Here is a 56,452-nt window from a genome sequence, read left to right as displayed (position 1 = left end):
CTGAGTCTTTTGCGCCGACGGATCGAGCACGGCGTCGCTGATTGCGAACTGACTTTGCGTGATGAGCTCGTCGATGGTCGAGATGGCCTGCAGCGCCTGAGCGCGGCCTTCGAATACGTGACGCAGCGCGGCATTGCCCTGGTGGACGCCGAATAATCCGACGCCGCCGACCGCGACGAGCACGGCGGCGACCGCGCCCGTGACGATCACGAGGCGCGCCTTGACGGTGAGCTTTGACATGTTCGGTAGAGGAGAAATTGCGCGAGGAGTCCGAGGCCCGGGGCGCCGCGTTGCGCGGGGCGCAATGGCCAATGGTCAGAGGTTTTCGGTGCGCAATCTACCGGTGCTTCAAGGCGGTTGTGTGACAACGGTGGCGAAGTCTGCGCGCATACGTTTGCGTGCGTAAGCGCGACAGAAATGAGCGGAAGGCCCGCGCGAGGACCGCGCGGGCAAAGGCGTTCGAGTCAGTCGCGCTTCGGGATATTCAATCCGCGCTGCACTGCCGGCCGCGCGAGGAACGCGGCCAGCACGCGCTCGACGTTCGGGAATTCGTGAAAGTCGACGAGTTCGCGCGCTTCGTAAAACCCGACCAGATTCCGCACCCACGGGAACATCGAGATATCGGCGATGGTGTACTCGTCGCCCATGATCCAGTCGCGTCCTTCGAGCCGCTGATCGAGCACCGCGAGCAGGCGCTTCGACTCGGCGACATAACGCGCGCGCGGCCGCTTGTCCTCGTATTCCTTGCCGGCGAACTTGTGGAAGAAGCCGACCTGACCGAACATCGGACCGATGCCGCCCATCTGGAACATCAGCCATTGCAGCGTCTCGTATCGTCTGCCAATGTCCTCGGGCATGAGCTGGCCGCTCTTCGCCGCGAGATAGACGAGAATCGCGCCCGATTCGAACAGCGGCAGCGGCTCGCCGTTCGGCCCGTCCGGATCGATGATCGCGGGAATCTTGTTGTTCGGATTGAGCGACAGAAACTCCGGCGACATCTGGTCGTTCGCGTCGAAGCGCACGAGATGCGGCTCGTAGGGCAGGCCGGTTTCCTCCAGCGTGATCGAAACCTTCACGCCGTTGGGCGTCGGCAGCGAGTAGAGCTGAATGCGCTCGGGATGCTGAGCGGGCCATTTCTTGGTAATCGGAAAATCGGAGAGCGCGGTCATCGAGAGTCCTCAAGGGTCGAATCACGAAATATAACCAACTCGACGATTTTCTGTTTCGCGCCGCCGATGTGCGGACTGTCATCGGACGGTCGCATCGAAAGGAAAAGATTGAGGGATCTCGAACAGACGCCGTGTGTCGAAGGGCAGAATCTGTCTTCACCATCACTACAAAAAAGATTGTAGGAATCGCTGCAGAAACACGAGGATTGCGCGTAGCGCCAAGGTCGGAAGAAGCGAACCAATAAATACGAAGCCAGGCCCTTGCGGGAAGAATGCAGCGCGTGCGCGACGTGCGGGCCGGTTCACTGGCTCGCTTATTGCATCGATGCGAATGCCCAAGCATCCGTTTCGGTCTTACGAACCGTTGGTTTACGCTGCCATGAAAACCGCTCCTCTCGCAACGCTCACCGCATTCGCTGCCGTGGTCGGGGGACTGCTGCCCAGCCTGTGCGATGCCACTCCGCTCGAAAGTCAGCTCGACTGCAAGTCCAGCGCCCATCGCTTCATCGCGCCGCTTGTCGCCGACAAATCCATCGACGCGCGCCCGATGCGCGTCGAAGCCAATTCGGTGAACGCCTTCAGGCCGACCCAGGGCAGCGGGCTTACGGCGTATGGCTTTCGGGTCTATGCGGTGCTCGGCTACGAGCAGGGCGACGAGATGTTCAAGCGCGGCAGCGGCCAGCCGATCAGCGATTCCGCCTATGGCGTCGTGGTGCTGGCCGCGGCGGAGACGGTCGAGGCGAAGGTGCGCGAGTCGGGCAGCACCGCGGTGGTGAAGCAGGTCGTGCCGATGCTGATAACAGCCGTTTTCTGCGACGGCGGCGGCGCGCACGACACCACGACGGCAGGTCCGGTCACGACGGAAGCATCGCGCAGTCGGTGAATCATCGTCGATAATGTTCTCCCGAATCGGGCGCGCTTTTGTTGCGCGCCCACCAACAGGAGAACGCCGACATGTCCGACGCAGCCAACCAGTCTCAACGAATCGCCATCGTCACCGGAGCGGGCAGCGGCATCGGGCGCGCGGCGGCGCTGGCCCTGCTCGGCGACGGCTGGTCGGTCGTACTGGCGGGAAGGCGTCCCGCGCCGCTCGATGCGGTGATCGACGAAGCCAACGCGGGCGAGCGCGCGCTCGCCGTGCCCACCGATGTCTCCGATCCGCAATCGGTCGAAAAGCTTTTCAAGGCGGCGGTCGAGCGCTTCGGCCGCGTCGATCTGCTGTTCAATAACGCGGGCGTGTCGAATCCGCCGGGGCCGTTCGAAGACTGGACGCCGGAGCAATGGCAGGGCGTCGTGAACGTGAATCTGAACGGCATGTTCTATTGCCTGCAGCAGGCGTTCCGCACGATGAAGGCGCAAACGCCGATGGGCGGACGCATCATCAACAACGGCTCGATCTCGGCCACTGCGCCGCGCCCGAATTCGGCCGCTTACACGTCGACGAAGCACGCGGTGGAAGGCCTCACGAAATCCGCCTCGCTCGATGGCCGCAAGTACGACATCGCGGTCGGCCAGATCGATATCGGCAACGCGATGACGGAGCTTGCAGCGCGCATGTCGAAGGGCGTGCCGCAGGCGAACGGCGAGATCGCCATCGAACCGATGATGGACGTGAAGATCGTCGGACAATCGGTGCTGTACATGGCGAATCTGCCGCTCGAAGCCAACGTGCTGTTCCACACCGTGATGGCGACCAAGATGCCGTTCGTCGGCCGCGGCTGAAACCTTCCTTACGCCGTCCGATACCAGACGCGAATGCCCGAATACCAGTGGCTCACGCTGGTATCGTCGCCGGCGCCGAACGTCGAGAGGCTCTCGACGTTCAGCACGTCGACGCCGTTCTCCGAAATCCACCGGTTCGCGCGCTCGACCAGCGCCGCGCCGTTCTCGTACACGTTGCCCTTGATGAGGTGATGCTGCACGACCTGCCGCTCGAAATCCTCGTAGGCGATTCTCGTCATTGCTTATCTCCGTGGTTTTTTCGTTGTAATGCGCTGGTTGCTCGGCGGGCGCTTTTGTTGCGGCGCAGCGCTTTCGCCGCATGACGCGTTCTGCCGATTCGAGCATCATATGGCCTGTTACACGGCCGTGCGAATCGGTGAATCCCGCCCTCGCGCGCCGCAGCAAAAGAGCATTCGAGGAGGCGATCACAACCAAAGCGCGCCGCCATGCGCCAATAAATGCCCCAATCGATGCCCCGATCCGCGATGCAAAGGAGACAAGGAGAGCACGATGGACATGCGGCAACGCGAGCACATCGAGGCAGTCGTCGCGGCGACCACGCGGGCGGAACCGGTCGTGTCCGCGCCCGCGCCGCCGCGCACGCATGAGAGCATCATCGAGAGTTCGTGGCGGCGTTGCGTGCATCAGTACGGGCTCGACCCGGCGCGCATGCAGGAAGCGCGCATCCTGCCGCAGACGCGCCTGCGCGAGCATCAGCAGCGTATCGACGATTTCGCGCGCATCGCGCGACATGGGCTGGAAACGCTTTACGAGCAGGTCGCCGGCATGGGCTACGTCGTGCTGCTCACCGACGCGCTCGGCGTGACGGTCGATTACATAGGCGACGCCAGCACCGATTCCGCGTTGCGCCGCGCGGGCCTATATCTCGGCGCGGAGTGGAGCGAAGCCGGCGCGGGCACCTGCGCGGTCGGCACCGCGCTCACGACCGGCCAGGCGCTGACGGTTCACCAGGTCGATCATTTCGACGCGACGCACATTCCGCTCACCTGCACCGCCGCGCCGCTCTACGATTCGCGCGGCGCGCTCGCCGCGATTCTCGACATTTCCGCGCTCACCTCGCCGCAAGCGCGCGACAGCCAGAACCTCGCGCTGCAACTCGTGCGCATCTATGCGGGCCATATCGAGAACGCGAACTTCCTGCGCACGCATCGGCAGGACTGGATTCTGAAGCTGAACTCGTCGCCCGAATTCGTCGATGTGAATCCCGAATATCTGATCGCGCTCGATGCGAGCGGGCGCATTGTCGGGCACAACCGGCGCGCGCATGCCATGCTCGCGGCGGAAATCGGCCGGCCCATCGCGCCTGGCGCGGTGTCCGCCGCGGCGGCGTCGCTGATCGGCGTGCCGTTCGACACCTTGTTCGAGGCGCGCATCGAGGAGCTGGGCCGCTTCGTCTATTCGCGGCCGAGCGAGCTGCGCGCGGTGCCGCTCGCGAAATCGGGCGCGCTGCTGTATCTCAGCGTGATGCCGCCCGCGCCGTGCTTTAGTCCAGGCGCGGCCACCAGCGCCACGCGCACGCTCGAAGTGCCCGCGCCGCTCGCCGCTCTCTCCGGTGGCGACGCCGCGCTCACGCGCCAACTGGAGCGCGCCGCGAAGCTCGTCGATTCGCCGATCAACCTGCTCGTCAACGGCGAGACCGGCAGCGGCAAGGAATTCTTCGCGAAGGCGCTGCATCGCGCGAGCGCGCGTCGCGCGGGGCCGTTCGTCGCGGTGAACTGCGCGGCGATTCCCGAGACGCTGATCGAAAGCGAGCTGTTCGGGCATCTGCCGAACAGCTTCTCGGGCGCGGGTCCGAAGGGCAAGCGCGGGCTGATCCAGGAAGCGGACGGCGGCACGCTTTTTCTCGATGAGATCGGCGACATGCCGCGCGAGCTGCAATCGCGTCTGCTGCGCGTGCTGGCGGAAGGCGAGGTGCTGGCGATCGGCGCGTCGCGGCCCGTTTCGGTCGACGTGCGCGTGATTTCCGCGACGCATCATTCGCTCGACGCGCTGATGCAGGACGGACGCTTCCGCGAAGATCTGTACTACCGCCTGAACGGCGCGCGCTTCACGCTGCCGCCGCTGCGCGACCGCACGGATCTCGACTGGCTGATCGCCAAGCTGCTCGACGGCGCCGCGACGCTCACGCCGGCGGCGCGCGAGCGGCTGCATCGGCATGACTGGCCGGGGAATTTGCGCGAGCTGTGCAACGTGCTGCGTTACGCGCGCGCGGTGTGCTCGAACGGTTTGATCGATGTCGATGACCTGCCCGAAGGATTCGGCGAGGTCGCGGCCATCGAGGCGGAGCCGCCCGCGCGCATCGCCGATGAGCCGTTCGACCCGCACCGTCTGCCGCCCGAAGGCATGTTGCTGATGCAGTACCTGCGCGCGGCAAGCTGGAACTTGAGCGCCGTCGCAAGGCAGATCGGCGTGAGCCGCATGACGCTGTACCGGCGCATGGCGCGCTATGGCATCAAGTCGCCGAATCAGCGCGACGCGGGCGGACACTGAAACACCCTGAACTTCCGCGTTACGCCTGTTCACACCGATACACCTGCCGCTGTGACACTTGTCACGGCGGCGCCCCGTACACCCTCGTTTTCTTCGGGTATTCCCGCGCTTTTTCGCGCCTGAACGCCTTCGCTCGATTGGCATGGCGCTTGCCTTTATTCGCCGCACAAAACACACAACGGAGACACGGGCATGCGTGAAGGCGCACAGCCGCTCGTCGGCATCATCGCCAATCCTGTTTCGGCGCGCGACATTCGCCGCGTCATCGCGAACGCGAACAGCCTGCAGCTCGCGGATCGCGTGAACATCGTGTTGCGGCTCTTGTCGTCGCTTGCGGCGTGCGGCGTCGGGCGCGTGCTGATGATGCCGGATCGCGAAGGCCTGAAAGTCATGCTCGAACGCCATCTCGCGCGCAAGCACGGTCCCGACGCCGGCCTCGCCAAAGTCGAGTTTCTCGACATGCCGGTGACCGCGCGCGTCGACGACACCTTCCGCGCCGCGCACATGATGCGCGAGACCGGCGTGGATGCGCTCATCGTGCTCGGAGGCGACGGCACGCATCGCGCGGTGGTGCGCGAGTGCGGCCAGGTGCCGATCGCGGGGCTGTCCACCGGCACGAACAACGCCTATCCGGAAATGCGCGAGCCGACCATTGTCGGACTCGCGACCGCGCTCTATGCGACCGGCCGCGTTCCCGCGCGCGATGCGCTCGCGTCGAACAAGCGGCTCGACATCGAGATTCGCGACCGCAAGGGCAACGTGCGCCGCGATATCGCGCTGGTCGACGCCGTGATCTCGCACGAGCATTTCATCGGCGCGCGGGCGCTGTGGAAGATCGACACGCTCGCCGCCGTCTATGTCTCTTACGCCGATCCGCAGGCGATCGGCATGTCGGCGATCGCCGGTCTGCTCGAACCGCTCGGACGGCATGAAGCCGGCGGTCTCGCGGTCGAACTGGCCGCGCCCGGCGCAGGCGAATTCGACCTGTGCGCGCCGATCGCGCCGGGCATGACGGAGCCGGTTCCAATCGCGAGCTGGGTGCGCCTGGCCGATGGCGTGCCGCATCGCGTGAAGCAGCGCACCGGCATCGTCGCGCTCGACGGCGAACGCGAGCTCGCCTTCGGCCCCGACGACGAAGTCACGATCACGCTCAGGGAAAACGCCTTTCGCAGCATCGATGTGGCCGCGTGCATGCGCTACGCGGCGGCGTCCGGGCTGATGCGCCGGCCTGGAAGCAACACCCGCAACACCCGCTAGACCAACCCAACGAAGGAGACAGAGATGACAGCGACGCAACATGCGGGCGGCTTGCCGCTTTCGAAGGAAGCACTGCTGGGCGTGTATCGCAAGATGCGCACGATCCGCGATTTCGAAGAGCGCCTGCACGTCGATTTCGGACGCGGCGACATTCCCGGTTTCGTGCACCTGTATGCGGGCGAGGAGGCGGCGGGCGTCGGCATCATGAGCCATCTGAACGACGGCGACCGGATCGCGAGCACGCATCGCGGACACGGCCATTGCATCGCGAAGGGCGTCGATCCGGTCGCGATGATGAAGGAGATCTACGGCAAGAAGGGCGGTTCGTGCAACGGGAAGGGCGGCTCGATGCATATCGCCGACTTGTCCAAAGGGATGATGGGCGCGAATGGCATTCTCGGCGCCGGCGCGCCGCTGATCTGCGGCGCGGCGCTCGCGGCGAAGTTCCGCGGCAAGGGCGAAGTGGGCATCACCTTCGCGGGCGACGGCGCATCGAATCAGGGCACGTTTCTGGAAAGCCTGAATCTCGCGGCCGTGTGGAATCTGCCGGTGATCTTCGTGATCGAGAACAACGGCTACGCGGAATCGACGGCGCGCGACTACGGCACGGCGGTCGATAGCTACGTGGATCGCGCGGCGGGCTTCGGCATTCCGGGTGTGACGGTGGACGGCACCGATTTCTTCGCTGTCCACGAAGCCGCGGGCGAAGTCATCAAGCGCGCGCGCGAAGGCGGCGGCCCGGCGCTGCTCGAATGCAAGATGATCCGCTTCTACGGCCATTTCGAAGGCGATGCGCAGACCTATCGCGCGCCCGGCGAACTCGACGACATCCGCAACAACAAGGATTGCCTGAAGAAATTCGCGCACGCCGTCACGCAAGCCGATGTGATCGCGCCGGCCGAGCTCGACGCGATCGACAAGGAAGTCGCCGCGCTGATCGACCACGCCGTGCAGGAAGCGAAGGACGCGCCCTTGCCGACCGCCGCCGATCTGCTCACCGATGTTTACGTCAAATACTAAATCCTGGAGACGACAATCATGGCCCGCAAACTGAGCATGAAGATGGCGATCAACGAAGCGCTCGATCAGGAAATGCAGCGCGATCCGAGTGTGATCATTCTGGGTGAGGATATCGTCGGCGGCGCCGGCGCGGACGGCGAGAAGGACGCGTGGGGCGGCGTGCTCGGCGTGACCAAGGGACTCTACGCGAAGCACGGCGACCGGCTGCTCGACACGCCGCTGTCGGAGTCGGCATATGTCGGCGCGGCGATTGGAGCCGCAGCGTGCGGCATGCGTCCCGTCGCGGAGCTGATGTTCATCGACTTCATGGGCGTGTGCTTCGACCAGATCTTCAATCAGGCGGCGAAGTTCCGCTACATGTTCGGCGGCAAGGCGGAAACGCCCGTCGTGATTCGCGCGATGGTTGGCGCCGGATTCCGCGCGGCGGCACAGCACAGCCAGATGCTGACTTCGGTGTTCACGCATATTCCGGGCTTGAAAGTGGTCTGCCCGAGCACGCCCTACGACACCAAAGGACTGCTGATCCAGGCGATCCGCGACAACGATCCCGTCATCTTCTGCGAGCACAAGAATCTGTACGGCTTCGAAGGCGAAGTGCCGGAGAACTCGTATGCGATTCCGTTCGGCGAAGCGAACATCGTGCGCGACGGCAAGGATGTTTCCATCGTCACGTATGGCCTGATGGTGCATCGCGCGCTCGAAGCGGCGGCGACGCTCGCGAAAGAAGGCATCGAGGCCGAAGTCGTCGATCTGCGCACGCTCTCGCCGCTCGATATCGACACGGTGCTGGAAACCGTCGAGAACACCGGGCGGCTGGTCGTCGTCGATGAAGCGAATCCGCGCTGCAACATCGCCACCGATATCTCCGCGCAGGTCGCGCAGCAGGCCTTCGGCGCGCTGAAGGCTGGCATTGAGATGGTCTGCGCGCCGCACACGCCGGTGCCGTTCTCGCCGACGCTCGAAGATCTGTACATTCCGAGCGCCGCGCAAATCGCCGACGCCGCACGAAAAACCATGAAGGGAGGAAAGCACTGATGTCCGCAATCACACCGATCGTCATGCCCAAGTGGGGCTTGTCGATGAAGGAAGGCACGGTCAACGAATGGCTCGTGGAGGAGGGTACGGAAATCACCGTCGGCATGCCGATTCTCGATGTCGAAACCGACAAGATCGCCAACGCGGTCGAAGCGCCCGACGCTGGCCTCTTGCGCCGCAAGGTCGCGCAGGCGGGCGATACGCTGCCGGTGAAGGCGCTGCTCGGCGTGCTCGCGCCGTCCGAAGTCAGCGACGCCGATATCGATGCCTATGTCTCGTCCTACGTGACGCCCGCCGAAGACGAGGAAGCGGGCGAGGAAGCGGCGGCCTATCACTTCGTCGATGTCGACGGCATCCGCGTGCGCTACGCCTCGCGCGGCGGCGAGAACGAGGGCAGACCGGCAGTGCTGTTCATCCACGGCTTCGGCGGCGATCTCGACAACTGGCTCTTCAATCTCGATGCGCTCGCCGAGAAGAACCGCGTGTTCGCGCTCGATCTTCCCGGCCACGGGCAGTCGACGCCGAAGGTGCCGGGCACGACGCTCGCCGATCTCGCTGCGTTCGTCGGCAAGTTCATGGACGCGGTGCAACTGGAGAAAGCGCATCTCGTCGGCCATTCGATGGGCGGGGGCATCGCGGCGCAAATGGCCGTGGATCAGCCTGCGCGCGTGGAATCGCTGTCGCTGATTTCGCCCACCGGTTTCGGCGATGAAGTGAACAACGCCTACACCGAAGGCTTCGTGACGGCGGAGTCGAGGCGCGAACTGAAACCGGTGGTCGAACTGCTGTTCGCGAATCCGGAACTGGTGAGCCGCCAGATGCTCGATGATCTGCTGAAGTACAAACGGCTCGACGGCGTCAGTGACGCGCTGACATCGCTCAATGGCGGATTGTTCGCGGGCGGAAAGCAGGCCTCGCAGCCGGGCGGCAAGCTGGCGGCGGCGGACAAGCCGGTGCTCGTGATCTGGGGCGGGAAAGACCAGATCATTCCCGCCGCGCACGCGAAGAATGCCCCGGAAGGCGCGACCGTGCGCGTGTTCGACGACGCCGGTCACATGAGTCAGATGGAAAAGGCCAACGAGGTGAACGCGCTGCTGAAGGAGCACGTCGGAAAGGGCTGACCGTTCGGTCGTTTCACGTCGCGCGCCTCGCCGGGCAGGCCGCCGGCGGGGCGCGCTCGTTTTTCACGGTTATTGACTACCATGCGTGGATGGCGTCGCCCGCGACGCGCCCCGACATCGATTCCATGTCCTTCGAACTGATCGATTCCGCTTCGCTTTCCGGCGATCCGCTGGACGCGGAGGAAACACTCCTTGCGCGCGCCGCCGCCGGCCACGCCGTCGCGCACGTCTGGGATGCGCCGGTTTCGCTGGTCGTGCCGCGCAGTTATCAGCGCTACGCGCCGCTCGCCGACGCGCGCGAGGCCTTCGCGCGGCGCGGCTGTCCGGTGTGGCTGCGGCTGTCGGGCGGCGGGCTCGTGCCGCAAGGACCGGGCATTCTCAATCTGAGCCTGGCGTATCCGGTACGTGCGCCCATGGGTGCGCGCTCGGAAGCCGTCTACGTGCATCTGTGCAAAATCATCGCGGATGCGCTGACTCCGCTCGGCGTGCTGACGCATTGGCAAGCGGTCGAAGGCTCCTTCTGCGACGGGCGCTTCAATCTTGCGTGGGGCCCCGGAGAAGACGCCCGGAAGATCGCCGGCACCGCGCAATACTGGCGGCGCGTGCAGCAGGCTTCCGGAAGCGCAGGCGAACAACCGCTTTACGCGGTCCTCGCGCATGCTGTATTGCTTGTCGATGCCGATCCCATCGAAATCAACGAGCGCGCCAACGCGTTCGAAGCGATGATCGGCAGCGGCAGGCGCTATGAAGAATTGAAGGTCGTGACCGTTGCGCAGGCGCTTGCCTACGAATGCTTTGCGATTCCCCACGATTTGCGCGCCCGCGTGCGCGCCGCGCTGATCGGGCACGTGAAGGACGCGCCGCTGCCGGAGTAAATACGCACCGAGGTGGCCATGCCGGCGAAGCGCGTTGCAAATGGGTTTTTCTTCGCGTTGTGGGTTGCGGTGTGCGCCGCCGCGCCCGAATTCCTGTGGCAGGGCCTGTTCTCGCTCTTCGGCCATTTCTCCCTCACCGATGCAGCCGCGGCGCTGCTGATCGGCGCGATTCTCGCGTTTTTCGTCGAACCGCTGCTGGAGCGCCTGCGCGCGCTCGGCACGCATCACGCGGAACGCGAGCCGAAGACGCCCGCATACGCCGCGTGCGAAGCGCTGAGCTTCGCGGTGGTCGCGGTGTGCGTGCACGAGGCGATCACCGTGTATGTCGCGGCGAGCCACGGCAATGCGCAGGCGGGTCAGAATCTGGCGAAAGCCGTGTCCCAGGCGCTGCAATGGGCGGCGATTCCGTTTCTCATCACGATCGCGTGGATGGCCGCACGGGGACCGAAGTGGCTCGCGTGGACGGTCGCCGTGCTGGCGATCATCGCGGGCTATCTGATCGGCACGATGTTCGCGTGGGAGCTGCGCGCCGTGCTGACCAGCGTGATTCCGGCAGTCTTTATACTGATTGCCGGTTGCGTGATCGTGCGCGAGCAATGGGATGCATCGACGTTCCGGCGATGCGCTCGCGCGACGGCGATCATCGCGCTGACATGGATCGTGCTGACGGGCGCGTTGCAGGGTCTGCTATCGCTTGCGCATGTCGCGTCGTTTCGCATCTACGAGACGAGCGAGCTGTGGAGCGACCTGCGGTTTTACGTCGGCTGGGTGATCGGCCTGTTCGTCGCGCCGGCGTTCGTGCCCGAGACGCCGCTCGCCGGAGGCCATGCCTGGCGGATGCGGCGCTAAAGCGGAGCGCTGACGCTCGCGGGGACGAAGAGCGCTAGTACGACCCCGGCGGCGGCTGCCATCCGGGCGGCGGTGGTGGCGGCGGCGGCGTGTAATACGCGCCGGACGGCTGCTGCGGAACCGTATGCGCCGCGCCGCGCACGGGCACCTTGTCGCCCGCGGCGTACATGCATTGCAGATACGCGTAGTCGTAACGTTGCTGCACGTTGTAGCCCGACGCCTGCGACGTGCCCATGCCGACCGCGCTGCCGGTCAGCAGACCCGCACCCGCGCCGATGGCCGCGCCGGTGCCGCCACCGAACGCCGCGCCCGCCGCCGCGCCGATCGCGGTGCCAACCACCGCGCTGCCCACCGCGCTGTTGGTCGCCGCCTGGTTGGCATCCACGCCGCCCACCTGCTGGAGCGCGAACTGCCGGCACGAGTTGTCGTCGGCGCGGAACTGGTCGAACGTCTTGGTGCTGCCGGGCAGCGCCATCACGCTGGGTCCCGTGGGCATCACGGTGCAGGCCGAAAGGCCGGTTACGCCGATTGCCGCCAGGAGCAGCGCGAGCCTTGAGTAGTTCATGGATTCTTGCAAATTCACTTCTTGGTCGGAGTTCGGAGGGCCGGGAGCATCAGTTCGACGGCGGAGTTGCCGGAACCGGATGCCAACCTTCGCCACACTGCTTCACGTACGGGTAATAGGCCTTCGCGGAGTCGCAGTAGTACCACGTGCCGGGCTGCTGGGGCGGTGCGCCAGGATCGGCGGCCGGCTGACCCTGCTCGACATACTGTGTCGGTGCGGCGGGCTGCTGGACCACTACGGGCGGCGGCGGATAGTAGTAATACGGCGCGGGCGCGACCGGATACGGGTAATACACGGGCCCGCCGACCCACACGCCGACGTGACCCCAGGCGTATGCGTTGGCGGCGACCCCCGCGCTCGCGATCAGCGAGAGCGCGACAAAAGCCTTCAGGCGATTCACGACCTTCTCCAGAAAAAATGTTTGCCGAGTCGATGGCTATAACGGAAATCCGACCTCCGCTGTTGACTGGAAACGGCGCATCTATCAACGCTATTCCAGTTGCGGTGGAATTTCAATTACACGCTGCCGCCGGTATTTTTCGGCGTGTTACCCGGTAATAAAGTGTAGTGATTTCAGGCGCGCAGCACGGTGATTCCCGCCTGCTCGAATGGCTCGACGAGCTTCGCATCGGCCGTTTCCTCGACGATGATCGTCTGCGCCATTTCGATGCCGCCGATCCGGTACGCCGACGCCGCGTTGAGCTTCGCCGCCGACGCCAGCACGACGGTTTCGGCCGCCCGCGCCGCGAGCGCCCGCTTGATGTGCGCTTCCTCGAAATCGCCGGTGGTGAGACCGGCTGTCGGATGCACGCCGGTGACGCCCATGAAGTAGATGTCCGCGTGAATGTGCGACATGGCTTCGACGGCGGCCGCGCCCACCGTGACGATCGAATGCTTGTAGAGCTTGCCGCCGATCAGCACGACTTCGAGCGAAGGATGCGCGGCCAGCGCGACCGCCACGCTCGGGCTGTGCGTGACGATGGTCGCGCGCAGATGCTCTGGGAGCTGGCTTACAAGCAAGGCGGACGTGGTGCCGCCGTCGATGATCGCGACTTGTCCCGGCGCGATCATCTCCGCCGCTTTCCGGGCGATGCGCCGTTTCGCGCCCGATTCCATCTCCTCGCGACGCGCGAACGATGCCACCGCCGGCGACGCGGGCAGCGCGCCGCCATGCACGCGCTGCAAGGATCCCTCGGCCGCGAGTTCGCGCAGGTCCCGCCGCACTGTGTCTTCCGACACCCCGAAGCTTGCGCTCAGTTCCGTGGCGAGCACTTGTCCGTCGCGCCTGAGGGCGTCGAGAATGGCTTTCTTGCGTTGGCTGGTCAACATAGGTTTGCACGAATTTGCTTGATATTGCACGAAACTGCACGCTACCATGAGCGCACTGAATTGTCGAACAGGTGAAGCGATGGAAACCAAAGACCGCGTCCGCGTTCTCGAGACTCAAGTCCTTTCGGACGACTGGTATGTGCTCAGAAAAGTCATCTTCGATTTTCAGCGCCGCGACGGCGTCTGGCAGCGTCAGAGCCGCGAGACGTACGACCGGGGCAACGGCGCGACCATCCTGCTGCACGACAGCAAGACGGGCAACGTCCTGCTGACGCGCCAGTTCCGCATGCCCGCGTTCGTCAACGGCCACGACGGCATGCTGATCGAAGCGCCCGGCGGGCTGCTCGACAACGCGTCGCCGGAGGAGCGCATTCGCGCGGAGGTCGAAGAGGAGACGGGTTATCGCGTGCATCACGTCGAGAAGATTTTCGAGGCGTTCATGAGCCCCGGCTCCGTGACGGAAAAGCTCTACTTCTATCTGGGCGACTACGACAGTTCCATGCGCGTGTCGGACGGCGGCGGCGTGGAGGAAGAGGGCGAGGAAATCGAAACGATCGAAGTGCCGCTGCAAACGGCGCTGGCCATGATCGAACGAGGCGAGATCATGGATGGCAAGACCATCATGCTGCTGCAATACGCGGCGTTGAAGGCTCGCTCAGGCGAGTAGCGACACAGCCTTCACCTGCGCCCAGACCCGCATGCCTTCGACGATCGAAAGCCGGTCCAGCGAATAGCGCGTCACGCGCGCGAGCAGCGGCGAGCCGTCGACATCGAGGCGCACGACTGCCTGCGACGGATTGGCGTCCTTCGCGATATCGACGACCGTCGCGGGCAGCACGTTCAGCACGCTGCTGTGATGCTGCTCGTGCGCGCCGGTGATCAGACTCACGTCGCGCGCCTTGACGGTCACCCGCATCGTCTTGCCCGCGGCCAGCGGTGCGTGCACGACGGTGAGCTTCGCGCCCGAGTTGGGCAACGCGAGCGTCAGCAGGCCATACGCGCGGTCGAACGTATCGACGACGCCCTCGAACACGACCGATGCGTCGTCGGCGAGCGCGAGCGGCAGGTCGAGCCGCGCGAGCGTCTCCGAGAGCGGGCCGCTCGCGAGCGCGCGGCCGCCTTCGAGCAGCACGAGGTGATCGGCGAGCCGCGCGACTTCTTCGGGCGCGTGGCTGATATAGAGCATCGGAATGTCGAGCTCGTCGTGCAGGCGTTCGAGATACGGCAGGATTTCGAGCTTGCGTTTCTGATCGAGCGAGGCGAGCGGTTCATCGAGCAGCAGCAGACGCGGACTCGTCAAGAGCGCCCGCGCGATGCCCACGCGCTGCCGCTCGCCGCCCGAAAGACCCGCCGGCATGCGCTCGAGCAAATGCCCGATGCCGAGCAGTTCCGCCGCCTGCAAAAGATCGACGCGCCGCTCTGCCGGCTTCACGCGGTCGAGACCGAAGCGCAGGTTCTTCTTCACGCTCAGGTGCGGAAACAGGCTCGCTTCCTGAAAGACATAGCCGAGCGGGCGCTTGTGCGTCGGCAGAAAGACTTGGCGCGCGGTATCGAGCCAGACTTCGCCGTTGACGACGAGCCGGCCTTCGCGCGGCCGCGTGAGTCCGGCGAGACACCGCAGCAGCGTGGTCTTGCCGGAACCGGAATGGCCGAAGATCGCGGTGACGCCGCGCCCGGGCAGCGTGAGATCGAGATCGAGCGTGAAGCCGCCTTGCTCGACGAGAAAGCGCGCTTCGATGGCCGCGCTTGCCTCGGCGCGCCTGGGTGCGACCGTCGAACGGGAGGAAGTGAGTTCAGACATGAGCCGTCACGGAACGCCGGCCCGAATAAAGCAGCAGCAGGACGATGAACGAGAACACCACCATGCCGCCCGCGAGCCAGTGCGCCTGCGCGTATTCGAGCGCCTCGACGTGGTCGAAGATCTGCACGGACACGACGCGCGTGCGCCCCGGAATATTGCCCCCGATCATCAGCACGACGCCGAATTCGCCCACGGTGTGCGCGAAACCGAGAATCGTCGCGGTGATGATGCCGGGCCGCGCGAGCGGCAGCGCGATCGTGAAGAACCGGTCCCATGGTCCGGCGCGCAAAGTCGCGGCGGCTTCGAGCGGACGCCGGCCCATCGCCTCGAATGCGTTTTGCAGGGGCTGCACGACGAACGGCAGGGAGTAGATCACCGAGCCCACGACGAGCCCGGCGAAGGTGAACGGCAACAGGCCGATGCCCAGCGCCTGAGTGATTTTCCCGACGTAGCCGTTCGGACCCATCAGCACCAGCAGATAGAAGCCGATGACGGTCGGCGGCAGCACGAGCGGCAGCGCGACGACCGCCCCGACGATGCCCTTGAGTTTCGAGCGCGTATGCGTGAGCCACCACGCGATGGGCGTGCCGACGACGAGCAGAAGCGCCGTCGTCAGCGACGCCAGTTCGAGCGTCAGCGTGATGGCTTGCAGATCGGCGCTATCGAGCGGCATCAATCGATTTTTACAGTTGATAACCGTAGGACTTTATCACCGCGGCGGCCTTCGGACCCTTCAGGTATTCGATGAATTGCTTCGCGACGGGATTGTCCTTGCCCTTGTTGAGGATGACGGCGTCCTGCTTGATCGGTTCATGCAGATCGGCGGGTACGATCCACGCCGAGCCGCTCGTGATCTTGCCGTTCTTGTAGATCTGCGAGAGCGCGACGAAGCCGAGTTCCGCGTTGCCCGTCGCCACGAACTGCTGCGTCTGGGAGATGTTCTGGCCTTCGACGACCTTCGGCTTGATCTCCGAGGTCAGCCCGAGCTTGTCGAGCGTCTGATAACCGGCGAGACCGTAGGGCGCGGCCTTCGGATTGGCGATCGCGATGTGCTTGAAGTCGTTCTTCTTCAGCACTTCGCCTTTGTCGTCGACATAGCCGTCTTTTGCGGACCACAGCGCGAGCGCGCCGGTCGCGTAGGTGAAGCGGCTGCCGGGCACGGTGGCGCCTTCGGAATCGAGCTTGGCGGGCGTGGAGTCGTCGGCGGCGAGGAATACTTCGAAGGGCGCGCCGTTCTTGATCTGCGCGTAGAACTGGCCCGTGGCGCCGAAGGACGCGATCACCTTGTTGCCGGTGTCCTTCTCGAAGTCGGCGGCGATGGCCTGCACGGGCGCCGTGAAGTTGGCCGCGACCGCGACCTGCACTTCGCCGGCCAGCGCGGAGGTTGCGGCGATGCCCGCGGCAAGCGGAACGAACGCGGTAAGCAAAGCGCGCAAAATACGAATCTTCACGTGAAGCTCCTTGAATCGAGTTGACATTCTGGTTATGGAATCGACTTCGGACGACGCATGTGACAGGCCGCGAGCGTGTGGCCGTGCCGTCGGGCAAGCACCGTAATATATACGACTATATTGCGGCGGCGCACGCTCACCCTGTGACATGTCGATCATCGTTCTGGTCGGATGATTGACTTGCCCGCCATTTGTGAGTCTTGCTCAAAGAATTGGGTTGACCGTAGGAACGTTTTTCGTCGACACTTCTCGAAATGCGCAAGCCGCGAAGACTCAACAAATTGAGCGAAGCTCAATTCAAGTGCAGCAGGGAGACGACACATGACCGACGCACCGAATCTGCAACGCCTGAAGCTCGGCATCGAAGGGTACGTCGCGCGCGTGACGCTGGATCGCCCCGACGTGCGCAACGCTTTCGACGACGCGACCATCGTCGAACTGACGGCCGCCTTTCGCGCACTGAACGACGACGCCAACGTGCGAGTCATCGTGCTCGCCGCGAGCGGCCCGGCGTTCTGCGCGGGCGCCGATCTCAACTGGATGAAGCGCATGGCGGGCTATTCGGAAGCGGAAAACCGCGCCGACGCGCTCGGCCTCGCGACCATGCTCAACACGATCTACGCCTGTTCGAAACCGGTCATCGCGCGCGTGCAGGGCGACGCCTACGCGGGCGGCATGGGCCTGGTCGCCGTCTGCGACATCGCGGTCGCGGCGGATGCGGCGCACTTCTGCCTTTCCGAAGCGAAGCTCGGCCTGATGCCCGCGACCATCGCGCCGTACGTGATCCGCGCGATGGGCGCTCGCGCGGCGCATCGCTATTTCGTCACAGCCGAGCGTTTCGATGCGGCCGAAGCGCTGCGTCTGGGCTTCGTGCATGAAGCCGTCGCCGCCGATCAGCTCGACGCGCGCGTCGACGCGATCGCCGCGAGCATCGCCGCGAATAGTCCGAACGGCGTGCGCGAGTGCAAGCAGCTCGTCGCGGATTTCGCGGGCAAGGACATCGATCAAAACTTGATCGCGGAGACGGCGGAGCGCATCGCGCGTATCCGTGCTTCTGACGAAGGCCGCGAAGGCGTGCGCAGCTTTCTGGAAAAGCGCAAGCCGTCCTGGCTGGGCTGAGCGGCGGGAGAGCCGAGGTGATTACGCTGCATCATTGCGTGAGCGCGCGTTCGTTCCGGCCACTGTGGGCGCTGGAAGAGATCGGCGTGCCGTATGAGCTGAAGATGCTGCCGTTTCCGCCGCGTGTGCTGGCGCGCGCGTTCATGGAAGTGAATCCGCTCGGCACGATTCCCGCGATGGAGGACGATGCGCTCTTCATGACCGAATCGGCGGCGATCTGCCAGTATCTGGCCGCGCGCTATTCGCCCGGCGTGCTCGACGTCGCGCCGCACGAAGCCGACTTCGGGCGCTATCTCAACTTCCTGCATTTCGGTGAGGCGACGCTCACGTTTCCACAGACGCTCGTGTTGCGCTATACGCATCTGGAGCCGCCGGAGCGGCAGCAGCCGCAGGTCGTCGAGGATTACGCGCGCTGGTTCCACGCGCGCTTGCGCACACTCGCGCCATTGCTGGAGACACAGCCGTATCTGTGCGCGGGCCGCTTCACGGCAGCGGACATTTCCGTCGGCTATGCGCTGATGCTCGCGGAGCTCATCGGCCTGAGCGAGCGTTTCGCGCCGTCCATCGCACAATACTGGAGCCGCCTGCGCGAGCGCGCGGGCTTTCTCCGTGCGATGCGGGCGCAGGAAGCGGCGGCGCACGCGCAGAATGTGTCGCCGGTCCCCGCGCCGCGGCTCCGTCGGTAGTCACCCCCCTTCAAGTCCCCCCGTCCGGAGGGCTGTGCGATGCGTCGCGCGGCTCTACTCTTCACATCACGCGCTGACGTTCATGCGCGCCGATTCAGAGAGATTTTTCCTGACGAGGTTGGCCATGGTTCTCTTTTCCTGGTTTATGTCGATGATCGTCGCGCTGCTTGCGACGGCCACGATCGCGATGGCGCTGCCGCGCTCCGCCGCCGACGAACTGAGCGCCACGACGCCGCAATCGATTTTTAGCGCCGAGATGAACCGCTTCGACGCGATGCTGGCGTCGTGCATGCCCCAGGGCGACTGACCGAATTCGGCGCGCGCTGGGGAGCGCGCGGCGGACACCGGGGCGGACGTAAAGAAGGGCGTTGGATGTAAGCAGTTTCGAATCAACATGTTGCGGTAGTAGCAAGAACAATATCCACAGCCTTGTGCACGGAAACTGTGGATAAGCCGAGATCGAAGACCTTCGTGAAGGACGCGATGGGGAGACCACCCCGACACACAAGAATCGAGGCCGAAGAGCCTGGGAAAGAAACCCCCAAGCCAGTCGCAAGGGGCGTCGCGAGAGACCAGCCAGATAGAACAAAGCAGAACCCGTGTGAGACCGCGCCTCGGAGAAGGCGCGGCAGCACGGCAGCCATGTTCCGAAAGCCCGAATCCGCCGATAATGGCCGCTCCATGACAACCGGCGTCGGACCAGGAACCGCATGACCGCCAAACTGCCCAGCGCGTGGGGCGACGACTACCGGCATTGGCTCGCCGAACTGAAACTGCGCGTCGAACGGGCGCGCCAGCGCGCGGCGGCGAGCGCGAACCGCGAGCTGGTCACGCTGTATTGGCAAATCGGGCGGGATATTCTGGAGCGCCAGCAGCGTCAGGGCTGGGGCGCAGGCGTCGTCGATCAGCTCGCGCGCGATCTCAAGGCGGCGTTCCCCGACATGCGGGGCTTCTCGCCGCGCAATCTCAAGTACATGCGCGCGCTGGCTCAGGCGTGGCCCGACGAGACATTTGTGCAGCAGCCTGCTGCACAATTGCCGTGGTTCCATCTCTGCACCCTGCTCGACAAGCTGAAAAATCCCGACGATCGCGGCTGGTACGCCGCGAAAGCGCTCGAACACGGCTGGTCGCGGCAGGTGCTCGTGATGCAGATCGAAACCGCCGCGCACGCGCGCAGCGGCAGCGCCGTCACCAATTTCAGCGAAAGGCTGCCGCCGCCTCAATCCGATCTGGCGCGCGACGCGCTCAAGGACCCGTACATCTTCGATTTCCTCGGGCTCGCCGAGAATGCGCAGGAGCGCGACATCGAGCAGGCGCTCACGCGGCACATCACGCGGTTTTTGCTGGAACTGGGCGCGGGTTTCGCCTTTGTCGGGCGGCAGTATCGGCTGGAGGTGGGCGGCGACGAGTTCTTCATCGACCTGTTGTTCTATCACCTCAAGCTGCGCTGTTACGTGGTCGTCGAGCTGAAAACGACGCCCTTCAAGCCGGAATACGCGGGCCAGCTCAATTTCTACCTCTCCGCTGTCGATGCGCAACTGAAAGCCCCCGACGATCAGCCGACCATCGGGCTCTTGCTGTGCAAGGAAAAGAACCGCCTGGTCGCGGAATATGCGCTGCGCGGCGTCGCCAAGCCGATGGGCGTAGCCGAGTATCAGCTGCTGCGGGAAGTGCCGGCTTCGCTGGAAACGACGCTGCCTTCCATCGACCAGATCGAGGCCGAACTGCGTGGCGACGTGCCGGACGGCAGTTAGCCCCGGGCTCCGGCAAACCGGAAAAAAGGCGAAAAAAAAGCCCGCTTCATTGAGCGGGCTTGAATCCACATCGGTTGAGACATGGAGGAGACAGGTGTAAGTATAAACCCTTAAGTCTCCGCGTCAACACCTAAAACAAAAAAAATCGCAATCGGGTTTGGTCCGCAGCGAATCTACAACACTTGCTGACAAATAGCTGTCGTCATTGCTTGCCGAGACTGTGATAGTACGCCGCCAGATTGGCGACATCGGCGTCCGACAGGGTTTTCGCCATCATCGTCATCATTTCGTTCTTGCGTTCGCCCGAGCGGAAGTCGTTGAGCGCCTTGACGAGATATTCCTCGGTCTGGCCGGCCAGATTGGGCGCCTCGGGCAGCTTCGACATGCCGTCGATGCCGTGGCACGCCGCGCACTGCGTCGCCTTCGCACGCCCGGCCTTGACGTCGCCGGCCGCGAGCGCCGCGCTCGACGCCGCCGCCAGCGCACACATCGCCACGGCCGCCGTCAGCGCGGCGTTCATTTGGCCCCCGTATACGAAATGCGATAGATCGCACCCGCATAGTCATCCGAGACGAGGAGCGAGCCGTCCTGGAGCATCTGCACGTCGACCGGGCGGCCCATGTATTCGCCGCTCGACGTGAGCCAGCCTTCCGCGAAGACTTCCGCCTCGCCCGCGGTGCCGTCGTCCTTGATCGGGATGTACATGATGCGCGCGCCGATCGGCTTGGTGCGGTTCCACGAGCCGTGCTCAGCATCGAAGATGCCGCCCTGATACTTCTGCGGGAACATCTTGCCGTTGTAGAACGACATGCCGAGGTCGGCGGCGTGCGCGGCGAACTCGACCTGCGGGAACACGATGCCCGAGGGCGGATTCTGATCCTTGTACTCGACGGTGCGCACCTTGCCGCCGCCGTACCACGGGAAGCCGAAGTTCTCGCCCGCCTTGGTCGCGTGATTCAGCTCGCCCGGCGGGGTGTCGTCGCCCATGCCGTCGACCTGGTTATCCGTGAACCACAGCGTCTTGTCCTTTGGATTGAAGTCCAAGCCGACCGAATTGCGTACACCGTGTGCGTAGGTTTCGCGGTTCTTGCCGTCCTGATCCATCCGGATGATGCCCGCGAGCCCGTTGCGGTCGAGTTCGGCGAGCTTGTCCTTCGGCGGCACGTTCCATGGCTGGCCGAGCGCGATGTAGAGCTTCTTGTCCGGCCCGACGCGGCAGTAGCGCGCGCCGTGGTTGAAGCTTTCGAATTGCGTCGGGATCAGCTTGCCCTGCGGCACGACGACCGCCGCGGCGACATCCGGTCCGCCTTCGCCGAAAAACTGCGCCGCCGGAAAGCCGAGCACGCGATTCTGCTCGACGACATAAAGCACTCCGTCCGGCGAGAAGCACACGCCATTGGGCACCTTGAAGGTCACCGACGCGGCGAACTGTCCGACGTCGCTCGCGACGCGCTGTTTGGTGCGATCCGTCACCTGCCACACGCGATTCTTGCGCGTGCCGACGAACACGACGCCCGTCGAAGGCTCGATCGCCATGGCGCGCGCCTCGGGCACCACGGCATAGAGTTCGATCTTGAAGCCGGGCGGCAGCTTGATTTCTTCGAGGTTCTTGCGCAGCGCATCGGCCGTCTTGCCGGTCTGCGGGATGGTTTCAGCCGGCGCCGAGTTGCCGGTCTGACGGAAATTCGACAGCGCGTTGACATTGTCCTGCGCCGCATTCGCGGACGGCAGACAGGCGAACATCGCACCGATAGCCAAAGGCAAAAGCTTGAGGGTTGCTTTCATCTGGTTTCGTCTCCTGTTGTTGTCGACCGGGGCGGGCGCGTTGGCGCTTTCGTCCGGTCCCATGCAAGGCTTCTGGAAATTGCACTGAACGACACGACTACTCACGCCGACGCACGCAGCCCGCAACCACGGAAACGACTGGAGGAAATGTCACCACGCTGACTGCGGTGAGAACAATCTTAGGATAGAAATCGCCCATGTAAGCATTCGATTACCGATTTTCGAAGGCGCGAACCCGCGCGGGCGGCGCCTATTTCCGGCCGTCGAAGAGAAACACGTTCGCGCGGTCCGGCGCGGGCAAGGCGATCATCAGTCGCGCGCTGTCGAGCACCGCGTTACCGGTCACGGTCGCGTCGGGGAGCGGACAGGGCGCGGGACCGAAGGTCACCGAGATGTCGTAGGCGTTCGCGCCTTCGTGCGGCGCGACGGTGCCTTTGAAGATGCAGCCCAGATTGGTCGTGCCCGCGAGATAGCCGTCGCCGGCCACGGTGATGCGCGTCTGCGTGGTTCCATCCACCGACATGCCGCGCCCGCTGTACAGGCCGCCCGCATTGGCGCGGCTCGGGGCGACGTCGAGCATCGGCAGGACGCTTGCAGTGAAGGCGAGGCCCGCGCCGCCGTCCTTGCCGGTGACCGCGCCATCGACGGCGGGCGCATGCGAAAAGTCCGCGCTGAACACGGCGGGCATGGCCGGCGGCCGGCCGACGCGATAGTCGAATGCCGAGTTGCTGACGAAGCGCCCGTTGCCCGTCTGCGTCCCTCCAGTCGCCACGGCGACACCCGCCAGACGAGGACCGCCCGCGCTGCCGTAGAAGAGATAGGCGGTGCCGTCGAACAACATGAGGAGCGTGGCTTCGGTGCTGCTGCCCTTCAACGTGCCCTTGTAGACGCCGCCGGGCGGAAGCGTCGACGAGACCGCGGCGGGCGAAGCGCCCGAATCGTTGTTGCCGCCGTGCGTCGAGCAGGCGGCGAGCGCAACGGCGCAAACCACAAGGGGAATCGCGTTTCTTGTCATCGAGGACTCCGGCCGCGAGCGGTGAGAGTTCTGTATAAGCGCTTCACACATGCCGGTCAAGCGCGGCGCATCTCCTCATTCCCGGCTCATTCGGGCTCTTTACGATGCTTTCCATGGCGCCGCGCTCAACGGATCGCGAGCGAATCCAATCAATCATCGTTCGACCCGAGGAGAAGAACATGAACAAATCGACTATCGCGGTATGCGCGCTGGCCGTCGCCTGCACGGTGGGCATGAGCGGCTGCGCATCCATGGGCAGTTCGGCCGACGTCTACAACAGCATGCAGACGCAACACGAAGAAACCGTGCGTATGGCGACGGTGGAAAGCGTGCGCGGCGTGACGATCGAAAACAACGACGGCCGGCCGGCTCCGTACGGCGCGATCGGCGGCGGTTTGCTCGGCGCGGTCGCGGGGAGTGCGATAGGCGAAGGACACGGCTCGCTGCTCGCGGGCGTGATCGGTGGCATCGCGGGCGCGGTGGCAGGTGATCAGGTCCAGAACCGCATGGAGCGCCACGAGGGCCTGGAAATCACCGTGCGGCTGGACAACGGCGATCTGCGCGCGATCACGCAGGCCGCCGACGGCCGGATGTTCTACGCCGGCGAACGCGTGCGGCTCCTGTCGAGCGGCGGCATCACGCGTGTCACGACCTGAGCGATGGCTACGCGGGCGTCGAGCGGACGCCCGCGGCTCCATGAAACAAACACGACGCATCAAACCTTCCGGTAGAGCGACGCCTGCTCTCCGCTTTTCGCGCGGCCCCAGATCTGTTCGTCGCTGAGCGTGGTTTCGATCAGCTCGACGGGCGCTTCGCCATCCTGAATCACCGCGACGCGAAAGCCGTCGATCGGCTCATACGGGCCGAGAAGAACGGTTTCGCCTTCGATCGCCTTCATCAGGTCGCTGACCTTGAACGCCGCGTGCGGAACGGTGCGCAGCGATTCGGGCAGCGGGCTGCCTTCCTCGAACCGGTGATATTGCACGCGCAGGCGAGCGCATTCGGCGTCGCTCGTGTACATGCGGAACTGCGCGCTGTAGCGCTCGCCCGCGCGCGGCTCGCTGGTGGGAATGCCCAGATGATGAAACTCGTAAGTGACGCCGTCGCGCATGAACATGACTTGCCTCGGCAAATTTTCAGTAAGCCCCGGCCATCGGGAGAAGCAGATACGGCAGAAGGTCGTCGTAGGACAATTGCTCCGCGACGGGCGCGGCTTCGGCGGACTCGGCGTCGCGTTCGGCATCGTCGGCCAGCAGCGCGGCGGCGGCGATGGGCGCAGCTTCGATCTTCATCTTTCCCTCCTGTCGTGCAGCGTGTGAGGGAAGTCTGATCGCGGAGAATGAGTTGATCGTGAGCGCAGGCGCTGCGATAAATCAGCGCTGCCGGACAGGGCTCCTCACCAATGGGCACGGACCCATTGCCACGCGAGCGGCCCGCAGATCATGCCCCAGCTCATCAAGCCGATGACGATGGCGATCGTGACGGCCGCGCTGCCGCAGTCCTTCGCGCGCCCCGAGAGTTCATGGCGCTCGAGCGAGATCCGGTCGATGGCGGCCTCGATGCTCGAATTGATCAGCTCGACGAGCAGCACGAGCAGCACCGAACTCGCGAGCAGCACCCGCTCGGTGGTGCTCACCGGCACGACAAACGCAATCGGCAGCAACACGACAGCGGCGCAGACCTCCTGGCGAAACGCGCTTTCCTCGCGCCAGGTGGCGACGATTCCATCGCGCGAATGACGCAGGGCGAAGAAGCCGTGCAGCAGGCCGCTGCGCTTGACGCCTGACGGCTTCGGCCCGGACGGGGGCGGGCGGCGGGTCGAAGAGGGTTTGGCCATGGCGTAGCGATGTCTTTATCGAAAGGCGTGGTTCGGCGCAAATGGTCACGAATGATGCGATGGTTGAGCCCGCGGTTCAGGGAAATCGCGCGCGCGATAAACAACAACGCAGCGCGGCTCGGACGAGTCTCACGCGTTTCGCAAGCTACACGCATTCTCCCGCGCTCGCCCGGTTGATGGGACTGGTGCAGACGCAGCGGGGGAACATCCCACGCGCGAGATCGGCGCGCCATCGGGCGTTACTGCGGGTCAGGAGTAAGCTCGAGGTCTTTCGAAAGGAGACCTCCTGGCTACCGCTTCGCAGCGTCAAACCATCGTCTTCGGCGCATTCGACCGTCACAATTTCGGCGACATGTTGTTCGCGCATGTCACCGCGCGCCTGCTCGCGCAACGCGCGCCGCGGCAGGAACCGGTGTTCGCCGGATGCGCGCAACGCGACCTGCGCGCGTGCGGCGGTCACGCGGTCGCGGCGCTTGCGTCGGTCGCGGCGCGCTGGCGCGACGAGCCCATCACGCTGATTCACGCCGGCGGCGAACTTCTGACCTGCGACGCATGGGAAGCGGCGATCATGCTGACGCGGCCCGACGAAACGCAGTCGTGCATCGCCCGTTACGGAGCGCATGCGGAGGACCGCCGCGCGTGGGCGCGCGCCGTGCTCGGCACGGAGGCGCGCGCGCCTTACGTGATCGGCCGCGAGACCTTTCCGCGCGCGGCGTCGATCCGTTTCGACGCGATCGGCGGCGTGACCCTGGATGCCCGCGAAGCCGCGCTGCGCGAAGAAGTGCTCGCCAAACTGCGAACTGCCGACGACATCACCGTGCGCGACCTGCACACGCAGGCCACGCTGAAGCATGCGGGCATCGACGCGCGCCTGAGCCCCGACCCGGCAGCGCTGATCGCCGAACTTTTCGATGAACGCATAGCCGCGCATGCGCAGGCGGGCGCCGTCGCGGAAATGCGGCGCGCTTTCCCACGCGGTTATCTGGCCGTCCAGTTCAGCGCGGATTTCGGCGATGACCGCACGCTCGACGACATCGCCCGTCAACTGGATTCGCTGGGTGCAGCGAGCGGCCTTCGCATCGCGCTGTTTCGCGCGGGCGCGGCGCCGTGGCACGACGACATCGCGGTGTACGAACGCACGGCGCGGCGCATGCGGCATGCCGCCGTGCGGGTCTTCGAGTCACTGAACGCGTGGGATATCTGCGCGCTGATCGCATCGAGCGCGGGCTTCGCGGGCAGCAGCCTGCACGGGCGGATCGTCGCGATGGCGTACGGCCTGCCGCGCGTGAATTTCAGTCACGCGGATGCGCGCAAGCAGGAGGCTTACGCGTCGACGTGGGACATTGCAGGCGCGCCAGGCGTCGTGCCGGTCGGGCAATTGCAGGAAGCGATGCTCGACGCCATGCAGCTCGGCCATGAGGCGCTGCGCGAACGCGCGTCGGCGGTGGTCCGGGCATATCACACGGCTACGCGCTCGCGGCAAACTCCAGATATGCCCTGACCGCCGCCGCGCGCTCGAAGCGCCGGAACGCCATCGCCACTTCCGAGGGCACCGCCTTTCCCGCGATTTCCCGATACTCGACGCCCGGCACCGTCACGCAATGCGCGAGCGAGCGCGGCACGACCGCGACATCGCCGCCCAGCGACACATGCGCGAGCACGGCCGCGAGCGTGCCCGGCTGCGCGACGATACGCGGCGTGAAGCGCCCGCGCCGCGCGACTTCGAGCGTACCGCCTTCCTGCTCGGGCACGACGAACGACTGATTTCGCAGTTGCGCCGGCGCGATCAGCTCCGACTTCGCCAGCGGCGAATCGCCGGGCAGCGCGACGATGAACGCATCGCGATGCACCGCGCGCGTCTCGACGCCTTCGGGAAACGGCACGGGCGGCCGCACGTAGGCGATATCGATGCGGCCTTCCATCAGCAGCGCGCCCGCGTCGCGCATGACGATTTCGTCGATGCCGATTTCGACCTGGCGGAAGCGTTCGCGAAAACCGCGCACGGTCGCCTGGAGCACGCCGGAATAGACCGCCGACCCGACATAACCAATGACGATCCGGCCCAGTTCGCCGCGCTCCGCGAGCGCCGCGCGTTCGGCGCCGCGCGCGAGATGTTCGAGCGCGCTCACGGCTTCGTTCATATAGGCCTCGCCGGCGGCCGTCAACGCGACCGAACGCTTGGTCCGATGAAACAGCCGCACGCCGAGCAGACGTTCCGCTTCCTGAATCTGCCTGGTGAGCGCGGGCGGCGCGATGCCGAGCTCTTCCGCCGCGCGCGCGAAGTGGAGATGTCGCGCAACGCTCAGAAAACAGCGCACATGACGCAATTCGACGGACATTTTGTATTTACGATTTCGATAATTATTCAGCGATTCTATGCCAATGACATGAAACAGAGACGCCTTTAGCATCGACGGACAATTCCTAGCCGCGCATCCGTCATGTCCGATAAATCCGACCGCTTCGTCCTGCTCACCGCATCCGCGACTTGTGCGCTGATCACGCTCGACACCAATGTCGTCGCGGTGGCGTTGCCGTCCATCGCGCGCGATTTCCACGCCGGTTTCGCCGATGTCGAATGGGTCGTGAGCGCGTACATGGTCGCGTTCGCCGCGTGCCTGCTGCCCGCAGGCGCGCTTGCCGACCGCGTCGGCCGCAGGAAGATGCTGATCGCGGGGCTGGCCGCGTTCTTTCTGGCGTCGCTCGGCTGCGGGCTCGCGCCGTCGGCGCTGGCGCTCAACCTCGCACGAGCGGCGAAGGGCGTCGGCGCGGCGATGCTGCTGACATCGGCCCTCGCGATCATCGCCAACACTTTTCACGAAGGCGCGGCCCGCGCCCGCGCGTGGGCCGTGTGGGGCACGTGCATGGGCGTCTCCACGACCATCGCGCCGCTGGTCGGCGGCGTCATCACCCAGTGGGCCGGCTGGCGCTGGATCTTCCTGATGAACCTGCCGATCTGCACGCTGCTCGCTTTTTGCGCGTGGCGCGGCGTGCGCGAATCGCGCAACCGCGAAGCGGGGCCGCTCGATCTGGCCGGCAGCGCGCTCTTCGCCGCCGCGCTCGCGCTCGGCATCTGGGCGCTGATCGACGCGCAGGCCGACGGCTGGGCGAACTGGCGCACCGAGGCGCGTCTCGCGGCCTGTGCGGCGCTCTTCGCGATTTTCGTGCGCGTGCAACGCGCCCGCGACCACGCGATGATCGACCTCGCGTTGTTCCGCCAGCCGCGCTTCGTCGCCGCCGTGCTCGCGATGTTCGGCTACGCAGCCTGCGCACAGGTCATGATGACGTTCCTGCCGCTCTACTTGCAGAACGCGTTCGGCATGCCGGCGGTGCGCGCGGGCATCGGCATGCTGCCGTTCGCGATCGCGATGGTGATCGGCCCGCACATCGGCGCGGCGCTCGGACGGCGCGTGCCGGGCATGACGCTGCTGTCGCTCGGGCTGGCGGCCATCGGCGCGGGCAATCTGCTGACGGCGTGGTTCGCGGGCATGTCGAGCTATGGGCTGACCGCGCTCGGCATGATCGTCACGGGACTCGGCGCTGGCGTGCTCAACGGCGACACGCAAAAGGCGATCATGGCGTGCGTGCCGACGAACCGCACCGGCATGGCGTCGGGCATCAGCACGACGACGCGGTTCACCGCCATCGTCGCCTCGGTGGGCGTGCTCGGCGCCGTGCTCGCCAGCCGGACGCACGCCGCGCTGGAGATCCACGCCGGCAGTCTCGACGATCCGCGCAGCATGCTCGACGCGGTGTTCCTCTCGCGCCTTCTCTCCGGCGATCTCGCGCATGCGGGAGCGGGCGGCGAAGCCGTCCTGAGCATCGCGCGCGCGAGTTTCGCGAGCGGCTTTTCGGCGGCGCTCGCGGTGGCGGGCGGATTCGCGCTGTGCGTCTCGGTGGCTGTCCGGCTGCTCGCGGGACGCGCGCCGGTCGAAGGCCGCGCGCAACCGGCAGGAAAGGCGCACTCGGTATTGGCTGAATAGCGTGGCGCGATGCTTCCGGTCGTTTGTCGGCCGACGACAGGATGGCGGCTTTCGGCGCGAGCTTTCGAAGCCGCTCGCGATGAATAGCATCACGAAACGCTTCAAGGCGCGGAAGATCGACGCCTGATGGCGGCGCGATGCGCCGTCCGCTGCCGGCGGCGGCGACGTCAATTAATCCTGCTGGCGCGCTGCTTTCCGTCCTATCCTTTCTCTGGCGTCATTCAACCGGAGCGGGAACGCGATGAACAGTCTGGAAGGAAGGATCGTCGCCGTCACGGGCGGCTTCGGCAGTCTCGGACTCGCGACAGCGCGCGTGCTCGCCGGACGCGGCGCGCGCGTCGCGCTGATCGGTCACGGAGCGGCATCGGAGGCGCTGGCCGCGCCGCTGGACCAGGCGTGCGTCGTCACCGGCATCGATCTGACGGATGCGAAATCGGCCCAAAAGGGCATCGACGAGATCGTGCGGCAGACCGGCGGCCTGCACGCGCTCGTGAACGTCGCGGGCGCCTTCAACTGGGAGACGATTGCCGCCGGCAGCGTCGATACCTGGCAAACCATGTTCGACGTCAATGTGAAAACCGCGCTCAATGCATCGAAGGCGGCGCTTTCCTCGCTGGGCGAAGGCGGACGCATCGTGAATATTGGCGCGCTCGCCGCGTTGAAGGCGGGCATGGGCATGGGCGCGTACGCGGCATCAAAGTCCGCGCTGCTGCGCCTGACCGAGGCGCTCGCCGAAGAACTGAAGGACAAAGGCGTGACGGTGAACGCGGTGCTGCCGTCGATCATCGATACCGCGCCGAATCGCCGCGACATGCCCGACGCCGATTTCTCCCGCTGGGTGAAGCCGGAAGAGCTCGGCGCGGTCATCGCGTTCCTGCTTTCGCCCGAGGCGCAATGCATCACGGGCGCGGCGATTCCGGTGAGCGGGCGCGTCTGAAGTCGAATCGAGCTTGCGTCAGCGCGATTGCGCCTTGAAGCCTTCGCCGTGCATGCCCGCGCGATCGACCGCGGCGATGCGATTGCGGCCATTGTCCTTCGCCTGATAAAGCTGCGCGTCGGTCAGATTGATGAAGGTCGTCACGTCGATGCGCTCGCCGGGCACGACGGTGCCCACGCCGAAACTCGCCGTCACCTGCTGGTTGTGCGGAGAGCGCACGTGCGCGATCGCTTCATCGGCGATCAGCGCGCGGCAGCGCTCCGCGATGCGCATGGCGGCTTCGGCGTCGGTATTGGCGAGGATCAGCGCGAATTCCTCGCCGCCGAAGCGGCCCAGAAAGTGTTGCCGGCCCGCTGCCGCGCCGAGCACGCGCGCGATGCGCTTCAGGCATTCGTCGCCTTGCAGGTGACCGTAGTAATCGTTGTACGACTTGAAGAAATCGATGTCGATCATGACGAGCGAAAGCGGCTTGCCGGATGCAGTCGCGGCTTCCCATTCGCGCGCCATCACGTCGTCGAAGCGGCGGCGGTTGCCTACGCCCGTGAGGCTGTCGCTGAAGGACAGGCGTTCCAGTTCGCTCTGCAACTGCGCGAGCTTTTCCTCGCTGCGCTTGCGCTCGCTGATGTCGAACATGAAGCCGACGAGCGCCTCGACATCGCCATTTTCGCGGCGCACGACGTGCACGACATCGCGCAGCCAGACATAGCCGCCGTCACGGGTGAGCGCGCGGTAGTCGGCCTCGTGGTCCGTGCCCGCCTGCGACTGCGAAACACAGAAGTTGACCACCGCTTCGCGATCGTCCGGATGCATGCGCTCGGCCCAGTCCTGCACCGTTTTCCACGACGACGGCGCCCAGCCGAGCAGCGCCTCGATCTGCGGGCCGATGTAGGCGAACTCCATGGTCGCCCAGTCGATCTTCCAGGGAATTGCCTTGGTGGATTCGAGCAGCGTGCGATAGACGGCGTGATCGTCCTCGCCGAACGCATGGTCGGGCGGCGCGAGGGAGTCTTCGTGGCGCAGGAAGGCGGCTTTGAGCGGGCTTTCGGAGGAGTCGCAGGTCATTGTGTAAGCAGTGGCGCTGGGAGATGCGTGTTTATCGGCAGCGTGTGGGGGATGCTGAAGAGACGACGCGGGCGTCGACGTGAATTGCCGCGTTTCGGAGGTTACTGGTGGGCAGGGCGGGCGTCGTTGTCGATGCGCGCCCATTCAGCCGTTGAGTTACCCAGACGTCGAGGAAGCGATTCCTCGCGGCCTTTGAAGGAGGCGGAAAAAATTGCGACAACTCCTTCCGGTCGGGGTAAAAACATCCTAAAGACCGTTCGGTTTCTTGGCAGCGTACGGAAATACACCCGTTGCTTAAAAGAAATGGAAGTCCTTGGATGTCTCCCCTGTTTGCCACGTCGTTGTCTCAGCACCGCGTCGCATCCCTTATTGCACACCATGAATGCATGGCCATCACATTCGTAGCGGTGGCCGCGATGTGGGCCGCGGGCATTCGCACGGTGAATGGCTGGTCGCTCGCTGTCGCATGCGCGATGCTCGCGTTGAGTCTGTTCGCAGATTGTCGCCGCACGGCCGAACTCGCGGCACTGCGCAGCGAAGTAGCCACGCACGTCGAACGCACGTCGGAATTGCGCAGCGTCCTGTTGCCCGTCTGGAGCGCGCATATCGAGGACTCGCGCGCGCAGATGGAAAGCGCGGTGAGCGCGTCCACGGGCCACTTCGCGGCGATCGTCGAGCGGCTCGACAAGGCGCTGGGCACGTCCGCCGCGGAAAGCGGCCGAGACCAGGCAGCGAGCGTACTCGCCCAGAGCGAGCGCGATCTATCACCGGTACTCGGGTCGTTGTCGGCAGCGATGGCGAGCAATCGCGCGACGCAGGATGAAGTGCAAAGCCTCGGACGCTTCGCGCAGGAACTCGATGCGATGGCGGCTGAAGTAGCCGCAATCGCGTCGAAGACCAGTCTGCTCGCGATCAACGTCGCAATCGAGGCAGCCCACGCCGGTGACGCGGGCCGCAGTTTCGGTGTGCTGGCGCTCGAAGTGCGCAAGCTCGCGGCGATGTCCGGCGAGACCGGGCGTCAGATGGCGACCAGGGTCGGCGTGATCGTCGCAGCTATCGACGGTGCGCGCCGCTCCGCCGAAGCGTCGGCGCAGCGCGAGGCCAGTTCCATCGGCGCGTCGCAGGTCGCGATCAACGGCGTGCTCGACAACTTCCGCAGCGTGCTCGACGAACTCGAAAGCTCGACCGAGACGCTGACGCGAGAAAGCTTCGCGATTCAAGGCGAAATCATGGAATCGCTGGTGCAGTTGCAGTTCCAGGATCGCGTCAGTCAGCGCATGACCTATGTGCGCGAGAACATCGAGCGCACGGCGCCGCGCGTGATCGAAATCCGCCAGACGTTCGAACAGTTCGGCGTGCTTGAGGCGGTGGACAGCGAGAACTTGCTCGCTGAACGGCAGACGACATACGCGACGGTCGACGAACATGCGACGCATAGCTGCGCCGCCGGGGGCGGTGCGCAAGTTGGTGCGGTCGAGGACGTCACCTTCTTCCAGGCACCCCTTCTCAGTATCTTGTTTCAAACCACATCGAAATACTCATGGCAAAGACCATCATGATTGTCGACGACTCGGCTTCCTTGCGCCAGGTCGTGAGCATTGCATTGCGAGGCGCGGGCTATGAAGTCACCGAAGGCTCGGACGGGGCCGACGCGCTAAAGAAACTGACCGGTCAGAAGGTTCATCTGATCGTGAGCGACGTCAACATGCCGAACATGGACGGCATCAGCTTCGTGAAGGCGGTGAAGCAGTTGCCGGCATACCTCTTCACGCCGATCGTGATGCTGACTACCGAATGGCAGGACGACAAGAAGCGCGAAGGCCAGGCGGCGGGCGCGAAGGCGTGGATGGTCAGCCGTTCAATCCGACGCAATTGCTGGCCGTGGTGCAGAAGCTGGTTCTTCCCTGAACCTCGTCGGTGAACTGATCACCGTGACGGCGGGCGCGTCGCTGGTCGCGCGGCGCTCGTCGAATATCGAAATGCAGGAAAGCACGTCGACGCTCGCAAATCTCGTCGAGGAAGTACGCGACAGCGCGTTGCAGTTGCGGATGGTGAAGATCGGCGCCACTTTCAGCCGCTTTCAGCGCGTGGTGCACGACGTCGCGCGCGAGTTGGGCAAAGACAACGAATTGCGCACCAGCGGCGAGGACACCGAGCTCGACAAGACACTCGTCGAGAAGATCGGCGATCCGCTGTTGCATCTGGTGCGCAACGCGATCGATCACGGCATCGATCCGGTGGCGGCGCGCATCGAGCGCGGCAAGTCGGCGCGCGGCACGGTCACGCTCAATGCGTATCACGACTCAGGCAGTATCGTGATTGAAGTCAGCGACGACGGGTGCGGCCTCGATCGCGACAAGATCCTCGCGAAGGCGATCGAGCGCGGGCTCGTCGAGGCGGGCAAACATCTGAGCGCCCCGGAGGTCTACGCGCTGATTTTCGAGCCCGGTTTTCCCACTGCGGACGTCGTAACGAATCTGTCGGGTCACCGCCGCGTTTGCCGCGCGACTGGATAGCATCTGCGAGGTGTCGGTGAAAGAGGCGCAGAACAACATGCGCGTGGTGCCCGGACAGGTGCTGATCGCTCCGGGGGGCCGTCATATGCTGCTGCGCAGAAGCGGCGCGCAGTACTTCGTCGAGGTGGTGGATGGGCCGCTCGTGAATCGCCATCGTCCTTCGGTCGATGTGCTGTTTCGCTCGGTCGCCCGCAGCGCGGGCGCGAATGCGCTCGGCGTGGTCATGACCGGCGCGGCAGGAATGCTCGAAATGAAGAATGCGGGGCGCAGACGATCGCCCAGAACGAGGAGACATGCGTCGTGTTCGGTATGCCGCAGGAGGCGTTCAAACGAGGTGGCGTCGAACGTGCGGTGCCTTTGCACACGATCGCGCACGAGATCATGCGACAGATTTAGGGAGGGACGGCAGTCGATGCCAAACGCCTGAACGCCGAGTATGTTTGCTCGGACCGCTCCACGCCGGACTTTGCGAGTGAATCAAGCGTGATGTCCGAAGGCCCCCTACTGCCGACCTAACGGAGAGTCGCGCCGAAGGTCCGCAACATGCCCTGAGCCGGTCCGTCAAGTGACTTGAGGTAGACATCCGAGGGTTTCATTAGACGCCGCGTGCAGGAGCAGCGGGGAGCCACGCTTCCTCAACGCGTTCAGATAGACACTCTCATCATAGACTCGGCCATCTTCAGCCAATTTCAGCGAGGCTGGAGGCGGGTCAAAGGGATCGACCTCGACCACGTCGGCCGTGTCGTCATACCGCCGAGCGTGCGGTCGGGCGGCACTCTGTAAAGCTGCCGGCCCGGCGCTACCTTCCATCGTGTATCTCCGAGTTAATTGATTACGGAAACGTAAGATTTCTATACTCGTCGCGCAGATGGGCGACTGGCATTGAAAGGCTTACTGGCGCGAGCCGAATGCGAGCATAGGGATTTCCTCTAGGCACGAGCCCTGACGCGTCGTCCGGTTCTGCGCTTTGGCCATTTGGAGCGACAAGATGAACAAGTTTTCAAGAGGATTCGCCGCATGCGCCGTATTGGCATTTGCAGCTTCGCAACCGGCGCTGGCGCAGCACGACAAGGCGGTCGATCAGGCGAACACGGCCTGGAACGCGGCCTTCAACAAGGGAGATGCTCACGGGCTCGCCGCCATGTATGACGAGAAGGCGGTGATCTCGCCCGGCAACGGAACGACCGTTCAGGGACGCGCCGATATCGAGAAGCTCTTCAAGAGCTACTTCGACGCCGGCGTGCATGAGCATACGATCGACGTCGTGCAGGCACGTCGGGTCGGCAACGTGATGTACGAGACCGCGAACTGGACGGCCGTTGCGGAGAAGGATGGGAAGAAGACGCCCTATAAGGGCGTTTTGGTGAAGGTGATGACCAAGGGAGCCGATGGAAAATGGCGCACAACCGCGCACACGTGGAACGCCGCGCAATAAGCGACAGGCGATAACGCCGGGCACGAGGCGGTGGGGCCGAGTTGGACGCTCAACCGATCAAAGAGTTACCGCGGGGAAACGCGCCTTCAGCGGGTCCCTTCGGTTCTCGGGGAACGACCTGAAAAATCAGGTGGCCTATGGAATGTCCATCCTGCAAAGCCATCGTGCTCGATGGCAACAAGTTCTGCGTGGAGTGCGGTGAACTCCTGCCGGTCGAGTGCCCGTCTTGTAAGCATCCGAATTCGCCGCGCGCGAAGTTCTGCGGCGGATGCGGTAGCCGGCTGAATGTCGGCGCATCCACTGCATGTGTCGAAGTGCCGGCAACGGCGGCGCAAGCAACCGTGCTGACATCGCAGTCGGCGGAACGGCGGCAAGTCACGGTGATGTTCAGCGATCTCGTCGGCTCAACGGCGCTCGCTACGCGGCTCGACCCCGAGGATCTCCATGATGTGATCAACGCGTATCACACATGTGTTGCGGATGCGGTCGGCGCTTTCAGCGGCTTCGTCGCGAAGTACATGGGTGATGGCGTCCTGATTTACTTTGGTTATCCTCGGGCGCACGAGGACGATGCTGAACGGGCAGTGCGGGCCGCCCTGGCCATCATCGAGGCGGTCTGCTCTCTCAAGGCGCCGGGTCACGCTCCCGGCCGCCTTCAGGTGCGCGTCGGCATCGCGACCGGGCTTGTGGTCATCGGCGATCTGATCGGAGCGGGTGAAGCTCAAGAGCGCGGCATCGTTGGCGAGACTCCCAACCTGGCGGCTCGAATGCAAGCCCTGGCCGAGCCTGACGCGGTTGTCATCGAGCCGCAGACACGTTCGATTCTCGGAAACCTGTTTGAATACCGCGACCTCGGGAAAGTGCAGGTCAAAGGTTTTGCACAAGCTGTTCAGGCATTCCAGGTTATCGGATTGAGCGCCATCGATAGTCGATTCGAAGCGCTTCATTCGACGGACCTCACGCCGCTCGTCGGGCGCGACGAGGAGACACGATTGCTGCTTCGTCGATGGGAAAAGGCAAAGAGCGGCAGTGGCCAGGTGGTACTTATATCCGGCGAGGCGGGGATCGGCAAGTCGCGCATGGCCGCTGCGATTCTTCGAAGGATCGGCGAGGAACCGCACACCCGCTTGCGCTATTTCTGTTCTCCGCATCATGTGGATAGCGCGTTTTATCCGATCATTCACCAACTCGAACGGGCCGCGGCCTTCCAGCGCGACGACGATGCGCGCTCGAAGGTCGATAAGCTCGACGCGCTGCTTTCGCGCGCTACGGCCACGCCGGAAGACCGGCGTCTCATTGCCGACTTGCTGTTGCTGCGCGATATCGGACGGTATCCGGAAGTTCGTCTCAGCCCGCCGCAACGCAAGCAGAGGACGATCGACGCGCTTCTGCGACAACTCGACGGTCTGTCTCGACAACAACCCGTGGTGCACATCTTTGAGGACATTCACTGGATCGATCCGACGAGCTTCGAGGCGCTGGATCGGACGGTCGAGCTTATCCGCCAATTGCCCGTGCTGCTTCTGATGACTTTCCGGCCTGAATTCGACCCGCCGTGGGTCGGCCAGCCTCACGTTACGATGATGGCATTGCGTCGGCTCGAACAGGGCGATGTCTCGGCACTGGTCGAGACGATTGCGGGCAACGCGGTGCTGCCGCCAGAGGTAGTCAGTGAAATCGTCGAGCGCACGGATGGGGTTCCACTCTTTGTCGAGGAGTTGACGAAGGCCGTAGTTGAAGCAGGCTTCGATGGGCTCGAAGCCGCAAATACGCTGTCCAGATTGCCGGCTCGCACTATTCCGGCCACTTTGCACGCGTCCCTTATGGGACGCCTCGACCGGCTCGGTCAGGCGAAGGAACTGGCTCAGATCGGCGCGGCGATCGGGCGAGAGTTTCCGTATGATCTGCTGGCTGCGGTGGCCTCGCTATCCGAGCCGGCGTTGCGCGCGGGCGTGAATCAACTCGTCGCGTCGGGTCTGGTCTTCGGCCGCGGCGCGCCGCCCGAGGCATCCTATCTCTTCAAACATGCGTTGTTGCAAGATGCCGCCTACGGCACCCTGTTACGGCGGAACCGCCAGGAATTGCATGCACGGATCGCCGAGGCGCTCGAACAGCGCTTTCCGGAAAGGGTGGTCCGCGAGCCGGAGGTGCTGGGACGCCACTTTTCCGAAGCGCAACGGCCGGATCGTGCCACGGGTTATTGGCTCAAGGCGGGAAAGAAAAGCGCCGAAAGCTCGGCGAACCTGGAGGCGATCAGGCATCTTTCCCGAGCGCTCGAGTCGGTGAGAAAGCTTCCGGAGAGTCCCGAGCGTGATCGTCAGGAACTCACCATACAGAGCACGATCGGAACGCCGTTGATTGCTGTCTACGGCTACGCGGGCGCGGAAACAGGCGTGGCCTTCGAGCGTGCGCGTATCCTGGGCGAACGACTCGGAGACGCCGGCGCCCTGTTGGCGACGCTCAGCGGGCAATGGGCCTTTCACTTCGTGCGTGGCGATCACGACATGATGCGGCAACTGGCCGACGAGGCACGGCGCACGTCCGCGCAGATGGCCGATGAAGCGCTTCAGCTCGCCGGATACCGGGTGGCCGGGCTGAACGCCATCTACTTTGGGCGCTTCGTCGAGGCCCGATCCGCATTCGAGACGATCCTGCGCATCTATGACGCGAGCCGGCATCGCCCTCAGCCCGTGCATTACATCCATGATCCGAAGTTCTACGCGCTCGCCTATCTACCGGTCATCTACTGGATTCTCGGGTACCCGGAGCAGGCGCGACGCTGGCAAGCAAAAGCATTCGATTACGCGACCGAGTTGAATCAGGCGACGCTCACGACTCACGTGAAAATTTACGGTGGAGCAGGACTCGACGAACTGCGCTCCGACATGAGCGCGGTGCGCGTTCACGCCGAAGCAATCGTCGATCTCGCCGATCAACACAACCTGCGCTACTTCCGGCTGAGCGGTCTGATCCTCAGGGGCTGGACGATGGCGCAGGCGGGAGCGGGCGAAGAGGGTCTTGCGCTGATGCGCCGGAGTTGCACGGAGCGCCTTGCAATGGGTGTGAGTTGGTATCAGAGCCGATACCTGTGCATGCTGGCGGCAACGTTCCTGCAGCAGCACCGTCCCGACGAAGGCCTGGCCGCCCTCGAGGAGGCCCGGGAACTCGGAGTGCGTACCGACGAGCACATGTGGGAGGCGGAGCTCCGGCGAGTGGAAGGCGAACTACAGCAGATGCAGGGCGCACCGTCGTCCGAGGTCGAGCGACATTTTCAGGAGGCGCTTGCAATCGCACGCGATCAGGAAGCCAGGTCATTCGAATTGCGGGCTGCGATCAGCCTCGCCCGGTTGTGGCGTGATGAGGGCAGCCGTCCCGACGCTGGTCGAGTTCTTCTCGCTTCGATCTACAACGAGTTCACTGAAGGGTTCGACACACCCGATCTCATGGAAGCGAAAAGACTGCTGGACACACTTTAGTGCATCGGTCCGTGCGAGCAAGATGGCGGGTTGGCTTACCGCTCCTCGCCGGTCGGCCGTCCAAGGGCACCTCATCTTCGGCGCGGGGTTTCGCTGCGAGGGAGCTACGTCCCGCCATGCACACCGAGTCGGCGGAGAGCACGTTTAGTCCCACCCAGCAAAAATGATCTCGTGCAAATTGCGCGTGAGCACGAAGCCCGTCGTGCGCTTCGCCACATCTTCGTGCTGAAAGCACTGCGCTCCAACATGACCGTTGCCGTGACTGCTTCCTCCCATTAGCTACCCTTGGAAGGTCAACGACTCCACCAGCAGGATCGGGGCGGGGTGCGCAAGTTTGCGGGCACATCGTTTGCGAGTCTCGACCTGCGTGCGGTCTTCGGCAAACGGCCAGTTGCCGCCTTTCGCGGGGGCCATCGCGCAGTCATTCGAGCGGCTGCTGTACTTCAAACAGCGGTCTTTCGATGCGCGACCGCTCCGATGTCATTCGAGCACCGAAGCAACCATCTGCGGCGGATGCATCCGTTGATGTGATTCAGCCAGCCTCCTCCGTGTAGTGCTCGCGCAGGCCTGAGTGCCCGGTCCCAGCGCTTCGCTCAGGCATCGCGCGGGTGCTTTCCATTCTTGCTCAATGTCTGCATTGACGCTTGCAGATCGCCTCACCAGACCTCGAGGAATGGCACGGCGACCGCGGGCGAGAAGCCGAACGAATCCAGCCGAACGCAGAGACCTCCCACCAGGGAACCGACCGTCGTCCCTCTATAAAGCTGCGCGCTTGAAGCTTCGTTGACGGCCGACATGTAGCGTCATCACGCTCAAGATGATCAGAACCAGGGCAGCGAACTCCAGCAGCCCAAATCTCTCACCGACCGCCCAGCCAATCAGTAGCGCGACGGCCGGAGCCATATAAGTCGTCCCCGAGGACGCGACCGCACCGAATTCTTCCAGGAGGTAGTAGTACAGGAAGAAGGAAACCCCGGTACCGAGAATGCCGCCGCCCACAACAAGGCCGGCCGCTGCCAGCGGTTCGCGGAGGATATGGGTGATGCCGCCGAAATCGGTTACGGCCGCCAGCACTAGAACCGCGAGACCCATTTGCCACGTTGCCAACGCAAGCGGCGGGAGGGCCAATGGCGTCAGAAACACGCGTGCGTAGACATAAGAGACTCCGAGCACGAGCGAGCTCATGAGGAGCCAGAAGACACCAGACAATTCGATCGAGCCGCTTGCGCCTTCCCATGGTCGGGCGATCAGCGTGATGCCGAAAAAACCGAGCAGAACCCCGAATGACATCATGCTGCTCATCTTCTCGTTTCGCAGGAAGAACGCGGAGAAGATGGCCGTAAAGAGCGTGGCAGCGTTTCCAAGCACGGCCGCGATGCCGGACGGAAGAAGCGCGGTGCCTTTGGTGATGGCGAAATAATAGAACGCAGTCGCGACGAACCCCATCACGATGAAGTGATGAAGATGGCGCAGCTGACGAACGTTGATGACCTTTCTTCGCCATGCGACTAGCGCCAAGGGAAGGAAGCCGAAGAGCACGCGCAGAAAGGCAATCTGCATCGGGCTGATCGAGGATGAAGCCCATTTCATGTAAATGAAGTTGGATCCCCAGAAGAGACCGAGCAATACGAAGGCGAGGCGCGCTAGCTTCATCACAGTGATCTTTCAATGAACACTGTGATGCGTGCATCTCGTGTTCTGTTCGATGTTGCGAACAGGGTAGGGGTTCGACTCACTTAGGTCCATACGTCTCGCTTACCTAGGTAAGCGATCATCTGATACATAAGCTAATGTAATGCGTCGACGAAAATTTGTGCGTTGACGGACGTCGTTTCCCAGTCGAATACTTCAAAGAGGCGCGTAACGACCACTTCTCCCAACTTCTCCAAACGGACCCAATGATGTCACCTTCCTTGCCCGACACGATGCACGCTGTATTGCTTACCGGCTTAGGCGGCTTCGACAAACTCGAATACCGGACCGATGTGCCCGTGCCGCGACCGGGTAAGGACGAAGTGCTCATTCGGGTTCGGGCATCCGCAGTCAACAACACGGACATCAATACGCGGATCGGCTGGTATTCGAAGTCGATCGACACGGATACGGGCTCAGGCGGCGCGGAGGGATTCAAAAAGGTCGATGGCTCCGACGCGTCGTGGTCGGGCGTATCGCTGACGTTTCCGCGCATTCAAGGGGCCGATTGCTGCGGCGAAATCGTCGCGGTGGGAGAGGGCGTTGCGCCGGGCCGTATCGGCGAGCGCGTGCTGGTCAGCAATCTGCTGCGGACGTATGTCGACTATCGTCCGTTCGAATGCTGGACATTCGGGAGTGATTGCGACGGTGGTTTCGCGCAATTCGCGGTCGCGCCTTCGCGGGAAACACTGAAAGTGAAATGCGACTGGTCGGACGCGGAGCTTGCATCGATACCGTGTTCGTATTCAACCGCCGAAAACATGCTGCATCGAACAAAGGTCGGGGCGGAGGTCGTGCTGATTACCGGCGCATCAGGCGGCGTGGGGTCGGCGGCGGTACAACTCGCCAAACGTCGAGGCGCGACGGTCATCGCCCAGTCTTCTGCGAGTAAAGCCTCGGCGCTTCGTGAACTTGGCGCCGACCGGGTACTGGATCGCAAAGAGAGTGTCGTGTCAGCGCTTGGCGAGAACTCTGTCGATGTGGTGATCGATGTCGTCGGCGGTGAACAATGGCTCGATCTGCTCAAGGTGCTACGCCTGGGCGGCCGCTGCGCGGTTGCAGGCGCTATCGCCGGGCCGGTATCGAAGATCGACCTGCGCACGCTCTATCTCAAGGATCTGACGCTGATGGGCTGCACCTTTCAGGAGGAAACCGTGTTCGCGAACCTGATCTCGTACATCGAGAAGGGCGAGATCAGGCCATTGGTATCGAAGACGTTTCCCTTGAAGGAAATCCGCCAGGCGCAAGAAGAGTTCTTAAACAAACAACATCTCGGCAAAATCGTGCTTACCATTCCGGAGACTGCAGCGTGAAGATCAAATCAATTCATCTGTACCAGTACGAGCTTCCAGTCCTCAACGGACCGTACAGGATGGCGAAAGCCGATGTTTATTCGCTGACGACGACGCTCGTCAAACTCGTAGCGGACAATGGTCTGTTCGGATGGGGCGAAACGTGTCCCGTCGGACCGACATACGCTGAATCGCACCCGGCGGGCGCGCTCGCGGCGCTTTCGGCGATGGCGCCCGGACTCATCGGCGCTGACGTGTTGCCGATGCCTTTGCACGATCGCATGGAAGGTCTGCTTAATGGTCACAGCTATGCGAAGGCCGCGGTCGACATCGCCATGCATGATTTGCTCGGCAAGCACTATGGCGTGAGCGTGTCCGACCTGCTCGGCGGCGCACTGGCGGAACGGCTGCCGTCCTATTACGCGGTCACCATCGGCGCACCCGACGAGGTTGCACGCGTCGCAGCAGAAAAGCGAGCAGAAGGCTATCCACGTCTTCAGCTGAAAGTGGGCGGAAGGGCGATCGAGGAAGATATCGAATCGGTTTCGAAGGTATGGGAGGCGTTACGCGGTTCAGGCGTACGTCTGGCGGTGGATGCCAATCGCAGTCTGACAACGCGTGACGCGATTCGGCTCAGTCAGGCGTGTGCCCACGTCCCCTTCATTCTCGAACAGCCTTGCAACACGATCGAGGACCTGCAAGCGATCCGGAATCAGATCAATCACGGCCTCTATATGGACGAGAATTGCACGAACGTCAGCACGGCTGTTACGGCGGCAGGAACGGGACTCGTTGATGGCTTTGGCATGAAGGTCACGCGTCTAGGCGGCTTGCACCCGATGCGCGCCTTTCGGGATATATGCGTCTCGCGTAACTTGCCGCACACTTGCGATGATGCTTGGGGCGGCGATCTTATCGCGGCGGCCTGTGCGCATATCGGTGCGACCGTCCCGCCGCCGTTACTCGATGGCGTCTGGATAGCTGCGCCGATGATCGAAGGACACTTCGACTCAAAGAATGGGGTCAACGTCGAAGGTGGTCATGTCCGACCACCGAAGGGCGTCGGCCTCGGGATCGTTCCCGAAGAGGGAATGTTCGGCGATCCGCTAGCGTCGTTCTGAGATGTGCTTCAGGTAGGGAGTTGCGCGATGGGCTTGGGAGTCGCCCGCGCGCCATATTTTCGCAGCAGGCGCGCGCGGTGAATGTCGACCGTGCGCGCGCTGATGTTCAGCTCGTTGCCGGCTAACTTACTCGTCAAGCCGTGCGCGAGAAAGGCGGCAATGTCGCGCTCTCGCTCCGGTCAACGTGTTCGCGATGTCAGCCTGCATTGGGTCCTCCGGCAGGTCAGTAATGGCTCTACCCAGAGCGGAAAGAGACTTTGCGAGGACCAGTCATCGCCTCGCGCCCTTCATCGCGAAACGTACAACTTCATCGACGACTGCATCATTGTTCGTTTGCGACCGATCTTTTTGCCGACGAGGCCGAAGACGAGCCCGCCGTGCGGATGAAATGCACGCGCGACCGCAAACACCGCAAGCGTCTTCAGAGGTCCGACGATCGAAGCTGCGGCGATCGCGCGTCGCAGCGCCTGATATCTACCTGTTGGGTTGCCTGTGGGCACGGTCATCTCCCCTTTTACGTATCGGTTTCAGTCCAACGTAAAAGGAGAGTAGGGAACCAAATTACTTAAACGTGTCAGTCACCTACGTAAATGAGATGCACGAGAGTCGCCGTCGATCGTCTACTGCGCGAGCCATGCCTGAACTTTGTCCGGATGCGTGTCGACGAACTTCTTTGCGGCGGCGTTCCAGTCGTTCGTCGCATTACCGTCGAGCTCAATTGATTCGACATCCGCCAAGTTCAGCTTGAAGTGGCGAACAGAGACGTTGGCGCGAGGGTACTTTTGCGTGAACTGCTTCGAAGCGAAGCCATGGATTTCCTCGGCGCCGCCCAAGACGCCCTTGGGATCTTTCAGATAGCGCATTTTGTACTTTTGCCACAGCCAGTGTGGGCTCCACACAGTCGCGACAATCCAGTTCTTGGAATCGTAAGCACGCGCGACGGCACTCAGCATGCCGGCCTCGCTCGCCCTGATGAGGTTGTAACCGGCCAGGTTGTACTCCTTCAAGGCCTTTTCCGATGCTTCCATTTCGCCCGCACCCGGTTCGATGCCTTGAATCGAGCTATTGAGCTTGCTCTTGACCTCGGGCTTGTTCAGATCGGGAATCGACGACACTTCGCTTTCGGGCACATAGTCTGGCACGGCCCAGCCGATCTTCGCTCCCGTGTAGATGACCCCGATGTCGTCCATGTCATTCTTGAAGCGTGCGTAATAGGCTGCGTGCGTGACCGGCAGCCAGGCGCCCAGCATCAAGTCCACGTCGCCCCGGGCGATGCCCTGGAATTCGATACCAAGGTCCGCGTACACCAAATTGACAGGCTATTGCAGTTTCGTTTCGAGAACGTACTTCGCCGTGTAGACGACTGCTTGCGCATCGGCCCAGTGGGCTAGCGTAATCTTGATTGGTTCGGCCGAGTTCGCGCACATCACGAACGTGATCGCGGAGACTGCGGCGGCAGCCTTTATAACGAACTGCGAGGAAAAGGATTTCTTCATTTCGTCACCTGTGTCGCTGCAGTTGAAGTTTGCCTTCGAACCCGGCTTCCACCTATTTTCCGCTCAACCATTCTGATTAACATCAGTGATTCGCCCTTTGCCCTGGACGAATGCGTCGTCAAGCGAAACGTGTGTCGAGACGCCGATCCTAGTATTCGAGCCTGTAAAAGCGTCGTCAATGGAGTGGAGATGTAGCTTTCGTATGTCGAGATCGACTGCCGTGCGAGCGATCAAGAAAAAGTGCCGGTCCTACGACCGGCCGCAAAGCACTCCTCGAAGAGCCACGTCTACGCCGCTGCCTTCAGACTTCCGTGCGGATCGATGACGAACTTCTTTGGCACACCCGAATCGAACTCGGCGTAGCCATTAGGTGCCTGATCGAGTTCGATGACCGTCACGTTGACCGCTTCGGCAATATTCAGCCGGTCCCAAAGGATGGCCTGCATCAGATTGCGGTTGTACTTCATCACCGGGGTCTGGCCGGTGAAGAACGAATGCGATTTCGCCCAACCTAGTCCAAAGCGAACCGAAAGGCTACCGTGCTTGGCGGCTGAGTCGGCGGCGCCAGGGTCATCCGTGACGTACAAGCCGGGGATGCCAATCTTGCCAGCGGCGCGAGTGACTTCCATGAGTGAATTCAGGACGGTGGCTGGAGCCTCCGATTGTGAACCGGCGTGACCGTGCCCTCGAGCCTCAAAGCCCACGCAATCGATAGCGCAGTCGACTTCCGGTTCACCGAGCAATCCCGCGATCTGTTCAGCAAGCGATGCGTCTTCGGACAAGTCGACAGTCTCGAATCCGACTCGACGAGCGTGCTCGAGGCGTGTCGGATTGACGTCTCCAACGATGGTGACCGCTGCGCCCAGCAGTCTCGCCGATGCAGCCGCGGCCATCCCGACCGGGCCAGCGCCCGCAATATAGACGGTGGAACCCGGACCGACCCCTGCGGTCACGGCGCCGTGATAGCCGGTCGGCAGAATGTCCGACAGGCATGTCAGGTCGCGAATTTTCGCCATCGCCCGGTCCCGGTCCGGGAACTTGAGCAGATTGAAGTCTGCGTACGGCACCATGACGAACTCGGCCTGGCCGCCAATCCATCCGCCCATGTCAACGTAGCCATATGCGCCACCGGCGCGCGCCGGGTTGACGTTCAGACACACGCCGGTGTTTTGAGCCTTGCACATCGGACAGCGGCCGCACGCAACGTTGAAAGGCACGGAAACCAGATCACCTTTCTGCAAAGTCGTCACGTCGGAGCCGACTTCGATCACTTCGCCGGTGATTTCGTGGCCGAGCACAAGCCCAGCGGGGGCGGTGGTTCGACCGCGAACCATGTGCTGGTCCGAGCCGCAGATGTTTGTAGCGACAACTCGAAGGATGACACCGTGATTGGCCTTCCTCCCGGCGGGGTCGACAAGCTCCGGAAAAGCAATGTTGCGGACTTCGACTTTTCCAGGCCCAACATAAACCACTCCACGATTACCTGACATGTAGCCTCCTGTTCTGATGTCATACAAAGCGACGCTGCGGTCACAGCCAATCGGTTTCGAAGTCGCAATCAGTAAGCGAAACACATCCTTCTTCTGTCAACACCACTTGCTGCTCGAGTTTGACGCCTTGCGTTCCACCCTCGGCGCCGATGTAGCTCTCCACGCACACCGTCATGCCAACCTCGAATCTGCCGTCATAACCCGCGGCATCCCAGTCGACCATGTGCGCGATAGAGGGGTACTCATCGACCATGCCGATGCCATGGGCCAGGCAGCAGTATCTGTTCTTGACGAATTGCTCCGGAATCTTCCAGGCCTTTTCCGAAAACTCCCGGAACGTCATACCTGGCCGCAGGATGTCCATGTTGTAGTGGACCTGCGCGTAGGCATATTCATAAAGCTTGCGTTGCTCGTCAGACGGACGGCCATCGCCGACAAGCCATGTCCGCGAGATGTCGGAGCAATAGCCGTTCGGTCCGACCATGTCCGTATCGAAAGCGAGAAGGTCACCTTCTTTCAAAACCCGGGACGAACACTCATGCATCCACGGGTTGGTTCGGTCGCCGGAGGCGAGAAGCCGCGTTTCAATCCACTCTCCGCCATTCCTGATGTTCTCAAAATGAAGGTGCGCCCAGATGTCATTCTCGGTGAGCCCCGGGCGAAGCTCGCGACGCATGCGCTCGATGCCTTTTTCTGCGGTCCGCAAGGATTCACCGATGAGAACGAGTTCGCCCGACGACTTGATAAGCCGCGCGGTCTCCATCAAAGCTTGGCCATCAAGGATGGTGATTCCCTCCTTCTCGAGATACGCGGTACCGAACGGGTCGAGGCGGTCGATGGCAAGCAGGCGCTCGCCCGGAGCGTACTTACGGAAAACGTCGACAATCTCGGCGCCCCACTGCTGAGCGCGGTTTTCCGCTTCATGCCCGGCATTGAAGAACGTCCAGCTCTTCGCGCCGCGCAATTCGACGTGAAGGTCCAGGCCGTCCCAAACGTGTTCGCTGCTGTGGAATTCCCAGGCGACGATGCGACCGTCGGCGAAGACCATGACGTAACGGGCGGGGTTTCTACCGGCCCACACCTGCATGTTCGACGTGTCTGTTGCGTAGCGGATGTTCACCGGGTCATACAGCAGAATCGCGGGGCAATCGTATTGCCGCAATTGCTCCTGGACGCGCTGGAGTCGGTATGCTCTGACATCTCGCTGAATTTTGTCTCTCTCTCCCGTCGTGACGACGCTGCCTGCTCCATTCGACCGGACGTCCATCATTCTGTTGCTCCAAGCATTTATTTTGAGTGGGGTTTGAATCAATGACAGGGGAGTGGTCGCCTCATGGCGACGCCGAGTTTTCGACACTCACACCCGATGCGGCTTAAATCGACGGCCTACAGTTCAAGGATCAAGTCAGAGGTCGGCCGGCTGCAGCAAAGCAAGCGAAAACCCTTCTGAATTTCCCGCTCGCGAATGCCACCGTTGTGCTGCATATCGACCGTGCCTTCCAACAGTTTCGTCTTGCACGTTCCACACACGCCCTGACTGCATGAAGACGGGATGGCAACCCCCGCCTTCCTTGCTGCCGAGAGGACCGTCTCCGACGCGTTCATTTTGAAAGCCCTCGACGAGCGCGAAAGCGTGACGGTGAACGTCTCTTGCGTGACCGGTTCTTCCTCATGGATGGGCTCCGGCGCGACCCCGGCGGTAATGTCGAAGCTTTCCTGGTGATAGTGCGAAGGGTCGTGTCCGCCTTCTCTGAGTATTTCGCGCACGGCGTGCATGTAGCCGGCGGGGCCGCAGGTGAACACTTCTCGCTCTGCGTAATCCGGAATCCAGGCCGCCAATTGCTGCAGGCTCAGCCGGCCCGTCGGGCCGGTCCAATCCGCTTCGTCGCCGACGCCTTCGCAGATGAAGAATGTGTGGAATCGCGGCGATTTCTCGGTGAGTTGATGGAGTTCCTTGCGAAAGACGATGTCCGCAGGCGTTCTCGCGCTGTGGACGAACACCACATCGCGGTCCAGTCCCAAGTCGATGCTCGCGCGCGTCATCGACATCAACGGCGTTACGCCCGACCCCGCAGACAAATAAAGCGACTTTGTTGGAGCCGCTGCGGTCGACGTGAACGTGCCCGACGGTCCATAGGCGCGCAAATGGCTTCCCGGATGCATGTGGTCGTGCAGCCAGTTCGACATGACGCCTCCGGGCACACGCTTTACCGTGATTGAAACGAGGTAGGGGCGCGTCGGCGGCGATGAGATGGTGTAGCAGCGTTCGACCGATTGCCCGTGCACGTTGGCCGAGATAGTCATGAACTGACCGGGTTCGAAACGCACGGGCATACCGTCACCGACCCGAAACTCGAACGTTTTGACGTCGTGCGTTTCATTCGTGACGCGACAGCAGGTCAGGGTCTGCTGCTCGCCGCTTGCCCAGACCCGACCCGCGCTTTCCCAGGTGCCGGGATTCGAAAAGCTGGACTCTGCATCGTGCATTGGGGCCAACATCCTTTCCACTGAGTTCATAGCGTCAATCTAATTAAGCACGTTGTGAGTAGTCTCTGGACTGGTTGCGGCGCTCGACTTATCAAACGTGGATACCGAAGAACTGGGCGAAGGCGACGGGTGATTTGGTTTGTCGTTCTCAGGTATGCACCTTCGCTGGAGTGGAGTATTGGTTTGCGAATCACCGCCGTCAATGCGCTTTATTTTCCTCTCTCTATTACATTAAGTTATGCATGGTACTGATTTTATAGAGTTTTCTAAGTGACTTCCCTAGTTAGACACTGAGGCGTCTTGACGAATACAAATGGAAGACACACGATTCGGACCAACAAGGAGGCGGCATGAAGACGAACGTCATCGAAATCGACCAAGGCGATGGACAAGCCCCATCTCAGGACCGCAAGGCAAGTCTGGCGCAGTCGCTGCGGCATCGCATTTTGAGCATGGAGCTGGCGCCAGGTGCGAGCCTGGACGAGGTCGCGCTAGCGGAGGAGTTCGGGCTGTCCCGTCCTCCGGTTCGTGAGCTGATGCGCCAAATGGCGGCCGAAGGGTACATCGAGCTCGAAGCGAATCGAGCAGCACGCGTTGCGTCGATGAACTTCGACTCGCTGCGTAATTACTTCCTGGCGGCGCCGCTGATTTATGTCGCCACGACAAAACTCGCAGCGCGGCATGCGACGAAGGCAGAGATTGACGGCCTCAAGCGTATTCAGGAGCAGTTTCGGGCGGCTGTTGAAGGCAATGTCGTTGACGACCGGGTGCTCGAGAACGACCAGTTCCACTTCGCTATCGGGAAGATGGCGCATAACCCGTATCTGCTGCCCAGCCTCTGTCGGCTCCTGATTGACCATGCGAGGCTCGGGCGGACTTTCTATCAACCGCGCGACGAGCGAATGGACTCGGAGCTTGCAGAAGCCGTGCAGCAACATGAGGACATCATCGATGCGATTGAGCGCCGAGATGCAGAGGCCGCCGGCGCCGTGGTGTTAACGCACGTCAATTTGGCCCGGCGAAACATGGCGTCTTACGTCACACCAGAGGGCGTCACCGTCCCGGTCGAATTCTAGTTTTGCGAACCGAACAACCGCTTGGTCCTTCCTGAAAACCGCACTAATGAGAGACTGACATGAGTGATTTGCTGTCCAAGAGCGAGTATCAAAAGATTGCCCGCGAGCTGAAGCTGCCGACGTCCGCAGTCATTGGGGGCGAGCTCCGCGGTGCCGCATCGGGCGAGACGTTCCCGACTACCAATCCGGCGACCGGTGAACACCTCGCAGACGTTCCGGCCTGTTCGAAGGTGGATGTTGACGCAGCAGTTACGAGCGCGCGTGCGGCTTTCAACGACGGGCGCTGGTCGAGGCTCCATCCGGCTGCTCGCAAGCAGGCCATTCTCAAGTTGGCGGACCTCGTTGAGCAGAACGCGCTCGAGCTCTCCGTGATGGAAAGTCTCGATGCGGGGAAGACAATCTTCGATTGCCAGACGGTTGACGTGCCTGAAACGGTCAACGTGCTGCGCTGGCACGCCGAAGCCATCGACAAAATCTACGACCAGGTTTCTCCGGCCTCGGACAGCCATATCTCCATGATTGTCCGCGAGCCGGTCGGCGTTGTGGGCTTGGTTTTGCCGTGGAACTTTCCGCTGTTGATGCTGGCGTGGAAAATTGGCCCGTCGCTTGCTGCGGGCTGCTCGCTTGTCGTGAAGCCGGCTGTTGAGACGTCGCTGACGACCATGCGCGTCGCGGAACTCGCGCTCGAGGCGGGCATTCCTGCAGGCGTCTTCAACGTGGTGACCGGCTCTGGCCGCGCGGTTGGTGAAGTCATTGGACGCCACCCGGACATCGACATGGTGTCGTTCACTGGTTCAACGGCCACCGGACGGAAGTTCCTCTCCTATTCCGCCGAGAGCAATCTAAAGGAGATTGTGCTTGAAATGGGCGGCAAGAATCCGTGCATCGTGATGTCCGATGTAACTGACTTGGACGCAGTGGCGGGCCACATCGTCAATGGCGCCCTCTGGAATATGGGCGAAAACTGCTCGGCAATTTCGAGGCTCATCGTTCATCGCGACATCAAGGCGCCCCTTCTCGACAAAATCCTGAAGCTCGCCGAAGAGTGGCGCGTAGGCGACCCGCTGGACCCGCAGAACCGGATCGGGCCGCTGGTCTCCCGTCAACATTACGAGAAAGTGCAGTCATATCTCACGGGCGACGTACAGGTGCTCTTCGGTGGCGAGACGAGCGAAGGACGCTATGTGCATCCGACCATCATCGATGTCGAGAGCAATGACGCGAAGCACGCTCGCGAGGAGATTTTTGGCCCGATTCTGTCGGTCATCACAGTCGATAGCCTCCAACAGGCTATCGACGTCGCGAACGACACGGAGTACGGCCTGTGCGCCTCCGTGTTCGCGGGCAACGGTAAGCGAGCCTTGCGCGCGGCACGCGCGGTTCGAGCCGGCACGGTCACGGTGAACTCCTTTGGAGAAGGTGACATTACCACGCCGTTCGGCGGGTACAAGCACTCGGGCTTTGGTGGACGCGACAACTCGCTCCACGCTCACGACCAATACACGCAGCTGAAGACAATTTGGCTCGACCTCAACGACAACGAAACGGACGAAGAGTAATCACATGAAGAACTTTGCTTTCCCTGGTATCAATCTGGCCATCAGTACTCCTTTTGATGAAAATGGCAAGCCGGACCATGCGCGATTGGAGCAATTGATTGAAAAGTACCTCGCCGCAGGGATTCGTGGCTTCGTGCTCAGTTCAGGCACCGGTATGCACGTCTACCTCTCGCCGCAAGAGTCGAAGGACCTCGTCGCGTTGGGCGCAAAGGTCATCAACGGCCGCGCCAAAATCATCGCCCAGACGTCCGCATTGCTTGTCGACGACGTCGTTGAGCGCACACGCCACGCTGCCGACTCCGGTGCGGACGGTGTGATGGTTCTCCCGCCGTTCTTCGAGGGTCCGACCGATGACGATGGCGTCTTCGAGTTCTATGCCGCTGTTGCGCGTGGTGGTCTTCCTATCATCGGATACAACGTGCCGCAGGCAGTCGGCGTAGAAATCACGCCGTCTCTTCTGCGCCGTCTCTGCGAGATTCCGGAATTCCTTGCGGTCAAGGACAGTAGCGGTGACTTGGCCAAGCAGGCGGCTCTCGTCCGTACCGGCCTCCCGATGATGAACGGGGCCGATGCGCTCGTTCCCTACGCAATGTATGCTGGCGTCAAAGGCCTTATCTGGGGCGGTGCGAACTTCGCGCCGAAAACCTGTACTCAGTTCGTCACCGCAGCGCAGGAGCACCGTTGGGACGATGCCCGCGAAATCTGGCGTCTGCTCGAGCCCGCCATGTCCCTGATTTGGGAGGGCGACTACGTCCAGTCCGTGTACGCGGCGGCGGAGATGACCGGCTACGGCGCAGGCAATCCGCGTCGCCCCTTGTCTCGTCTGTCGGCTAAGAAGATCGATGTTCTGCGCAGCGCCTTGGGCGAACTGGTCGAACGCGAGAGTGCTGTTTAACGGGCCGAGCCAATCATGTACGTAGCGAGCAAACTTCCCCAACATCTTGGTCAATCCGGCTGGGTATCAATGCTTCCCCGCCGGACGCCGCGCGCGCCTCTGAATGGCACGGTGAACGCCGACGTCGTCGTGATTGGCGGTGGGTTCGCCGGGCTATCGGCAGCGCGGCGTCTCTCTCAACTCGACACGAAGCTCAAGGTCGTCATCCTCGAGGCTGGGGAGGTTGCGGAGGGTGCCACTGGCCGCAACTCGGGTTTCATCATCGACTTGCCGCACGAAGTCTCGTCTGAAGACTACGGTGGGTCAGGCGATGATTCAAGGCGACACGACATCAAGGTCCACCGTATGGCGATTGCGTTGGCCCAAGGCCTTGCCGACGAAAAAGGATGGGGGAAAGATGTCTTTGACCCGTGCGGCAAGTACAACGTCGCGCTCGGTAAGCAAGGCGATAAGCACGTTACCTCGTATGCGAAGCAACTGGACAAGGTGAACGAACCTTATCGACTTCTCGATGCCAAGGAAATCGCGGCCGTAACCGGGACGAACTCTTTCACGTCCGCGATTTTCACGCCCGGAACCGTCATCATCCAGCCCGCTGCTTATATCCGAGGGCTGGCCGATTCCTTCACTGGATCCGTGCGCCTCTACGAGAACACTCCCGCATTGTCATTCGACCGGAACGGCGCATCGTGGCAAGTCAAGACGCCGAAAGGGACGGTTAATGCGGGGAAAATCATTCTCGCAAATAACGGTCAGGCGCAGAACTTCGGTCTGTTCCGCGGACAGCTCTTGCATGTCTACACCTACGCGTCGATGACTGAGGCGTTCGAGCCGAAGCGGCTTGGAGGTCAGCGCTCGTGGGCGGCGACACCTGCCTTTCCGATGGGAACAACGGTCCGTCGGGTTCAAGGCGACAAGGGAGACCGGATTCTCATTCGCTCGCGATACACCTACAACCCGCGGATGCAGGTGAGCGAAGGCGCCATTGCTCGCGCCGGCCGCGTGCACGACAAGAAGTTGGAAGCGCGTTTCCCGATGCTGAAAGGCGTGCCCATGGAGTACCGATGGGCCGGGGCCATGGCGCTGACCTGGAACGGCGTTCCCGCGTTCGGTGAGATTGAACCCGGCGTGTTCGCAGCGATTGCGTGCAATGGAGTGGGCGCTACCAAGGCTACAGCATCTGGCATCGCCGCAGCGGAAGCAGCGCTCGGTATGGATTCCTGGCTGGTTCAGGTCTTTAAAGGCTTTGCGGCGCCGAAGCGGCTGCCACCTCAGCCTTTCCTGACGATAGGAGCGACTGCAAATTTGAGCATGAAGGAGTGGTCGGCTGGATTGGAGTGACGAATCAGCGCGACGTTCGCAAGCACAGCAAATTCCGGCAATAGCTGAATGACGGAGGACACATGGACTGGTTAAGCAAGTTCCCACATATGCAGGACGAGTCGCTTCTACATTTGAAGCGGTCCATTGATGACAGTTTTCGCGCGTTTACATCGGCGTACGGCGACTCTGTCGACAGTTTTTTTCAGCCGCTCCAGCAGTTCTTGATGGCAGCGGAGCGATTTCTGACTCAGACGCCATGGCCAATCATCATGTTGCTCATCCTTGCCATCGCGTGGGGAGCGAGTCGAAACTGGAAGGTTGTCGTTGGATGCTTCGTGACCCTGGCGTTAATTGGCTACTTCGACATGTGGCAAGACACGATGCGGACCGTGTCGATGATATTCGTCTGTACGGTGCTGTCCATTTTCATTGGCCTGCCCATCGGAATCGTCATGGCGAAGTCTGACCGTGTCCGCCGAATCGTCGACCCGATTCTCGATGTGATGCAGACGATGCCAAGCTTCGTCTACTTGATTCCCGTCGTGATGTTGCTTGGCATCGGTCGGGTGCCCGGCTTGATTGCAGTGGTCATCTACGCCATTCCACCGATGATTCGCCTGACCAACCTCGGCATCCGCCTGGTCGACCGCGACATTCTCGAGGCGGCCGATGCCTTCGGCTCCTCTCAATGGCAGCGCCTGCGCAAAGTGCAGCTTCCACTCGCTTTGCCGACCATCATGGCGGGCGTCAATCAGACCATCATGATGGCGCTTGCGATGGTCGTGGTCGCCGCGATGATTGGTGTTCAGGGCCTCGGTCAGCCGGTTCTCAAAGCAATTGCAAACCAGTACTTCACGCTCGGTATTTTCAATGGTCTTGCTATCGTAGGCATCGCGGTCATCTTCGACCGTGTCAGTCAGGCATATGGCAAGCGACTCCAAAAGCATCAGGAGGTGGTCCATGGCTGACATCAATGATGGCGGAATCAAAATCCGCAACTTGTACAAGATTTTTGGACCGAAGGCAGCATCGTTCGTTGCCCCCGTCAAGAACGGCCTCTCCAAGGCCGACTTGCTGAAGCAGTCAGGCCACGTGCTTGGCCTTCGAGACATTAGCCTGGATATCCCTGCAGGCTCCATTCAGGTCATCATGGGACTGTCTGGCTCCGGCAAGTCGACGCTGATTCGGCACATTAACCGACTCATTGACCCCACCGCCGGCGAAGTGCTGATTGGCGGCGTCGATGTCTGCAAGATGAAGTTCCGTGACTTGCGCGAATTTCGCCGTCGTCAAACGGCGATGGTGTTCCAGAAGTTCGCGCTGCTTCCGCACAGGAACGTGCTGGACAACGTTATCTACGGTATGGAAGTTTGCGGCGTCTCGCGCAAGGAGTCGGTCGAAACGGCGATGCGATGGATCGAGCGCGTCGGCCTCAAGGGCTTCGAGCAGCGCTATCCCAATCAGCTCTCTGGCGGCATGCAGCAGCGCGTCGGTCTGGCCCGTGCACTTGCGATGGACGCACCCGTACTTCTGATGGACGAAGCGTACTCGGCCCTCGACCCGCTCATTCGGATGGACATGCAGACCGTACTGCTGGACCTTCAGAAAGAAATCCGAAAGACGATCGTCTTCATCACCCACGACCTGGATGAAGCGCTTCGCCTGGGCGACCAGATTGCCATTCTTCGAGATGGTTGCATGGTGCAGCAAGGGACGAAGCAAGACATCGTCCTGCGACCGGCCGATGAGTATGTGACGAACTTCGTGAAGCAGGTGAACCGAGGTCGAGTCGTATCCGTCGACGGCGTCATGTCGCCCCTTCATTCCGGTGTCGCTGCAGTCGGCAAGCACGTCGCGGCCGACACGACCGTTGAGGACGCGATTTCAATATTGACCCGGGAACCCGACCAAGACCATCTAATTGTCGTTGGTGAGAACAACCATCCGTTGGGAACGGTGAGCTTGCGTCAATTAGCCTGCGCCCTGATTACCCCGGATGAAGAGTCAGATGTGATTCCCGTCGGTGCCGACGCGCGAAAGCGCGCCGAGGTTCAGGTAGCGGTCTCTCGCTGATTCCCGCGGATTTTCGCGATTAGCGAAGGTGCCCTCGGGCACACCGCTGAAGTACGAAGTCTGTCGTAGTTGACCACAAAACCGTAATTAACCATTCGGATGCGTCCAACGTTCCCTGTTTCCTAGAACGTCACGGACGCATCAACCCAGCGCATACCGGGGAAGGTCCGGCAAATCAAAGGAGCTGCAATGAGACTCAAACTTCTTGGGGTCGTTTTTACAGTGGGCGCTTTGTGCGGAATTCCGCAAGCCAACGCCGCCAGCTGCGGAAACGTGACGATAGCAAGCATGAACTGGCAGAGCGCCGAGCTCGAAGCAGCCGTTGATAAGTACATCCTCACCGAAGGTTACGGCTGCTCGGTAAACTCCGTCATCGGCGACACCGTCCCGACGATTACCTCGATGGTCGAGAAGGGGAAGCCAGACATCGTATCGGAAGGAGCTATTGACTTGCTACCGGCGGTCGCCAAGCAAGGCATCGACTCCAAGAAGATTGTCACCGCTGCCAACGTCATCAAGGAAGGTGCAGTCTATGGCTGGTACATTCCAAAGTATGTGGCGGATGCACATCCCGAAATCAAAACGATTCCCGATGCGCTGAAGCATCCGGAACTGTTTCCCGACCCCGAGAATCCCAAAAAGGGTGCAATCTACAACGGCCCTCAAGGGTGGGGTGTGACGGTCAATACGGCCCAGTTGTACAAGGCTTTCAAAGCGGAGCAGGCGGGGTTCCGTCTGGTCGACACTGGATCGGCAGCGGGTTTGGACGGCTCGCTGACCAAAGCCTACGAGCGCAAGCAGGGCTGGCTCGGCGTGTACTGGGCGCCTACTTCGCTGCTCGGGAAATACAAGATGGTCAAGCTGGAAGAGGGCGTGCCCGTCGACCTGGCTGAGTGGAAGCGATGCACCACCGTCGCGAGTTGTCCTGACCCGAAGCCGACTGGATGGCCGGGAAGCCGCTTGCTTACGTTGGTCGCGAAGCCGTTCGCTGACAAGGCCAGCCCCGACGTGATGAAGTACCTGAACACGCGGACGCTGACCACGAATGACGTGCAACAGGTCATGGCGTGGATGACCGACAACCAAGCGACCGGTGAGGACGCAGCGAAACACTTCCTGAAAAACAAGCCGGACGTTTGGACGAAGTGGGTGACGCCGGCTGCTGCGGAAAAAATTAAAGCATCTCTGTAAGAGTACCTGAAGTGGTTTTCACTCGCTGCTACCGGTAAGGTAGCAGCGGGACTTCAAGTGGTTGCTGCTTTCGCTGCCACCTGGAGCGTGTTCAGAAAGACAAATCTCCACTCATACGCTCACGATGAAAGCAGTCCAGGATGGTGCGAAGGGCTATCGGCGACTTATCCCTTCTCTTACCGCGTTGGTCGAATTTGAGGCTGTCGCACGGCTGCGCAGCTTTACGAACGCGGCTACGGAGTTAGGCGTCACCCAAGCTGCCGTAAGCCGTCAGGTCCGGCTTCTGGAAGAGATGCTGGCCGTACGTCTCTTAGACCGTCTGCACAGAAACCTCACTCTGACGAAGGAAGGTGAGGCGCTTTATGCAGTCTGAGATTGACCCGCCAAAACGGACACCTATCCTTTGGAAAAAGGGGGTGCCAAAATGGGCAAGCATCGAGCACCGTA

Annotated in this window: 53 protein-coding genes and 5 pseudogenes (1 of these 58 cut by a window edge); 34 read left to right on the top strand and 24 right to left on the bottom strand. The window is 62.6% G+C overall.

Annotation, left to right across the window (positions count from 1 at the left end; all coding sequences use genetic code 11):
- Both AWB79_RS32865 and AWB79_RS32860 read right to left on the bottom strand, forming a co-directional pair.
- On the bottom strand, window positions 1-240 hold the start of the coding sequence (locus AWB79_RS32865) for a methyl-accepting chemotaxis protein (protein WP_061171621.1). It extends 1,308 nt beyond the left edge of the window; 240 of the gene's 1,548 nt are visible here — the first part of the coding sequence; the start codon lies at window positions 238-240; the stop codon falls past the left edge of the window.
- Between the two features lie 224 nt (window positions 241-464).
- Window positions 465-1,169: a glutathione S-transferase N-terminal domain-containing protein gene (locus AWB79_RS32860; protein WP_061171620.1), complete on the bottom strand. Its 705-nt coding sequence runs from the start codon at window positions 1,167-1,169 to the stop codon at window positions 465-467.
- 379 nt (window positions 1,170-1,548) lie between these two features.
- On the opposite strand from AWB79_RS32860, the gene AWB79_RS32855 reads away from it, so the two are divergent.
- Both AWB79_RS32855 and AWB79_RS32850 read left to right on the top strand, forming a co-directional pair.
- Window positions 1,549-2,052, top strand: a complete 504-nt coding sequence (locus AWB79_RS32855) for a hypothetical protein (RefSeq protein ID WP_061171619.1) — start codon at window positions 1,549-1,551, stop codon at window positions 2,050-2,052.
- A gap of 71 nt (window positions 2,053-2,123) precedes the next feature.
- Window positions 2,124-2,891, top strand: a complete 768-nt coding sequence (locus AWB79_RS32850; protein WP_061171618.1) for an SDR family oxidoreductase — start codon at window positions 2,124-2,126, stop codon at window positions 2,889-2,891.
- An 8-nt stretch (window positions 2,892-2,899) separates the two neighbouring features.
- Here the strand turns inward: AWB79_RS32850 and AWB79_RS32845 are convergent, their stop codons facing one another.
- Window positions 2,900-3,130 carry a hypothetical protein gene (locus AWB79_RS32845; protein ID WP_061171617.1) on the bottom strand — a complete coding sequence of 77 codons (231 nt, stop codon included), beginning with the start codon at window positions 3,128-3,130 and terminating at the stop codon, window positions 2,900-2,902.
- 271 nt (window positions 3,131-3,401) lie between these two features.
- Between AWB79_RS32845 and AWB79_RS32840 the strand changes: the two genes are divergently transcribed.
- From AWB79_RS32840 to AWB79_RS32810, 7 genes are all read left to right on the top strand, one after another.
- Window positions 3,402-5,402, top strand: coding sequence for a sigma-54-dependent Fis family transcriptional regulator (locus tag AWB79_RS32840; RefSeq protein WP_061171616.1), 2,001 nt, complete (start codon window positions 3,402-3,404; stop codon window positions 5,400-5,402).
- A 192-nt stretch (window positions 5,403-5,594) separates the two neighbouring features.
- Window positions 5,595-6,659 (top strand): ATP-NAD kinase family protein, encoded by a 1,065-nt coding sequence (locus tag AWB79_RS32835; RefSeq protein WP_061171615.1) that lies wholly within the window; start codon window positions 5,595-5,597, stop codon window positions 6,657-6,659.
- A 24-nt stretch (window positions 6,660-6,683) separates the two neighbouring features.
- Window positions 6,684-7,679: a thiamine pyrophosphate-dependent dehydrogenase E1 component subunit alpha gene (locus AWB79_RS32830; RefSeq protein WP_061171614.1), complete on the top strand. Its 996-nt coding sequence runs from the start codon at window positions 6,684-6,686 to the stop codon at window positions 7,677-7,679.
- Window positions 7,680-7,697: 18 nt separating this feature from the next.
- Window positions 7,698-8,714 (top strand): alpha-ketoacid dehydrogenase subunit beta, encoded by a 1,017-nt coding sequence (locus AWB79_RS32825; protein ID WP_061171613.1) that lies wholly within the window; start codon window positions 7,698-7,700, stop codon window positions 8,712-8,714.
- A complete protein-coding gene (locus AWB79_RS32820) occupies window positions 8,714-9,835 on the top strand; it encodes an acetoin dehydrogenase dihydrolipoyllysine-residue acetyltransferase subunit (protein ID WP_061171612.1) in 1,122 nt (373 codons plus the stop codon). Before AWB79_RS32825 ends, AWB79_RS32820 begins: the two co-directional genes overlap by 1 nt.
- Window positions 9,836-9,960: 125 nt before the next feature.
- Entirely contained in the window at window positions 9,961-10,710 is a 750-nt protein-coding gene (locus AWB79_RS32815) for a lipoyl protein ligase domain-containing protein (protein ID WP_061171643.1), read from the top strand.
- Window positions 10,711-10,728: 18 nt separating this feature from the next.
- Window positions 10,729-11,559: a hypothetical protein gene (locus AWB79_RS32810; protein WP_232471092.1), complete on the top strand. Its 831-nt coding sequence runs from the start codon at window positions 10,729-10,731 to the stop codon at window positions 11,557-11,559.
- Between the two features lie 34 nt (window positions 11,560-11,593).
- Here AWB79_RS32810 and AWB79_RS32805 read toward each other — a convergent pair whose 3' ends face one another.
- From AWB79_RS32805 to AWB79_RS32795, 3 genes are all read right to left on the bottom strand, one after another.
- Window positions 11,594-12,124, bottom strand: coding sequence for a YMGG-like glycine zipper-containing protein (locus tag AWB79_RS32805; RefSeq protein ID WP_096031648.1), 531 nt, complete (start codon window positions 12,122-12,124; stop codon window positions 11,594-11,596).
- Window positions 12,125-12,173: 49 nt separating this feature from the next.
- The gene (locus tag AWB79_RS32800) at window positions 12,174-12,524 is read right to left on the bottom strand and encodes a hypothetical protein (protein ID WP_061171610.1); all 351 of its coding nucleotides are present in this window, start codon (window positions 12,522-12,524) and stop codon (window positions 12,174-12,176) included.
- Between the two features lie 173 nt (window positions 12,525-12,697).
- Complete coding sequence (locus tag AWB79_RS32795; protein WP_074169464.1) at window positions 12,698-13,501, bottom strand: DeoR/GlpR family DNA-binding transcription regulator; 804 nt, start codon at window positions 13,499-13,501, stop codon at window positions 12,698-12,700.
- Between the two features lie 31 nt (window positions 13,502-13,532).
- On the opposite strand from AWB79_RS32795, the gene AWB79_RS32790 reads away from it, so the two are divergent.
- Complete coding sequence (locus AWB79_RS32790; RefSeq protein WP_061171608.1) at window positions 13,533-14,120, top strand: NUDIX domain-containing protein; 588 nt, start codon at window positions 13,533-13,535, stop codon at window positions 14,118-14,120.
- Here the strand turns inward: AWB79_RS32790 and modC are convergent.
- From modC to modA, 3 genes are read right to left on the bottom strand one after another with little or no spacing between them, the layout of a single operon-like run.
- The gene (gene modC, locus AWB79_RS32785) at window positions 14,109-15,254 is read right to left on the bottom strand and encodes a molybdenum ABC transporter ATP-binding protein (RefSeq protein ID WP_061171607.1); all 1,146 of its coding nucleotides are present in this window, start codon (window positions 15,252-15,254) and stop codon (window positions 14,109-14,111) included. The genes AWB79_RS32790 and modC overlap by 12 nt on opposite strands.
- Window positions 15,247-15,927: a molybdate ABC transporter permease subunit gene (gene modB / locus AWB79_RS32780; RefSeq protein WP_061171606.1), complete on the bottom strand. Its 681-nt coding sequence runs from the start codon at window positions 15,925-15,927 to the stop codon at window positions 15,247-15,249. Before modB ends, modC begins: the two co-directional genes overlap by 8 nt.
- Window positions 15,928-15,937: 10 nt before the next feature.
- Window positions 15,938-16,705 (bottom strand): molybdate ABC transporter substrate-binding protein, encoded by a 768-nt coding sequence (gene modA / locus AWB79_RS32775; RefSeq protein WP_198399145.1) that lies wholly within the window; start codon window positions 16,703-16,705, stop codon window positions 15,938-15,940.
- 321 nt (window positions 16,706-17,026) lie between these two features.
- On the opposite strand from modA, the gene AWB79_RS32770 reads away from it, so the two are divergent.
- The 4 genes from AWB79_RS32770 (at window position 17,027) to AWB79_RS32755 (ending at window position 20,264) form a co-directional block, all read left to right on the top strand.
- Window positions 17,027-17,824, top strand: a complete 798-nt coding sequence (locus tag AWB79_RS32770) for an enoyl-CoA hydratase/isomerase family protein (protein ID WP_061171605.1) — start codon at window positions 17,027-17,029, stop codon at window positions 17,822-17,824.
- A 17-nt stretch (window positions 17,825-17,841) separates the two neighbouring features.
- Entirely contained in the window at window positions 17,842-18,510 is a 669-nt protein-coding gene (locus AWB79_RS32765; protein ID WP_061171604.1) for a glutathione S-transferase family protein, read from the top strand.
- Window positions 18,511-18,592: 82 nt separating this feature from the next.
- The gene (locus tag AWB79_RS40245) at window positions 18,593-18,817 is read left to right on the top strand and encodes a hypothetical protein (protein WP_198399148.1); all 225 of its coding nucleotides are present in this window, start codon (window positions 18,593-18,595) and stop codon (window positions 18,815-18,817) included.
- 403 nt (window positions 18,818-19,220) lie between these two features.
- Window positions 19,221-20,264, top strand: a complete 1,044-nt coding sequence (locus AWB79_RS32755) for a PDDEXK nuclease domain-containing protein (protein WP_061171602.1) — start codon at window positions 19,221-19,223, stop codon at window positions 20,262-20,264.
- Between the two features lie 202 nt (window positions 20,265-20,466).
- On the opposite strand, the gene AWB79_RS32750 is transcribed toward AWB79_RS32755, so the two are convergent.
- The 3 genes from AWB79_RS32750 to AWB79_RS32740 form a co-directional block, all read right to left on the bottom strand.
- Window positions 20,467-20,784: a c-type cytochrome gene (locus tag AWB79_RS32750; protein ID WP_082862544.1), complete on the bottom strand. Its 318-nt coding sequence runs from the start codon at window positions 20,782-20,784 to the stop codon at window positions 20,467-20,469.
- Window positions 20,781-22,049 carry a PQQ-dependent sugar dehydrogenase gene (locus tag AWB79_RS32745; RefSeq protein WP_061171639.1) on the bottom strand — a complete coding sequence of 423 codons (1,269 nt, stop codon included), beginning with the start codon at window positions 22,047-22,049 and terminating at the stop codon, window positions 20,781-20,783. Before AWB79_RS32745 ends, AWB79_RS32750 begins: the two co-directional genes overlap by 4 nt.
- A 250-nt stretch (window positions 22,050-22,299) precedes the next feature.
- The gene (locus tag AWB79_RS32740) at window positions 22,300-23,064 is read right to left on the bottom strand and encodes a hypothetical protein (protein ID WP_061171601.1); all 765 of its coding nucleotides are present in this window, start codon (window positions 23,062-23,064) and stop codon (window positions 22,300-22,302) included.
- Window positions 23,065-23,243: 179 nt separating this feature from the next.
- On the opposite strand from AWB79_RS32740, the gene AWB79_RS32735 reads away from it, so the two are divergent.
- Window positions 23,244-23,720, top strand: coding sequence for an outer membrane lipoprotein (locus AWB79_RS32735; protein ID WP_061171638.1), 477 nt, complete (start codon window positions 23,244-23,246; stop codon window positions 23,718-23,720).
- 59 nt (window positions 23,721-23,779) lie between these two features.
- Here AWB79_RS32735 and AWB79_RS32730 read toward each other — a convergent pair whose 3' ends face one another.
- The 3 genes from AWB79_RS32730 to AWB79_RS32725 form a co-directional block, all read right to left on the bottom strand.
- Window positions 23,780-24,181: a hypothetical protein gene (locus AWB79_RS32730; protein WP_061171600.1), complete on the bottom strand. Its 402-nt coding sequence runs from the start codon at window positions 24,179-24,181 to the stop codon at window positions 23,780-23,782.
- Window positions 24,182-24,200: 19 nt separating this feature from the next.
- A complete protein-coding gene (locus AWB79_RS40240) occupies window positions 24,201-24,356 on the bottom strand; it encodes a hypothetical protein (protein ID WP_198399144.1) in 156 nt (51 codons plus the stop codon).
- A gap of 104 nt (window positions 24,357-24,460) precedes the next feature.
- Window positions 24,461-24,901, bottom strand: a complete 441-nt coding sequence (locus AWB79_RS32725) for a diacylglycerol kinase (RefSeq protein ID WP_061171599.1) — start codon at window positions 24,899-24,901, stop codon at window positions 24,461-24,463.
- A 352-nt stretch (window positions 24,902-25,253) separates the two neighbouring features.
- Here AWB79_RS32725 and AWB79_RS32720 point away from each other — a divergent pair, with 352 nt between their 5' ends.
- Window positions 25,254-26,402, top strand: a complete 1,149-nt coding sequence (locus tag AWB79_RS32720) for a polysaccharide pyruvyl transferase family protein (protein ID WP_082862543.1) — start codon at window positions 25,254-25,256, stop codon at window positions 26,400-26,402.
- Here AWB79_RS32720 and AWB79_RS32715 read toward each other — a convergent pair.
- Window positions 26,368-27,240, bottom strand: coding sequence for a LysR family transcriptional regulator (locus AWB79_RS32715; RefSeq protein ID WP_061171597.1), 873 nt, complete (start codon window positions 27,238-27,240; stop codon window positions 26,368-26,370). The two genes, AWB79_RS32720 and AWB79_RS32715, sit on opposite strands and share 35 nt — an antisense overlap.
- A gap of 102 nt (window positions 27,241-27,342) precedes the next feature.
- Here AWB79_RS32715 and AWB79_RS32710 point away from each other — a divergent pair, with 102 nt between their 5' ends.
- Window positions 27,343-28,884, top strand: a complete 1,542-nt coding sequence (locus AWB79_RS32710) for an MFS transporter (protein WP_061171596.1) — start codon at window positions 27,343-27,345, stop codon at window positions 28,882-28,884.
- A gap of 241 nt (window positions 28,885-29,125) precedes the next feature.
- Window positions 29,126-29,821, top strand: a complete 696-nt coding sequence (locus AWB79_RS32705; protein WP_061171595.1) for an SDR family oxidoreductase — start codon at window positions 29,126-29,128, stop codon at window positions 29,819-29,821.
- 18 nt (window positions 29,822-29,839) lie between these two features.
- On the opposite strand, the gene AWB79_RS32700 is transcribed toward AWB79_RS32705, so the two are convergent.
- Window positions 29,840-30,883, bottom strand: coding sequence for a GGDEF domain-containing protein (locus AWB79_RS32700; protein WP_061171594.1), 1,044 nt, complete (start codon window positions 30,881-30,883; stop codon window positions 29,840-29,842).
- Between the two features lie 386 nt (window positions 30,884-31,269).
- Here AWB79_RS32700 and AWB79_RS32695 point away from each other — a divergent pair, with 386 nt between their 5' ends.
- From AWB79_RS32695 to AWB79_RS32670, 6 genes and pseudogenes are all read left to right on the top strand, one after another.
- Complete coding sequence (locus tag AWB79_RS32695; RefSeq protein WP_061171593.1) at window positions 31,270-32,442, top strand: methyl-accepting chemotaxis protein; 1,173 nt, start codon at window positions 31,270-31,272, stop codon at window positions 32,440-32,442.
- Window positions 32,424-32,791 (top strand): annotated as a pseudogene (locus AWB79_RS32690) (response regulator). The gene AWB79_RS32695 and the pseudogene AWB79_RS32690 overlap by 19 nt, the downstream one beginning before the upstream one ends.
- Window positions 32,788-33,369 (top strand): annotated as a pseudogene (locus AWB79_RS32685) (chemotaxis protein CheA); the annotation flags it as partial. The pseudogenes AWB79_RS32690 and AWB79_RS32685, both read left to right, overlap by 4 nt.
- Window positions 33,365-33,795, top strand: a pseudogene (locus AWB79_RS38615) (chemotaxis protein CheB); the annotation flags it as partial. The pseudogenes AWB79_RS32685 and AWB79_RS38615, both read left to right, overlap by 5 nt.
- A 592-nt stretch (window positions 33,796-34,387) precedes the next feature.
- Window positions 34,388-34,834 (top strand): YybH family protein, encoded by a 447-nt coding sequence (locus AWB79_RS32675; RefSeq protein ID WP_232471091.1) that lies wholly within the window; start codon window positions 34,388-34,390, stop codon window positions 34,832-34,834.
- Between the two features lie 137 nt (window positions 34,835-34,971).
- Entirely contained in the window at window positions 34,972-38,310 is a 3,339-nt protein-coding gene (locus tag AWB79_RS32670; protein ID WP_061171589.1) for an adenylate/guanylate cyclase domain-containing protein, read from the top strand.
- A 756-nt stretch (window positions 38,311-39,066) separates the two neighbouring features.
- On the opposite strand, the gene AWB79_RS32665 is transcribed toward AWB79_RS32670, so the two are convergent.
- The gene (locus AWB79_RS32665; protein WP_061171588.1) at window positions 39,067-39,963 is read right to left on the bottom strand and encodes a DMT family transporter; all 897 of its coding nucleotides are present in this window, start codon (window positions 39,961-39,963) and stop codon (window positions 39,067-39,069) included.
- A 245-nt stretch (window positions 39,964-40,208) separates the two neighbouring features.
- Between AWB79_RS32665 and AWB79_RS32660 the strand changes: the two genes are divergently transcribed.
- Both AWB79_RS32660 and AWB79_RS32655 read left to right on the top strand, forming a co-directional pair.
- Complete coding sequence (locus AWB79_RS32660; RefSeq protein ID WP_061171587.1) at window positions 40,209-41,315, top strand: alcohol dehydrogenase family protein; 1,107 nt, start codon at window positions 40,209-40,211, stop codon at window positions 41,313-41,315.
- On the top strand, window positions 41,312-42,415 hold the full coding sequence (locus tag AWB79_RS32655) for a mandelate racemase/muconate lactonizing enzyme family protein (protein ID WP_061171586.1): 1,104 nt from the start codon (window positions 41,312-41,314) through the stop codon (window positions 42,413-42,415). The genes AWB79_RS32660 and AWB79_RS32655 overlap by 4 nt, the downstream gene beginning before the upstream one ends.
- A gap of 8 nt (window positions 42,416-42,423) precedes the next feature.
- Here AWB79_RS32655 and AWB79_RS38605 read toward each other — a convergent pair whose 3' ends face one another.
- The 6 genes and pseudogenes from AWB79_RS38605 to AWB79_RS32630 form a co-directional block, all read right to left on the bottom strand.
- Window positions 42,424-42,552, bottom strand: a complete 129-nt coding sequence (locus AWB79_RS38605) for a LuxR C-terminal-related transcriptional regulator (RefSeq protein ID WP_374728580.1) — start codon at window positions 42,550-42,552, stop codon at window positions 42,424-42,426.
- A gap of 150 nt (window positions 42,553-42,702) precedes the next feature.
- Window positions 42,703-42,915, bottom strand: coding sequence for a hypothetical protein (locus AWB79_RS40235; protein WP_198399147.1), 213 nt, complete (start codon window positions 42,913-42,915; stop codon window positions 42,703-42,705).
- A 120-nt stretch (window positions 42,916-43,035) separates the two neighbouring features.
- A pseudogene (locus AWB79_RS32645) lies at window positions 43,036-43,911 on the bottom strand (glycine betaine ABC transporter substrate-binding protein).
- 287 nt (window positions 43,912-44,198) lie between these two features.
- Window positions 44,199-45,401 (bottom strand): formaldehyde dehydrogenase, glutathione-independent, encoded by a 1,203-nt coding sequence (fdhA, locus tag AWB79_RS32640; protein ID WP_061171637.1) that lies wholly within the window; start codon window positions 45,399-45,401, stop codon window positions 44,199-44,201.
- Window positions 45,402-45,441: 40 nt separating this feature from the next.
- The gene (locus tag AWB79_RS32635) at window positions 45,442-46,671 is read right to left on the bottom strand and encodes a M24 family metallopeptidase (RefSeq protein ID WP_096031647.1); all 1,230 of its coding nucleotides are present in this window, start codon (window positions 46,669-46,671) and stop codon (window positions 45,442-45,444) included.
- A gap of 116 nt (window positions 46,672-46,787) precedes the next feature.
- Window positions 46,788-47,918, bottom strand: a complete 1,131-nt coding sequence (locus tag AWB79_RS32630; protein WP_061171584.1) for an FAD-binding oxidoreductase — start codon at window positions 47,916-47,918, stop codon at window positions 46,788-46,790.
- Window positions 47,919-48,238: 320 nt separating this feature from the next.
- Here AWB79_RS32630 and AWB79_RS32625 point away from each other — a divergent pair, with 320 nt between their 5' ends.
- The 8 genes and pseudogenes from AWB79_RS32625 to AWB79_RS32590 form a co-directional block, all read left to right on the top strand.
- Window positions 48,239-48,964 carry a GntR family transcriptional regulator gene (locus AWB79_RS32625; RefSeq protein WP_061171583.1) on the top strand — a complete coding sequence of 242 codons (726 nt, stop codon included), beginning with the start codon at window positions 48,239-48,241 and terminating at the stop codon, window positions 48,962-48,964.
- 59 nt (window positions 48,965-49,023) lie between these two features.
- A complete protein-coding gene (locus AWB79_RS32620) occupies window positions 49,024-50,523 on the top strand; it encodes an aldehyde dehydrogenase (RefSeq protein ID WP_061171582.1) in 1,500 nt (499 codons plus the stop codon).
- A 4-nt stretch (window positions 50,524-50,527) separates the two neighbouring features.
- Window positions 50,528-51,418, top strand: a complete 891-nt coding sequence (locus tag AWB79_RS32615; protein WP_061171581.1) for a dihydrodipicolinate synthase family protein — start codon at window positions 50,528-50,530, stop codon at window positions 51,416-51,418.
- Window positions 51,419-51,433: 15 nt separating this feature from the next.
- On the top strand, window positions 51,434-52,759 hold the full coding sequence (locus AWB79_RS32610; protein ID WP_061171580.1) for an NAD(P)/FAD-dependent oxidoreductase: 1,326 nt from the start codon (window positions 51,434-51,436) through the stop codon (window positions 52,757-52,759).
- Window positions 52,760-52,821: 62 nt separating this feature from the next.
- A complete protein-coding gene (locus AWB79_RS32605) occupies window positions 52,822-53,709 on the top strand; it encodes an ABC transporter permease (protein WP_061171579.1) in 888 nt (295 codons plus the stop codon).
- On the top strand, window positions 53,702-54,814 hold the full coding sequence (locus AWB79_RS32600) for a quaternary amine ABC transporter ATP-binding protein (protein WP_061171578.1): 1,113 nt from the start codon (window positions 53,702-53,704) through the stop codon (window positions 54,812-54,814). The genes AWB79_RS32605 and AWB79_RS32600 overlap by 8 nt, the downstream gene beginning before the upstream one ends.
- 189 nt (window positions 54,815-55,003) lie before the next feature.
- Window positions 55,004-56,005, top strand: a complete 1,002-nt coding sequence (locus AWB79_RS32595; RefSeq protein ID WP_061171577.1) for a glycine betaine ABC transporter substrate-binding protein — start codon at window positions 55,004-55,006, stop codon at window positions 56,003-56,005.
- A gap of 124 nt (window positions 56,006-56,129) precedes the next feature.
- A pseudogene (locus AWB79_RS32590) lies at window positions 56,130-56,375 on the top strand (LysR family transcriptional regulator); the annotation flags it as partial.
- Window positions 56,376-56,452: the final 77 nt, after the last annotated feature.

The organism is Caballeronia hypogeia, from assembly GCF_001544875.2.
GTDB lineage: Bacteria > Pseudomonadota > Gammaproteobacteria > Burkholderiales > Burkholderiaceae > Caballeronia > Caballeronia hypogeia.
This window is presented reverse-complemented; position numbering and strand designations above follow the sequence as displayed.

Coding starts and splice junctions, on each gene's coding strand:
- AWB79_RS32700 (WP_061171594.1), bottom strand. CDS start 30,883: ATGACCTGCGACTCCTCCGAAAGCCCGCTCAAAGCCGCCTTCCTGCGC.
- AWB79_RS32740 (WP_061171601.1), bottom strand. CDS start 23,064: ATGACAAGAAACGCGATTCCCCTTGTGGTTTGCGCCGTTGCGCTCGCC.
- AWB79_RS32615 (WP_061171581.1), top strand. CDS start 50,528: ATGAAGAACTTTGCTTTCCCTGGTATCAATCTGGCCATCAGTACTCCT.
- AWB79_RS32725 (WP_061171599.1), bottom strand. CDS start 24,901: ATGGCCAAACCCTCTTCGACCCGCCGCCCGCCCCCGTCCGGGCCGAAG.
- AWB79_RS32595 (WP_061171577.1), top strand. CDS start 55,004: ATGAGACTCAAACTTCTTGGGGTCGTTTTTACAGTGGGCGCTTTGTGC.
- AWB79_RS32625 (WP_061171583.1), top strand. CDS start 48,239: ATGAAGACGAACGTCATCGAAATCGACCAAGGCGATGGACAAGCCCCA.
- AWB79_RS32855 (WP_061171619.1), top strand. CDS start 1,549: ATGAAAACCGCTCCTCTCGCAACGCTCACCGCATTCGCTGCCGTGGTC.
- AWB79_RS32710 (WP_061171596.1), top strand. CDS start 27,343: ATGTCCGATAAATCCGACCGCTTCGTCCTGCTCACCGCATCCGCGACT.
- AWB79_RS40240 (WP_198399144.1), bottom strand. CDS start 24,356: ATGAAGATCGAAGCTGCGCCCATCGCCGCCGCCGCGCTGCTGGCCGAC.
- AWB79_RS32635 (WP_096031647.1), bottom strand. CDS start 46,671: ATGATGGACGTCCGGTCGAATGGAGCAGGCAGCGTCGTCACGACGGGA.
- AWB79_RS32665 (WP_061171588.1), bottom strand. CDS start 39,963: ATGAAGCTAGCGCGCCTCGCCTTCGTATTGCTCGGTCTCTTCTGGGGA.
- AWB79_RS32770 (WP_061171605.1), top strand. CDS start 17,027: ATGACCGACGCACCGAATCTGCAACGCCTGAAGCTCGGCATCGAAGGG.
- AWB79_RS32810 (WP_232471092.1), top strand. CDS start 10,729: ATGCCGGCGAAGCGCGTTGCAAATGGGTTTTTCTTCGCGTTGTGGGTT.
- AWB79_RS32745 (WP_061171639.1), bottom strand. CDS start 22,049: ATGAAAGCAACCCTCAAGCTTTTGCCTTTGGCTATCGGTGCGATGTTC.
- AWB79_RS32660 (WP_061171587.1), top strand. CDS start 40,209: ATGATGTCACCTTCCTTGCCCGACACGATGCACGCTGTATTGCTTACC.
- AWB79_RS32790 (WP_061171608.1), top strand. CDS start 13,533: ATGGAAACCAAAGACCGCGTCCGCGTTCTCGAGACTCAAGTCCTTTCG.
- AWB79_RS32815 (WP_061171643.1), top strand. CDS start 9,961: ATGTCCTTCGAACTGATCGATTCCGCTTCGCTTTCCGGCGATCCGCTG.
- AWB79_RS32750 (WP_082862544.1), bottom strand. CDS start 20,784: ATGAACGCCGCGCTGACGGCGGCCGTGGCGATGTGTGCGCTGGCGGCG.
- AWB79_RS32630 (WP_061171584.1), bottom strand. CDS start 47,918: ATGAACTCAGTGGAAAGGATGTTGGCCCCAATGCACGATGCAGAGTCC.
- AWB79_RS32600 (WP_061171578.1), top strand. CDS start 53,702: ATGGCTGACATCAATGATGGCGGAATCAAAATCCGCAACTTGTACAAG.
- AWB79_RS32840 (WP_061171616.1), top strand. CDS start 3,402: ATGGACATGCGGCAACGCGAGCACATCGAGGCAGTCGTCGCGGCGACC.
- AWB79_RS32795 (WP_074169464.1), bottom strand. CDS start 13,501: ATGGTAGCGTGCAGTTTCGTGCAATATCAAGCAAATTCGTGCAAACCT.
- AWB79_RS32835 (WP_061171615.1), top strand. CDS start 5,595: ATGCGTGAAGGCGCACAGCCGCTCGTCGGCATCATCGCCAATCCTGTT.
- AWB79_RS32610 (WP_061171580.1), top strand. CDS start 51,434: ATGTACGTAGCGAGCAAACTTCCCCAACATCTTGGTCAATCCGGCTGG.
- AWB79_RS40245 (WP_198399148.1), top strand. CDS start 18,593: ATGCGCGCCGATTCAGAGAGATTTTTCCTGACGAGGTTGGCCATGGTT.
- AWB79_RS32805 (WP_096031648.1), bottom strand. CDS start 12,124: ATGAACTACTCAAGGCTCGCGCTGCTCCTGGCGGCAATCGGCGTAACC.
- AWB79_RS32830 (WP_061171614.1), top strand. CDS start 6,684: ATGACAGCGACGCAACATGCGGGCGGCTTGCCGCTTTCGAAGGAAGCA.
- AWB79_RS32860 (WP_061171620.1), bottom strand. CDS start 1,169: ATGACCGCGCTCTCCGATTTTCCGATTACCAAGAAATGGCCCGCTCAG.
- AWB79_RS32715 (WP_061171597.1), bottom strand. CDS start 27,240: ATGTCCGTCGAATTGCGTCATGTGCGCTGTTTTCTGAGCGTTGCGCGA.
- fdhA (WP_061171637.1), bottom strand. CDS start 45,401: ATGTCAGGTAATCGTGGAGTGGTTTATGTTGGGCCTGGAAAAGTCGAA.
- AWB79_RS32825 (WP_061171613.1), top strand. CDS start 7,698: ATGGCCCGCAAACTGAGCATGAAGATGGCGATCAACGAAGCGCTCGAT.
- AWB79_RS32850 (WP_061171618.1), top strand. CDS start 2,124: ATGTCCGACGCAGCCAACCAGTCTCAACGAATCGCCATCGTCACCGGA.
- AWB79_RS32675 (WP_232471091.1), top strand. CDS start 34,388: ATGAACAAGTTTTCAAGAGGATTCGCCGCATGCGCCGTATTGGCATTT.
- AWB79_RS32755 (WP_061171602.1), top strand. CDS start 19,221: ATGACCGCCAAACTGCCCAGCGCGTGGGGCGACGACTACCGGCATTGG.
- AWB79_RS32820 (WP_061171612.1), top strand. CDS start 8,714: ATGTCCGCAATCACACCGATCGTCATGCCCAAGTGGGGCTTGTCGATG.
- AWB79_RS32735 (WP_061171638.1), top strand. CDS start 23,244: ATGAACAAATCGACTATCGCGGTATGCGCGCTGGCCGTCGCCTGCACG.
- modB (WP_061171606.1), bottom strand. CDS start 15,927: ATGCCGCTCGATAGCGCCGATCTGCAAGCCATCACGCTGACGCTCGAA.
- AWB79_RS32730 (WP_061171600.1), bottom strand. CDS start 24,181: ATGTTCATGCGCGACGGCGTCACTTACGAGTTTCATCATCTGGGCATT.
- AWB79_RS32605 (WP_061171579.1), top strand. CDS start 52,822: ATGGACTGGTTAAGCAAGTTCCCACATATGCAGGACGAGTCGCTTCTA.
- AWB79_RS32845 (WP_061171617.1), bottom strand. CDS start 3,130: ATGACGAGAATCGCCTACGAGGATTTCGAGCGGCAGGTCGTGCAGCAT.
- AWB79_RS32620 (WP_061171582.1), top strand. CDS start 49,024: ATGAGTGATTTGCTGTCCAAGAGCGAGTATCAAAAGATTGCCCGCGAG.
- AWB79_RS32720 (WP_082862543.1), top strand. CDS start 25,254: ATGTTGTTCGCGCATGTCACCGCGCGCCTGCTCGCGCAACGCGCGCCG.
- AWB79_RS32670 (WP_061171589.1), top strand. CDS start 34,972: ATGGAATGTCCATCCTGCAAAGCCATCGTGCTCGATGGCAACAAGTTC.
- AWB79_RS32695 (WP_061171593.1), top strand. CDS start 31,270: ATGGCCATCACATTCGTAGCGGTGGCCGCGATGTGGGCCGCGGGCATT.
- AWB79_RS32705 (WP_061171595.1), top strand. CDS start 29,126: ATGAACAGTCTGGAAGGAAGGATCGTCGCCGTCACGGGCGGCTTCGGC.
- modC (WP_061171607.1), bottom strand. CDS start 15,254: ATGTCTGAACTCACTTCCTCCCGTTCGACGGTCGCACCCAGGCGCGCC.